Genomic DNA, 57,671 nt, shown 5'->3' on the forward strand with positions numbered 1-57,671 from the left:
GAGGGTGAAGCGCCGGCGCGGCCGGGACCCCAGCGCCTCGTCGCGGGCGGCGGCCGCCTCCTCCGGATCTGTCCAGGAGGACTGCGCCGGGTCGCCGACGACCGTCCACGTGCCGTGCCGGCCCCGGCGGCCCACCATCCGCCACTGCATGGGCGTCAGGTCCTGCGCCTCGTCCACGATGACGTGCGCGTACTCGGTGCGCTCCGCGGCGAGCCGCTCGGCCCGCTCCCACTGGGTCTCCTCGCGGGTCGGCATCAGCTCCTCCAGCCCGCTGAGCTGCTCCAGCGGGTCCAGCTCCCGCTTCCGCTTCGGCCGGGCGAGGGCGCCGAGGAGCTGCTGGAGCTCGTCGAGCAGCGCCACGTCGTGCACGGACAGAGGGCCCTTGCCGTCCGGGCCCACCCGGCGCAGCGAGCGGGCCAGCTGGCGGGTCTCGCGCGGGTTCAGGTCCCGCCGGGACCAGCGGCCGAGCCTGCGCTCGTCGGCCATCGCGGCGAGGACCCGGCGCGGGGTCAGCTCGGGCCACCAGGCGTCGAGGAAGCCGATGAAGGCGTCCTCGGTGGAGACGTCCTCGTCGAAGGCGGACCGCAGCTCGGCGGCGAGTTCCGGGTCGCTGTGCCGGCCGGACGCGCCGGTCTTCGCGTACAGGGCGTCGAGCAGCAGCTTGCGGGCGCGCGGGCGCAGCAGGTTCACGGGCGCGGTGCCGCCGAGTACGTTCTGCCGGATCCGGTTCAGCTCGTCGGCCTCCAGCTCCTGGCGGCGGCCGAAGGCCACCACGCGCAGCCGGTCGGGCGCCGGGCCCTGCCGGCCGCCGAGTTCGAGGGTGCCCCGTACGGCCTTGCGCAGGACCTTGAGCATCCGGGAGGAGCCCTTGATCCGGGCCACGGCCGGGTCGTCGTACGTGGTCGCCTCGGCGCCGTCGACCAGTGAGCCGAGCGCCCGGATGGCGACCTGGCCCTCCTCGCCGAGGGAGGGCAGCACGCCCTCCGTGTAGGCGACGAGCAGCGGCGTCGGGGAGACGACGAGGATGCCGCCGGAGTAGCGGCGGCGGTCCTGGTAGAGCAGGTACGCGGCGCGGTGCAGGGCGACGGCGGTCTTGCCGGTGCCGGGACCGCCGGCGACCTCGGCGACGGAGGCGGCGGGGGCCCGGATGACCAGGTCCTGCTCGGCCTGGATGGAGGAGACGATGTCGCGCATGGAGTGCGTGCGGGCCCGCCCGAGCGCGGCCATGAGCGCTCCGTCGCCGATGGCGGGGAGCTCGCGGCCGTCGAGGAAGGCGGTGACCTCGGGGCGCATCAGGTCGTCCTCGACGCCCAGCACCTTGCGGCCCTTGGAGCGGATGACGCGGCGGCGCACGACACGGCCGGGGTCCTTCGGGGTGGACCGGTAGAAGGGGGCGGCGGCCGGTGCGCGCCAGTCGATGACCAGCGGGGCGTAGTCGGAGTCGAGGACTCCGATGCGGCCGATGTGCAGGGTCTCGGCGATGTCGGCCGTGAGGTCCTCGCGGATCGCCTCGTCGGCGGGCTCGACGGAGGTGTACGCGCCGTCCGGCCCGCGTTCGCCGTCCTTGCCGAGCACCAGGTCGATGCGGCCGAAGAGGAAGTCCTCGAACTCGTTGTTGAGCCGGTTCAGGTGGATGCCGGCCCGGAAGACCTGCGCGTCGCGTTCGGCCAGGGCTCCGGGGGTGCCGACCTGGCCGCGCTGGGCGGCGTCGTTCATGAGGAACTCCGCCTCGTGGATCTTCTCCTCAAGGCGCCGGTACACCTGGTCGAGATGCGTCTGCTCGACCGCGATCTCCCGATCGCGGACGGAATCCGCCGTGCTGTCGACAGCGGCATTCTGCGCGGCCACCAAGGCCCCCTTCTGACGTGCATGGGCGACCGTCAACCGTACGCGAAGCGGCCCCCTGTGCGCACGCTCGTTCCGCGACGGGTCTCGCTCGGTGATACGCCGGCTACCGGGATCCGGACGCCATGAGCCGTCGGCGGTGGCGGGCGACGCGTTCGCGGTTGCCGCACAGCTCGCTGGAGCACCACCGGCGGCGGTGGCCGCGGGAGGTGTCCAGGTAGACGCGGGTGCAGCCGTCGCCGGCGCAGGCCCGCAGCAGGGCGCGGTCGCCGGGGTCGGTCAGCAGCTCGACGGCGTCGCGGGCGACGGCGGCGAGCAGCGCCCCGCATTCCACGCCGCCGCACAACTCCCGTACGAGGTGCCCTTCCTGGTCCCGTACGGCGCACAGACCCGGGGGTGGTCCGGCGGCCAGCGCGTTGACCCGGGCCAGGGCGCCCTCGTCCGGCTCGGTGCCGGACAGCTCCGCCCGTACGAGGGCCTCCACGTCGGCGCGCAGGGCGCGGAAGGCCTCGGCCCAGTCGGGTCCCACCCGGGCCAGCGGTGTCCGGTCGGGCACGAGCCCGGCCCCGGCGAGCCACAGCCGCAGCTCGTCGCCGTCCGGGATCCCCTCGCGCGGGGTGAAGGTGGCCACCAGGTCCAGGCAGACCCGCCCGGAGTCGAACCGCATGCCCGTCACCGCCTCGCGTCGTGGGGCGCCTCCCCAGAGTGCCCGTACGCCGCCCGCGGGGGAAGCCCCCGAACCGGTACCTCCGGTGGCAGGCGCCGGGCGGGCCCCGCGGGGCAGATCCCCGCCCGGCCGGCCCGATCCGGCTCCGCCGTCCCAATCCAGCCTCGCCGGCGTTTGAGGCGCGGGGATGCGGCGGTGCGCCCCGCTCAAGGGGCCGGCGGGTGGTCGTGGAGGATGCGCTGGAAGAGGCGGTGGTCGCGCCAGGCGCCGTTGATGTGCAGGTAGCGCGGTGCGAGTCCGTACTGCTCGAAGCCCGCCTTGGCCAGCACCCGCTGCGAGGCCAGGTTGTCGACCAGGGTTCCGGCCTCGACCCGGTGCAGTCCCACCTCGTCGCGGGCGATCCGGCAGACCTCCCGGACGGCGGCCGTGGCCAGCCCCTTGCCCCGGCAGGCCTCGTCGACCCAGTAGCCGACGCCGCCGCTGCTCAGCGGTCCGTGCTGGATGTTGCCGAGGTTGACGGTGCCCAGCGGTGTGCCGCTCGCGACGTCGACGAACAGGAACGGCAGCAGCCGGCCGGCGTCCCGGGACTCCAGCTGCTGTGCGATCCGCTCCCGCTGGCCCTGCTCCGTGTAGAAGGCGTCCGGCCGGTCCGGCTCGGTCGGCGCCATGTTCGCCCGGTTCCGCGCGAACGCCCCGGCCAGCGCGGCGGCGTCGTCCGGTGCGACGCCCCTCATCTCCACCCCGTCAACGATCATCATCCGGGCACGCTAACCGACGGCTCCCCCGGCCGGCACCGCAGCGTTCCGGGGAGCCGCCGCGTACTTGTCCTCGCCGCCCGCGTCCAGCGACAGCCGGTAGCCGCGCTTGACCACCGTCTGGATGAGGTTCGGCGCCCCCAGCGCCGCCCGCAGCCGGGCCATCGCCGTCTCCACGGCGTGCTCGTCGCGGCTCGCGCCGGGCAGTGCCCGCAGCAGGTCGGCGCGGGCCACCACCCAGCCCGGGCGCCGGGCGAGGGCCCGCAGCAGGGCCATCCCGGCGGGCGGCACCGCCCGCAGTTCGTCGTCGACGAGGACGGCGTGCCCGCGGATCTCCAGCCGGTGCCCCGCCACCGGCAGCACCCGGGCCCGGCCGGGCAGCTCCCGGCAGAGCAGCTGCACCAGCGGGCCCAGCCGGAACCGCTCCGGCTGCACCGTTTCCACGCCGAGCGCCTGCAGCGGCAGCGCGGTCACCGGCCCGACGCATGCGGACAGCACGCTGCCGCGCAGCGCGTCCAGGACGGCCTCCCGCATCCCGCGCTCCTCGGCACGGGACAGCAGCGAGGCCGCCGCCGGGGCGGAGGTGAAGCTGACGGCGTCCACCCCGCCGACGGCGATGGCGTCGATCAGCCGGTCCAGCGGCGCGAGGTCCTCCGGGGCCATCCACCGGTACACCGGGACGACCACCACCTCGGCCCCGCCGGCCCGCAGCGCCTCGACGAAGCCGGGCAGCGGCTCCCCGTGCAGCTGGAGGGCGATCCGCCGGCCGGCGACCCCTGCCGCCAGCAGCCGCTCCAGTACCTCGGCGAGCGACTCCGACTCCGGGGACCACTCCTCCACGAGCCCGGCGGCCCGGATGGCGCCCTTCACCTTCGGCCCGCGCGCCAGCAGTTCGGTGGAGCGCAGCGTCTCCAGGAGGCCTTCGCCGACCCCCCATCCGTCGGCGGCCTCGACCCAGCCGCGGAAGCCGATGGCGGTGGTGGCGACGACCACGTCCGGCGGGCAGCCGATCAGTTCCTTGGTGGCGGAGAGCAGTTCGCTGTCGTCGGCGAGCGGCACGATGCGCAGTGCCGGCGCGTGCAGCACCGCCGCTCCGCGCCGCCGCAGCAGCGCGATGAGCTCGTCCGCGCGCCGGGCGGCGGTGACCCCGACGGTGAATCCCGCGAGCGGGCCGGTGTTCCTGTCGTCCATCGTGACCTGCCTACTGACGCATGGGGGGCGGTACGGGTGCACCGAGCCTGCCAACTCGGCGTGTCGGACTCGGTTCACCCGTATTTCGCCCCGGTTACACCGACGTGAGCTGCGGTTTCGCCGGGGCCTCGGACGCCTCGGACGCCTCGGCCGTCACCGCCGCCGGGCGGCGAAGGTATACCGCCCACGTCACGGCGCAGCACAGCGCGTAGAAGCCGAGGAAGGTGACGAAGGCCGTCATGCCCGATCCGGAGGTGCGGAACGCCTCCCGGAAGACCAGGTTGATGCCCAGTCCGCCGAGCGCCCCGATGGCGCCGATCAGCCCCATGGAGGCCCCGGAGAGGCGCCGTCCGTACGCCGCGGCGGCCTCGCCGCTCATCCCGCGCGCCAGTGCCTTCGCCTGGAAGATGCCCGGGATCATCTTGTACGTCGAGCCGTTGCCGAGCCCGCTCAGGACGAACAGGGCCACGAATCCGACGAGGAAGACGGGCAGGGAGGCGCGCTGCGAGGCGAAGACGACCACTCCGGTCGCCGCGGCCATTGCCACGAACGTGCCGAGGGTGATCCGCGCCCCGCCGTAGCGGTCCGCGAGCGCCCCGCCCACCGGCCTGATCAGCGAGCCGAGCAGCGGTCCGATGAAGGTCAGCGAGGCGGCCTGGAGCGGGGTGCGCCCGAATTCGGTCTGCAGGACCAGTCCGAAGGCGAAGCTGTAGCCGATGAAGGACCCGAACGTCCCGACGTAGAGGAACGACATGATCCAGGTGTGCGCTTCGCCCAGGGCCTCGCGGACCGCTCCGGTGTCGTTGCGCACGGGCGCCAGGTTGTCCATCCGTACGGCCGCCAGTACCGCCGCGAGCACGACCAGCGGGATGTAGGCGCCCAGCAGCAGCCGCGGGTGGCCGGCTCCGGCGGTGGCGATGACCAGCAGCCCGGCCAGCTGGACGACGGGGACGCCGATGTTGCCGCCGCCGGCGTTCAGGCCGAGCGCCCAGCCCTTCTTCCGCAGCGGGAAGAAGGCGTTGATGTTGGTCATGGAGGAGGCGAAGTTGCCGCCGCCGACGCCGGTGAGGGCGGCGACGAGCAGGAAGGTCCCGTAGGAGGTCCCCGGCTCCATCACCACGATCGCGGCGACCGTCGGCGCGAGCAGCAGCAGGGCGCTGACGACGGTCCAGTTCCGGCCGCCGAACCGGGCGACCGCGAAGGTGTACGGCACCCGTACGAAGGCGCCCACGCACGTCGCGGTCGCGATCAGGAAGAACTTCCCGGCCGGGTCGATGCCGTATTCGGGTCCCATGAAGAGGACCATCACCGACCACAGGGACCAGATGGAGAAGCCGATGTGCTCGGAGAGCACGGAGTACAGGAGGTTGCGGCGGGCGATCCGCTCCCCGCCCTCCTTCCAGAACGTCTCGTCCTCGGGATCCCACTGCTCGATCCAACGGCCCCGCTTGCGCGGTGCGGTCGTACCGGTCATCACACGCCTCCACAGCTGTCGCGTCCGTGGTGACGACCGTAGGAAGGGCGCGTTTCGGCCCCGGTCCCCGCCGGATGACCGCCGGGAAACCTTGCTCTCACCCGCCGTGCGGGCCGTGTGTGAGCGGGGCCGGCAGCCAGCTTCCGGCCGGTGGGGCGAGCCAGCCCCGTTCGGCCGCCAGCGCGACGGCCGCGGCGTGCAGGGCGTCCAGGCCGGGGTGGGCGAAGCCCTTGCGCCACACCATCGACAGCGGCGACAGCGGCACCGGGTCGGTCAGCGGCAGCTTCACGCAGCCCGGCATGTCGAGGAAGCCGACGGTCGCCAGCACCGGGTTGCCCGTCTTGACCATGACCCGGCGGAACTCCTCCTTGCCCACCGCGACCGGCGCGGGTGGCGCCATCAGGATCCCCCGCCCGGCGAACAGTTCGCGTGCGAGCCCCGTCCACTCCAGCGTCCGGGGGTTCCCGGCGCCCGCGTACACGGTCTCCCCGGCCAGCGCGTCCAGGGGTACGGACTCCCGCGCGGCCAGGGCGTGCCCCTCGGGCAGCAGCACGGCCAGCGGCTCGTAGCGTACGGGGAGCTGCGCGAGCGGCGCCCGCAGTACGGGGTCGAGGCCGTCGGCGTAGCCGAAGGCGACGTCGAGCCGGCCGGCGGCGACCTCGGCGGCGGCGTGGGTGAGGCCGCTTTCGAAGCGGGCCATCAGCTCGCAGTGCGGGGCGAGTTCGCGGGCCCGTTCCAGCACGGTGCGCGCGGTGCCGGGCCCGTCGGTGTTCAGGTCGACCAGCAGCGGCCGGGGGGCGGCGCCGGCGGCCGTTCCGGCTCCGAAGGCGCCCGCCAGTTCCTCGTGCGCGGCCAGTACGCGCCGGGCCAGGGGCAGCAGGCGGTGCCCGTCGGCGGTGAGCTCGACGGCGCGGGTGGTGCGGACGAACAAGGTGGCCGCCAGGGCCTGTTCGAGCCGCCGGACGTCCCGGCTCAGCGCCTGCTGGGCGACGTACAGGCGGGCGGCGGCACGGGTGAAGTGCAGCTCTTCGGCAACGGCGACGAACCCGCGCAGCAGCCGGGGTTCCACATCACGGGGCATCACCCCCGGAGACTAACAACAGGAACGGGTGAATGGCCTCGGAACAGGTGTTGGACGGCCGCGGCCGCCCCGGCCGAGGGTGGTGCCATGCCCCTCATGACCGTCACCGGCAGCACGCTCGTCATCACCGCCGCGGCCCCCTCCGACACCGCGCACGGTCACGCGCGCGGCACCGCCCCCGCCACCCCCGCCCCTGCCCCTGCCCCTGCCCGCGACCGGGGGCGGGGTCGGGCACCCGGCCCCTACCGCCGGCTGTTCGCGCTGCCCGGCACGCGCGGGTTCACCGCCGGGAACCTCATCGCCCGCCTCCCGATGGGCATGTTCGGCGTCAGCGCGGTCATGATGATCGCCGGCCAGCGCGGCTCGTACGCCCTCGCCGGCGCCGTCACGGCGACCGGCCTGGCGGCCACGGCGGTGGTGGCCCCGCTGACCGCCCGCCTGATCGACCGCCACGGCCAGGCCCGGATCGCCGTACCGGCCACTCTGATAGCGGTCCTCGGCTCACTGTCGCTGGTCCTGTGCGTCCGTACCGGCGCTCCCGCCTGGACCCTCTTCGCCTCGTACGCCGCGACCGCCACCACCCCCAACATCGGCGGCATGTCCCGCGCGCGCTGGACGCACCTGCTGCGCGACTCCCCCGCCGCCCACCACACGGCGATGTCCTTCGAACAGGCCGCGGACGAGCTGTGCTTCATGCTCGGACCGGTCCTGGCGGCCTTCCTGTGCGGGATGGCCTTCCCGGAGGCGGGCACCCTCGCCGGGGCGGCCCTGCTGCTCACCGGCATGCTGGTCTTCACCTCCTGCCGCACCACCCAGCCCCCTGTGGCGGCGGCGCCGCGCCAGGGCTCGCCGCTGCGCGCCCTGAGCCCGCTGCTGCCGCTGTTCCTCGTCACGGGCGTGGTCTTCGGCTCGATGGAGGTCGCTTCGATCGCCTACCTGGACTTCCAGGGCCTCGGCGCCGCCTCCGGCCTGGTCCTGGCCCTCCAGGCGGCGGGCTCCTGCGCGGCCGGCCTGCTCTACGGCACCGTGCGCGCCCGTTCGTTGAAGGCCTGCGTGTGCGCACTGGCCGTCCTGATGACCCTGCCCTGGGCCGCGGCGGCCACGGGCTCGGTGCCCGCGCTGGCCTGCGCGCTCATCCTGGCCGGCATGGCCACGGCCCCCACGATGGTCACCGCGATGTCGCAGGTCCACGCCCGTACCCCGCAGGGGCGGCTCAACGAGGGCATGACGCTGGCGGTCACCGCCACCCTCGCGGGCATCGCGGTCGGTTCGGCGAGCGCGGGCTCGGTGGTGGAGGGCGCGGGACCGGTCGCCGCCTACGCGGTGCCGACGGCGGCCGCCCTGATCGCGCTCGTGATCGCGCTGACCGGGCGATCGATCCGGCGCCCGAGTGATCGTTCCCGCGTGGTACGCACGGCCGCCGCGCACGATCCGCGATAACTGGGGGTGCCTTCCCCACAGCACCCTTCCCTTTGCGGAGGAACCACCCTTGCCTGCTTACCGTTCCGTGCCCGCGGCCCTGTTCGTCGCGGCCCTCACCGCCGGCTGCCTCGTCCCCGCGGCGCCCGCTCTCGCCGACTCGGCGGACATCCGCTTCTCCCAGCCGTACGTGCCCTCCATCGCCCCGGGCGCCACGGGACGCGTCGTCATCGCGGTGCGGGGCGGGGCGGAACCGGCCGTCAGCGGCACCTTCCGCATCACCGCTCCGGAACGGACCACCTTCCCGGAGGCCCGTTTCCACTGGTCCGGCTCCGACACCCGCACGGCGGCGCCGTGCACGCGGTCGGCCGACGCGCGCCGGCTGACCTGTGAGACGGGGACCCGCTCCGGCTTCCGCTTCGCCGCGCGGGAGCAGACCCAACTGTCCGTGGCCGTACGGGTGGACGCCGACGCCCCCCAGGGCACGACGCTGACCGGCGGCGAGTGGGCGACGGACGTCGACGCACCGGCCCTCTTCGCGGTGGCCACCCCGGTGTCGGGACCCAAGGGCGACAAGGGGGACCGGGGTGACGACGGCAAGCCCGGGGAGCCCGGACACCACGGCAAGCCGGGCAAGCCCGGGAAGCCGGGCCCGCAGGGCCCCAAGGGCGACAAGGGTGACAAGGGTGACCGTGGCGAGCCCGGGCCGAAGGGCGACCGGGGCGACACCGGGCCGAAGGGCGACCGGGGCGACCGGGGCGAGCCCGGGCCGAAGGGCGAGAGGGGCGACCGGGGCGACACCGGTCGGCAGGGCCCCGCAGGCCCGCGCGGACCGCAGGGCGAGCCGGGCCCCGCGAACGGCCCGAAGGGCGACACGGGTCCCGCGGGCCCGCAGGGCCCGAAGGGCGACACCGGCAAGCCCGGGCGCGACGGCAGGCCCGGCCGCGACGGCAAGCAGGGTCCCGCCGGCCCGAAGGGCCCCCAGGGTCCGAAGGGCCCGAAGGGCGACACCGGCAAGCCGGGCACGCCCGGAAAGCCCGGCGACTGCAAGTGCGGCGGCAAGGACAAGGAGAAGGACAAGGACAAGGGCAAGGGACACCACGCGCGCCCCAAGGCCAAGATCGTCGCTCCCGGCAAGGGACTCGGCGTCCGCTCCGGCCCCGGCACGCAGTACGCGCACAAGGGCAAGATCAAGACCGGTACGGTCGTCGCCCTCCAGTGCAAGGTCAACGGCCAGAAGATCGACGGCAACTCGATCTGGTACAAGCTCGCCGACGGCACCGGCTGGATCGCCGCCCGCTACGCCCTGAACCTCGACAAGGTCCCGTTCTGCTGATCCCCCCACCTGAACCTGGGGAAGGCCCCGCAGCCGAGTGGCTGCGGGGCATCACTCGTACCAGGTGATCCGGCATACGTAGACGCACTCGTGCCGGGGGACGGCGAGAAAGCTGATGAAGCCGCGGCCGCCGAGAATGTCGAATTCGCGGAGGCCGCCAGGCCTTCCTGTGGGACGGCCGACGGCTTCCGCATCCCGGCCCAGTGCCGCCGGTTCGGTGGCGATGCGCTCGACCTCCGCGATCACACCGGCCGGCAGACCGCCGGTCACGTGACAGTGGTCGTCGGTGTTGTAGTCCCAGGTCCAGTCGCTCACAGGCCGGTCTCGGCCTCAGCCTTGTCGAGGATCCGCTGGATCTCCGCCAGCGCGGATGCCGGATCGTCCGCCCCTTCCTGGACCAGCTGTTCCAGTGCGTGGAGGCGTGCCGCCCTGTGGGGATGGCGTTCGATCTCCACGAAGACGGCCCAGGAGTGGATGAAGGCGCGCAAGGGGGCCAGGGACTGCGCCTGCTGGGCACTCGTCGTGGCTTCGAAGAGGTGCTGCGTCAAGTCGGGCACGCGGCTCGGAGCAATCTTCGCGACAGCCTCGCGCAGAGCTGCAGGCGTGAGTTCCGGCATGGGGATCAGCGGCCCGCCCTCGGGGGGATCGGCGTACTCACGCGTCCTCCTCGGTCGGGCTCCCCTCGGGAGTGGTCCCACGCTACCGCCGTTCCACCGTCACGCGGGATGCTTCCGGACATGACGAAGGCCCCGCAGCCGAGTGGCTGCGGGGCCTTCGCCCACATGGGATGAGTGGAGATGGCGGGAATCGAACCCGCGTCCAACGGTGCAGAAGCAGGGCTTCTCCGAGCGCAGTCCGCTGCGCTTTTCTCGGCCCCGGAGATCACACGGACAAGTCTCCGACGGGCTCAGTCACTGTTTGATTTCCCTCCGACCCCCGTGACCGGGGTTAGAGGTTTAGATCCCTAGTTGACGCCAGGATCCGGACCGGGACCACTTCCGGGCTGACGCTCCTCACAGAGGCTTCAGCTCACTGTTATTAGGCAGCGAGGGTGAAGCGGGAGTTATCGCTCTTGGAGTTGGCGATTATTTTTTGCGACATGTGGTTAGCGAGATCATTGCCGCTTCCTCGGCTCGCTTCCCCTGCATCGACAGCCGCTGTCGAAACCGATCATCCCCATGTTTCACACTGTTCAGTTAGGCACTGCGTAGTGTGCTCCGCCCCGGGGGGGGCGGCGCTGACGCCATGGTACGCGAAGTGGACCACCGCGTGCCAGGTGATTAAACCGTGCCGCGCTGCTTGCGGCGGATGGCCGAGATCGCCCGGTTCGTCTCCCGCGTGTCCTGCTTCTCCCGCAGCGTCTGCCGCTTGTCGTACTCCTTCTTGCCCTTCGCCAGCGCGATCTCGACCTTGGCGCGGCCGTCCTTGAAGTACAGGGAGAGGGGCACGATCGTGTGACCCGACTCGTCGGCCTTGCGCTCCAGCTTGTCGATCTCCTCCCGGTGCATGAGGAGCTTCCGCTTGCGCCGGGCGCTGTGGTTGGTCCAGGTGCCCTGGCTGTACTCCGGCACGTGCACGTTGTAGAGCCAGGCCTCCCGGCCCTCCACCGACACGAAGCCGTCCACCAGCGAGGCCCGGCCCTGGCGCATGGACTTGACCTCGGTACCGGTGAGCACGAGACCGCACTCGTAGGTGTCGAGGATCGCGTAGTCGTGCCGTGCCTTCTTGTTCTGGGCGATCAGCTTGCGCCCTTTTTCCTTAGCCATAGTGCGGCCATTTTCGCACTACGGACCCACCCCGAGGCCACCCAATACCGTGACGGCCCGCTCCTCGACCCGGTCGCCCGCCGTCACGTCGGGGGTGATGCCGGTGCCGTCGAGGCTGCGGCCCGCCGGTGTGCGGTAGGTGCCCACCGTCAGTTCGGCGACCGAACCGTCCGGGAGCTCGGTCGGCATCTGCACCGACCCCTTGCCGAAGGTCCTGCTGCCCACCGCCAGCGCCCGGCCCCGGTCCTGGAGGGCGCCCGTCACCAGCTCGGCGGCGCTCATCGTGCCGCCGTCCACCAGGGCCACCAGCGGCCGGGTCGTGTCACCGCCCGGGGCTGCGTTCAGGACGCGCTGCTCGCCCCGTACGTCGTAGGTCGCCACGAGCCCGCCGTCCAGGAAGGCGGAGGCGGTCGAGACGGCCTCGTCGACCAGCCCGCCCCGGTTGCCGCGCAGGTCGAGCATGACCCCGCCGCCGGGCGGGGCGGCGCGGACGGCCGCCCTGACGCGCTCGCCGGAGCCGCGGCTGAAGGAGGCCACCTTGATGACGGTGACGCCTCCGGTGAGCTGCCGTACGGTCACCGGCTCGGTACGCAGCCGCTGGCGCAGGACGGTCTCGGTGAGGTCGGCGCCGTCCCGGCTGAGCTTCAGCACGACGGGGGTGCCGGCGGTGCCGCGCAGCAGGGCGACGACGTCGGCGACGGCCAGGCCGGTCACCGCGTGCCCGTCGACGCTCAGCAGCCGGTCCCCGGCGCGCAGGCCGGCCCGGGCGGCGGGGCTGCCGGGCTGGACCTCGTCGAGGGTGATCACGCCGTCGTGGGCGCGTCCGGCCCAGACCCCGACGCCGGTCCAGTGCCCGTCGAGGCCTTCGGCGAAGGCGGCGTACTCGCCGCGGTCGTAGACGGTGCCCCAGCGGTCGCCGCTGCGGCTGACCACCTCCTGCGCGGCCTTCTTGCCGGACTTGCCCTCGGCGACGGCCTCGGCGGCGGCGCGGGCGACCGCCTCGCGGTCGGCGGTGCCCTCCGTACGCGGCGTTCCGGGCGCGGAGGCGTCGGTACGGGCGGCGGCCGCCGCACCGTCCTCGGGGACCCAGCAGCCGCTGAACGCGCCGACGGCGACGACGACGGCGAACGTTAACGTCAGAACGGCCCCGCGACGTGGGTCGCGGGGCCGGAGACAGAAGGCGGGCAGAGCCGGCATGGCGCCGAGTCTAGGACAAGCCCCGCGCCGGTACGGATGGTTGTCCGTACCGCTCACGGGGCGCTTGTCACACCTTCAGGTACTTGCGCAGGGCGATGAAGGCGGCCATGGAGGGCATCAGGAGGCCGATGAACAGCACGTAGGGGAGCTTGGCCAGCACCGATCCCCAGCCCATGAAGTCGATGAGCTGGATCTTGTCGCGCAGGCCGACGCCGTGGTCGATGACGAAGTACTGGCCGGAGACGAGCATGAGGCAGGCGAAGAGCGCGCCGATGAGCCCGGCGACGGCGGCCTCCATGATGAAGGGGACCTGGATGTAGAAGCTGGAGGCGCCCACCAGCCGCATGATCCCGGTCTCCCGCCTACGGCTGAACGCCGAGACGCGCACGGTGTTGACGATCAGCAGCAGCGCCACGATCAGCATGATCGCCATGATGCCCACGGCGGCCATGTTGAGGTAGTTGAGGATCCGGAAGAGGTCGTCGATCGCCTGGCGCTGGTCGTCGACGGTGTGGATGCCGTCCCGGCCCGCGAAGGCCGAGGTGACCACCTTGTACTTCTCCGGGTTCTTGAGCTTGACCCGGAAGGACTCCTGCATCTGGTCGGGCGTGATGGAGGAGGCCAGCGCGGTGTGGCCGTACTGCTCCTGGTAGTGCTTGTACGCCTCGTCGGCCGACTCGTAGGTCACCGACTTGACCAGGGACATCGCCTTGAGCTCGGACTCGATCTGCTTCTTCTGCTCCTCGGTCACGGCGCCCTTGCGGCAGGTGGCGACGCCGCCCGCGCCGCCTCCCCCGGTGTTGGCGGCGGCCTCGCCGGCCTCCTGGGCGTCCTGCTTGTTGCACAGGTAGATCGAGACGTTGGCCTTGTCGTACCAGTAGCCCTTCATCCTGCCCACCTGCTCGCTCATGAGCAGGGAGCCGCCGAACAGGGCCAGGGACAGGGCCACGGAGATGATGACCGCGAAGGTCATGGTGAGATTGCGGCGGAGGCCGACGCCGATCTCGGACATGACGAACTGGGCGCGCATGACTCTCAAGGGCCTTTCAGTGCTGGTAGCCGTAGACGCCGCGCGACTGGTCGCGTACGAGTCGGCCCTGTTCGAGTTCGATGACGCGCTTGCGCATCTGGTCGACGATCTGCTGGTCGTGCGTCGCCATGATCACGGTGGTGCCGGTCCGGTTGATCCGGTCGAGCAGCTTCATGATCCCGACGGAGGTCTGCGGGTCGAGGTTGCCCGTGGGCTCGTCCGCGATCAGCAGGGCCGGGCGGTTGACGAAGGCGCGGGCGATGGCCACGCGCTGCTGCTCACCGCCGGACAGCTCACCGGGCATGCGCTCCTCCTTGCCGCCCAGGCCGACCAGTTCCAGCACCTGCGGGACGGCCTTGCGGATCTCGCCGCGCGGCTTGCCGATGACCTCCTGGGCGAAGGCGACGTTCTCGGCCACCGTCTTGTTGGGCAGCAGGCGGAAGTCCTGGAAGACGGTCCCCAACTGGCGCCGCATCTGCGGGACCTTCCAGTTGGAGAGCTTGGCGAGGTCCTTGCCCAGGACGTGCACCTGGCCGTGGCTCGCCCGCTCCTCGCGCAGGATGAGGCGCAGGAACGTGGACTTGCCGGAGCCGGAGGAGCCCACCAGGAAGACGAACTCGCCCTTCGCGATGTCGAGGGAGACTTCTCTGAGTGCGGGACGGCTCTGCTTCGGGTAGGACTTGGAGACGCTGTCGAATCGGATCACGGGTGCACCACGGTCGCCGGGAGTAGGTGTGCGTGACCATACGCGAACGGGCGCGAGGTGTGGACCCGGCATCCGGAGTTGTCCGCTTTATCCCGCGGTCCCGGAGGGTCCCGAGCGCGATTGCCCGGACGGGCCGCGCCGAATGTCGGCGAAGCTGGCACAGTGGTAGGGGGAACGGTCCGGTTCCCCGCGCCGTTAGGCAGTAGGAACGACCGAGGGGACGAGAGGAGGAGCGCATGACATATGACCGGCTCGTGTGCGCGAACTGCGCCGCACCCGTCAGCCAGGGCCGCTGCCCGGTGTGCCGGGCGAACCGGGAGCGCCTCCAGCAGGAGCGTCCCTTCTCCGGCCTGAACCCCATGGCACTCATCGTGCTCATGGTGGTCCTCGTGGCAGCTCTGGCCCTGGTGGCCCAGCAGGCCGCCTAGCGGGCGCTCTGCGGGCAGGGGGCGGCGCCGGTGCTCGTCGGTGCCCGCGCCGCGTACCGATCACATACAGCGGAAGGGCCCGGCACCTCGTGCGAGGTCACCGGGCCCTTCTCGTGTTCTGCCGTGCCGCGTGAGGCGGGGCGTCCTACGCGGTCTGCTCCTGCTGCTTGCGCCAGCGGATGCCGGCCTCCAGGAAGCCGTCGATCTCGCCGTCGAGGACCGCCTGCGGGTTGCCGACCTCGAACTCCGTGCGCAGGTCCTTGACCATCTGGTAGGGGTGCAGGACGTAGGAGCGCATCTGGTTGCCCCAGGAGCTGCCGCCGTCCTTGAGGGCGTCCATCTTGGCCTGCTCCTCCTGGCGGCGCCGCTCCAGCAGCTTGGCCTGGAGGACGTTCATGGCGCTGGCCTTGTTCTGGATCTGCGAGCGCTCGTTCTGGCAGGAGACGACGATGCCGGTCGGGATGTGCGTGATGCGCACGGCCGAGTCGGTGGTGTTGACGCCCTGGCCGCCGGGGCCGGAGGCGCGGTAGACGTCGACGCGCAGCTCGGACTCGTCGATCTCGACGTGGTCGCTGGTCTCGACGACGGGGAGCACCTCGACGCCCGCGAAGGAGGTCTGGCGGCGGCCCTGGTTGTCGAAGGGCGAGATACGCACGAGGCGGTGGGTGCCCTGCTCGACGGAGAGGGTGCCGTAGGCGTACGGGGCCTTGACGACGAAGGTGGTCGACTTGATGCCGGCCTCTTCCGCGTACGAGGTCTCGTAGATCTCCGTGGAGTAGCCGTGGCGCTCGGCCCAGCGCAGGTACATGCGCTGGAGGCGCTCGGCGAAGTCGGAGGCGTCGACGCCGCCGGCCTCCGCGCGGATGTTGACCAGGGCCTCGCGCTCGGCGTACTCGCCGGAGAGCAGGGTCCGGACCTCCATCTCGTCCAGTGCCTTGCGGACGGAAACCAGCTCGGTCTCGGCCTCGGCGAGGGTGTCGGCGTCGTCCATCTCCTGGGCGAGCTCGAACAGCACCCCGAGGTCGTCGATGCGTCCGCGCAGGGTCTCGGCCTTGCGCACCTCGGCCTGGAGGTGCGAAAGCTTGCTCGTGATCTTCTGGGCGGCTTCCGGGTCGTCCCACAGGGACGGCGCGGCGGCCTGCTCCTCAAGCACGGCGATATCTGCCCTCAGCTTGTCGAGGTCCAGGACGGCCTCGATCGACCCCATGGTCGAGGAGAGGGACTTCAGCTCTTCGGAAACGTCGACGACTGCCACGGGTCCAGCGTAGCCGGTCCGCGGGCAAGCCCGTCCGGGCAGGCCGGTTCACCCGTTCTGGTGAAGGCCCGGACGGGCGTACGCTCACCGTATGACCGTTCTCCTCGTCAAGCGCCGCCATGTGGACTACATGCGCGTCACGTCGACGAGCTGTCAGCCGCCGGACCTCACCCAAGCCTGATCCACCCCGATCCGACTTGGTCCTGTGACGCGGCCCATGCGGTCCCGGCGCCAACCCTGCCGGCGACCCCGCCCCACCCGCGGCCCCCGCCACCTCTGGGGAACAGGACCCCGTGACATCCGAAACGGAGCCGTCATGCCGTCCGCGCAGTCCCTCCCCGTCCTGGACCTCTCCCAGGCCGACGACCCGGCCCAGCGGGCCGACTTCCTGAAGCAGCTGCACGCAGCGGCCAGGGACACCGGTTTCCTGCACCTGACCGGGCACGGTGTCACCGCCGCCGAGACCGCCCGCATCCTGGAGCTGACCCGGGCCTTCTTCGCCCTCCCGGAGGCCGACCGGCTCGCCGTCAGCAATCTGAACTCGCCGCACTTCCGCGGCTACACCCGGATCGGGCACGAGCTGACCGGCGGGGCCTCCGACTGGCGCGACCAGCTGGACGTGGGCGCGGAGCGGCCGGCGCCGGCGGTGGGCCCGGGCGACCCGGCGTACCTGTGGCTGGAGGGGCCGAACCAGTGGCCCGCCGCCCTCCCCGAGCTCCGTACGGTGGTCCTGGACTGGCAGTCCCGGCTGGCGGCGGTGGCGCACCGGCTGCTCCAGGAGCTGCTGGTCTCGATCGGTGCTCCGGCCGACTTCTTCGACGACGCCTTCGCCGACCGCCCGCACCTGCACACCAAGCTGATCCGCTATCCGGGGTCGGCCCCGTCGGGCGCCGACCAGGGGGTCGGGGCGCACAAGGACTACGGCTTCCTCACGCTCCTGCTACAGGACTCGGTCGGCGGCCTCCAGGTGGTGCGGGACGGCGGCTACGTGGACGTGCCGCCGATGCCGGGGGCCTTCGTGGTGAACCTGGGCGAGCTGCTGGAGATCGCGACCGAGGGCTACCTGACGGCGACCGACCACCGGGTGGTCAGCCCGCCGGGTGCGGTGGAGCGGTTCTCGGTGCCGTTCTTCTACAACCCGCGGCTGGACGCGGTGGTGGAGACCGTGCCGGGCGACTACCTGCGCTCGGCGCCCGGTGTCGCGCACGACGCGTCGAACCCGCTGCACGCCGAGTACGGCCGCAACGAGCTGAAGGGCTGGGTCCGCGCCCACCCCGCCGTGGCGCGGCGCTGGCACCCGGAGCTGGTGGCGGCGTAGCCGTCCCCGGGCCGGGGGTGGACCGTATCCGCTGCGCGGGGCCTTCCGGGCTCCGCCCGGACCCACGCCTCACACGCCGGCGGGGCTGGTTTTCGGCCGCCTGCGGGCTCTCCCGTAATCCGGGGCAGAGCCCCCGGCCGCGGCGCGGCGGCCGCTACGGCACCCGGGGAACGGACTGCTGCTTGTTGTCCTGCCGGGGCTTCGGCTCGTCGCCCCCGGACAGGGCCAGCCAGCTGCCGAGTCCGACCGCGGCGGCCAGAGCCAGCGCCACGGCCGACATGGTCAGGCGCCGCTTGCGGGCGGCCTCGGCCCGGTGGCGGGCCGAGCCGGGCCGGTGCCCGCCGGCGGGCCGCGGCACGCGGGCGGTGCCCAGCGCGCCGCCGGCCAGCTCGTCCGGCCCCGGCACCCGCATGGAGGTGTGGGTGTCCCGGTTGGAGTCGGTCGCCGACCCCGGTACGAGCGGGACCACGCCGCGCCGCCGCACCGGGTCGGCGGAGGGTTCCTCCGAGGCCTCCGGCTCCGGTTCCGCGTCGTCCGGCTCGTCCACGTCCAGCGGCGGCATCCCGGCCAGCATCGGCAGCAGGTCCCGCAGCCGGACCGACAGCTCCGAGGCCCGCAGCCGCGAGGCCGGGGCCTTGGCCAGGCACTGCACCATCAGCTGCCACAGCTCGTCGGGGATTCCCGGCAGCGGGACGACCGTCTCGGTCACGTGCCGTCGCAGGACTGCGCCCGGGTGGCCGCCGCCGAAGGGGGTGAACCCGGCCATCAGCTCGTACAGGACGGTGGCCAGGGCGTATATGTCCACCGCCGCACGCGGGGGCAGGCCCTCGACGATCTCCGGGGCCAGGTAGTCGGGGGTGCCGATGATGCGGGTCGTCGGGGCCGTGGCCCGGCCCGCCGGGGCCCGCCGGGGGGAGTCGATCAGCTTGGCGACGCCGAAGTCGGTCAGCAGGGCCGGGTGCGAGCCGCCCGGGCCGAGCGGGCCCTGCATGTCCAGCAGGACGTTCTCCGGCTTGACGTCCCGGTGCACGACGCCCGCCGCGTGCGCCGCGGCCAGCGCGTCGGCGACGTCCGCGACGATCGCCACGGCCGCCTCGGGGGCGAGCCGGCGCTCGCGGTCGAGCCGCGTGCGCAGGTCCGTGCCCCGGACGAGGTCCATGACGAGGGCGAGGTCGTTGCCGTCCACGACGAGGTCGCGGACGGAGACGACGTGCGGATGCTCCAGGCCGAGGAGGGCGCTGCGCTCCTGGACGAAGCGTCCGACCAGCTCCTGGTCGGATGCGAGGTCCTCGCGCAGCAGTTTCACGGCGACGGGCCCGTCGGGCCCCTCGCCGAGCCACACCGTGCCCGCGCTGCCGCGGCCCAGGATCTGGTGCGCGGTGTACCGGCTGCCGATTTTCCGTGCCACGACTGCTCCCTCAGTGGCTGGCGTACGCCCCAAAGCTACGCGGCCGCGTGGGCTTCGGAGGCCGCCAGGGGGCCCGATTCGCGACGACCTTCACTTCTGCGGGCGAAATCACGTCCTGGAAGTCGACAAATCCACGAAGTCGGCGCTACGGGGACCGGCGCCCCCTCAGGGCGCGGGCGTGCCGGAGGAGCCGGAGGAGCCCGCCGCGTCGCCGATGGAGGTGACCCAGTCGACGGCGTCGCTGCCCCAGGTCCACACCTGGTCCCACCAGCCTCGGCCGGTGCCGATCCACTCCTGGAGCGGGGTCAGCTCCCAGACGAGCCAGCCGGCCACGAAGAACACCAGGATCAGCACCAGGCAGCCCTTCAGGCAGCCGAGTCCGGGGATCCGCACCGGGTTGGCGCTGCGGCGGCGCGGCTCGCGCGGCTCGCGGGGCGCCGGGGGCTGCGGCGGTGCCGGCTGGGGCTGCTGGGGCTGGCGGTACTGCGGCTGCTGCGGGGGCTGCGGCTGCTGGTACGGCTGGGGCCGGTTCTGCTGCGGCTGGTAGTGCTGCGGCGGGGGCGGCGGTGCGTACTGCTGCTGCGGAGGCTGCGGCGGCTGCCGGTACTGGGGCTGCTGCGGCTGCTGGTACTGCTGCTGCGGCGGGCCCTGGCGGTACTGCTGCGGCTGCTGGGGTCGGTGCTGCGGCGGCGGGGGCGCCTGGCGCTGGGGGCGGCGGCGCAGCGGGTCGTCCTCCGGGTCGAGGTACTGGACCTGCGTCTGCTCGTTGCGGTCGCGGGCGGCCCGCATCTGCGTCTGCCACGGGTGCGGCGCGTCGGGCTGCTGCACGGGCGGCATGACCGAGGTCGGATCGGCCCCCGGGCCTGCCGTGCTCGGGAGCACCGAGGTGGCGTCGGCCGCGCCGACCGGCGGCATCACGCTGGTCATGGCGTTCGGGTCGTAGGCGCCCGCCGGGGAGCCCGCCCCGGAGGGCAGCACCTGGGTCGGGTCCGCGGCGCCCGGGGTCTCGGGCACCGGGGCCGGCGAGGGGTCGGGCGTGAGGAGGGCGCCCACGCCGAGCGCGGCCTCCACCTCGGCGCCCGTGGAGTGCACGCCGATTCCGGCGGCGACGACGCGCAGGGCGCGGGCCAGGTTCGCGGCGCTGGGGCGCTCGTTCGGCTCCTTGCGCAGGCAGCGCTCGACGACCGTCCACAGCGGCTCGGGCACGGTCGAGGGGCGCTGCGGCTCCTCGCTGAGGTGGCGGTGGAGCACTTCCAGGGCGGTGCCGCCGGCGAACGGCGGGCGGCCGGTGAGCAGTTCGTAGAGCAGGATGCCGGCGCCGTAGATGTCCACGGCGGAGGTCTGCGGGCGGCCCTCGGCGGACTCGGGGGCCACGTAGGCGGGGGTGCCGACGAACTCGTGCGTGCGGGTCAGGCCCGGGGAGTCGGCGAGGCGGGCGATGCCGAAGTCGGTCAGCATCGGCTTCATCTGCCCGTCGCGCTCGTCGAGGAGCACGTTGGCCGGCTTGAGGTCGCGGTGCACGACGCCGTCGGCGTGGCTGGCGGCGAGCGCGTCCGCGATCTGGGCGGTCAGCAGGCTCGCGGCGACGGGCGTGAAGGGGCCGTTCTCGCGCAGGTACCGGTGCAGGTCCGGCCCGTCGATCAGGTCCATGACCAGGGCCAGCAGGTCGCCCTCGACGACGAGGTCGCGGGTGCGCACGATGTTGGAGTGGGTCAGGCGCAGCAGGACCGAGCGCTCCCGCAGGAAGCGCATGACGATGTCCGCGTCCTGGGCCAGCTCCTCCTTGAGGACCTTGATGGCCACGGTCTCGCCGGGCTGGCCCGCCACGGCCGCCTCGGCGCCGGCGGTCTCCCTCTGGCGGGCACGCCAGACGGTGCCCGTGGCGCCGCGCCCGAGCGGCTCCTCAAGCAGGTACTTACTGCCGACTGGCCGCACGTCTCGCGCTCCCCTGCTGTCGTCTGCTGTGGTCGTTTTCGTCGAGTGGTTTTCCGGCCCACTCTAGGGGGTGTCCCCCGGGAAGACGCCGGTCCCCGGAGGTTGGTTGCCGCACATGTGTACGGAGGGTGACGTATTCGGGGTATGCCGGAGGCGATTTTCCCCCTCTTCACCCCCCTCGCGGCCAGGATTCGACCGGCCCCGGCGCGGACCGCGGCAGATCAAGATCATTTATTGCCGGGTGCCGGGCGTGTTGGCCCCGACAGGTGCGAGGATGCACCCGTACGGAACGGCACGGGACGGGAGCCCCGCCTTCCGGGCAGACCTGACCGGACGACGCGTCCGTGCCGGGCGGGGGGCGATCGGGCAGTCTGTCACGACGACCCCTGCCGGGCGCACACACCGCGCACCGCGCAGAAGGGACCGCTGACGGCGATGCAGATCCGGCTGACCGTCCTCGGGTCGCGCAGCGGCCACCAGACCGCGACCGCCCCCGCGAGCTGTGACGTGCTCGTCACCGCGCCCGTCGGCACCGCGCTGGCCGCGGTCGCCTCCGGCCTCGCGGCCACCGTCGGCGGCCCGGACACCGGCGGCACGATCGTGCTGTACGCGGGCTCCGAGCGCCTCGACCTCCAGCGGCGGGTGCTGGGCGAGCCTCCGCTGGTGGACGGCGCGGTACTGGCGCTGAACTCGCCGCTGCCGGACGTACTGCCGGAGGACGGGCTCGGCGCACCCCAGCTGCACGTCGTGGCCGGTCCTGACGCGGGCGGCGTGCACCTGCTGCACGACGGGCAGATCCGCATCGGCCGCTCCGGCGACGCCGACGTGCCGCTGGACGACCCCGACGTGTCCCGGATGCACTGCGCGGTGACGGTGATCGGCGACGGCCGGGTCGCCGTCGCCGACCTGGGCTCCACCAACGGCACCACCCTCGACGGCTCCCCTGTGGGTGCGCAGCCGGTCGCCCTGCCCCCGGGGGCGCTGCTGCGGGTCGGCGAGTCCACCCTGCGGCTCGCGCCCGGGGGCGCGCCCGCGCTGGCGGTGACCCCGGACCAGGAGGGCCACCTGGCCCTCGCCGCGCCCGTCCCGGCTGCCCCGCCCATGCCGCCTTCCGGCGCCGAGGGCCCCGCGGGGGCCTCCCCCGACGGCCCGGGCGCGGCGGCGGGTGCCCGTGGCCCGGCCGGTCCGGCCGGCCCCGGAGCCGGGTCGTACGCGCCCGTCGGCCCGTACGCGCGGTCCGCCGCCGACGGGGCGCCGGGCGCCTCCGGCACGGGCGCGGGCGCCCCCGGGCCGCTCGGGCCGGCCGGCGCGGCCGGCCCGGCCCACCCCGCCGCCACCGAACCCGCCGTCGGACCCGGAACCGGATCCGGCCGCCGCAAGGGCCTCGGCGCGTGGGCCCGCAGGTGGGTGCGCGGGCAGGACGTCGGGCCCGGTGCCCCGGAGATCGTCGCCACCGCCGCCGCACCCCACCCCGACGACCCGGCCGCGCTGCTGCTGGCCGCGATGGGCCCCACCGGGCGCCTGTGGTCCCGTACGTCCGGGCCGGCCGGTCCCGCCGCGCCGCTGGAGGTCGGGCTGGGCGCCGGGAGCCGGGTGTCCCTGTCCTCCGTCGGCGCCCTCGGTGTCGCGGGCCCGCGGGCCCGGCTGTCCGGGGCCGCCCGCTGGGCGGTCGCCCAGCTCGCGGGCCTGCACGCCCCGGGGCAGCTGGAGATCGTGCTCGTCTGCGCCGACCGGGCGCGTCCGCTCGCCGACCGGCGCCGCGACTGGGGCTGGCTGGGCTGGCTGCCCCACGTACGGCCCGGGCACGGCCAGGACTGCCGGCTGCTCCTGGCGTACGACCGCGACCAGGCCGCCGCCCGTACGGCCGAGCTGACCCGGCGCCTCGACGACGGCCCGCTCGGCGCGCACTGGGCGAGCGCGTCCCCCGAGCAGGTACGGGAGGCCGCCGCCGCCTACGAGGGTCCCTCCACGCTCCTCGTCCTCGACGGCGACCCCGGCACCGGTGCGCTGCGCGACACCACCGGCCGCCTCGCCTCGCACGGCCCGGCCGCCGGGATCCACGTCCTGGCGCTCGCCGAGGCCCCGGCGGCCACCCCCGCCTCCCCGGTCGCCGAGACGTACGAGGCCGCATGCGCGGCCACCCCCGCCTTCCGGGACTGCGGTGTGGTCGCCCTGCTCAGCGGGGACGTGGCCACGGCCGTACGGACCTTCACGGTCCGGGGCGGCCTGCCGGTGCCGTCCGGGGGCACCGCGGTGTCCGACGCCGTGTCCACCGCCTGGGCGGAGCGGTTCGCCCGGGCCCTGGCGCCCCTGCGGCCCACCGACGGCGCGGCCGGCGGGCCGAGCCGTCCCACGGCCGCCGCGCTGCCCGCCACGGCGCGGCTGCTGGACGAGCTGGGCCTGGCCCGGGCCACCCCCGCCTCCCTGATGGCCCGCTGGGCGGCCACCACCGACCGGGGGCAGGGCCAGGGCGGCCTGGCCGAGATCGTGCTGGGCAGCGGGCGGCGCGGTCCCGTCGGCACCGAGCTGGTGCACGACGGCCCGCACCTGATCGTCGAGGGGCCCGCCGGGAGCGGCCGTACCGAGCTGCTGCGGTCGGTGGCGGCGTCGCTGTGCGCGGGCGCCCGGCCGGACCGGCTGGGGCTGGTCCTCCTCGACGGGGCGGGCGGCGAGCGCGGAGACGGGCTGCTGCCCTGCACGGAACTGCCGCACGTCTCCGCCCACCTGGTCGCCTCCGACCCGCTGCGCATGCGGGAGTTCGCACAGGTGCTGGGCGCGGAGCTCAAGCGGCGCGCCGAGCTGCTGGACGGGGTGTCCTTCGCCGACTGGCACGCACAGCGCGAGGTGTCCGGGCGGCTGGTCGCGCCCCGCCGGCCCGCGCCGGGCGAGGTCCGCGGCGACGCCGGCCCGTCCTCCGGCTCTCCGGGCCACGGCGAGCCGGTACGGACGGGGACGCTGAGGCTGCGCGCCTCCGCCACGCGTACGGACCCGGCCGGACCGAGCCCGCTGCCGCGTCTGGTGGTGCTGGTGGACGACCTCGACGCGCTGGTCGCGCCCGGGCTGGGCAGCGCGGGCCGCCCCGCGGCCGGTTCGGTGGTGCGGGCGCTGGAGGCGGTGGCCCGTGACGGCGCCCGGCTCGGCGTGCACCTGGTGGCGAGCACGTCCCGCCCTGACCGTACGGCCGACACCGGCCCGGCCCGGCTGGCGGCCCTGCGGGTGGAGCTCGAAGCGCCGGACCGGCCGGGGCCGGGCCGCGGCGTGCTCCGCTTCGCGGACGGCCGTACGGTGCCGTTCCAGGCGGGCCGGGTCACCGGGCGGATCCCGCGGACGGCGACCCTGCGGCCGACGGTGGTCCCGGTGGAGTGGGAGCGGATGGGCGATCCGCCCGCCCGTCGGCCGGTGCGCGAGCTGGGCAACGGGCCGACGGACCTCGCGCTGCTGGCCAGCGCCCTGGACCGGGCCGCGCACCTGGTGTCGGCGACACCCGTGCTGTTCCCGCCGGCTCCCTGAACCGTCCCGGCCCCCGCGCCCGTCACCGTGACGCGGTATTGCGGGGCCGCGCGGGGCGGCGTAGACCTTGTGGTCCGGGACACACCACGGGTATCGGGGGCACAGCCATGCGCGAGCACGGAACGGGCCGGACGCATCTGAAGTGGGCGGCGCTGGCCGCGGCGGGCGCGCTGACGCTCACCGCGTGCGGGGGCGACGCCGGTGAGGAGCCGGCGGCGCCGCAGGGCGGCACGGCCTCGCCGGGGGTGGCGTTACCGAAACTGGACGGCGAGAAGCTCCAGGTCGCGGCGGTCTGGACGGGACCGGAGCAGGCGAACTTCACCAAGGTGCTCAAGGAGTTCGAGAAGCGGACGGGGGCCACCGTCACCTTCGTCCCGGCCCAGGACCCCATCGTCACCTTCCTCGGCACGAAGATCGCCGGTGGGGCCCCGCCGGACGTGGCACTGCTGCCGCAGGTCGGGGCGCTGGTCTCGGCGGTGCAGAACAAGTGGGCGCAGCCGGTGGGACCGGAGGCCCAGGCGCAGCTCGACAAGAACTACTCGGCGGGCTGGAAGTCGCTGGGCGCGGTCGGCGGCACCCAGTACGGCGTCTACTACAAGGCCGCCAACAAGTCGCTGATCTGGTACAACGCGAAGGCGTTCGAGGCGGCGGGCGTCAAGCCGCCCAAGACGTGGAAGGAACTGATCACGGCGGCGGACACCCTGTCCGCGTCGGGCACCCCCGCGGTCTCTGTCGCGGGCGCGGACGGCTGGACCCTGACGGACTGGTTCGAGAACATCTACCTCTCCCAGGCGGGCCCGGAGAAGTACGACCAGCTGGCCAAGCACGAGATCAAGTGGACGGACGACAGTGTCAGGCAGGCCCTGACCACGCTCGGCGAGCTGTTCGGGCGGAAGGACTTCCTGGCGGGCGGCACGAGCGGGGCGCTGGCCACCGAGTTCCCCAAGTCGGTGACGCAGACCTTCACGGGTGGTGACCGGCCGGCGGCGGCGATGGTCTTCGAGGGCGACTTCGTCGCGGTGAACATCGCGCAGACGGAGGCGAAGGTCGGCGAGGACGCCCTGGTCTTCCCCTTCCCGGCGGTCGGTGCGAAGGCGCCGGTGGTCTCCGGCGGTGACGTGGCTGTCGCGCTGAAGCCCTCGAAGGGCGCGCAGGCGCTGCTGACCTTCCTGGCGTCGCCGGACGCGGCGCAGATCCAGGCCCGCGAGGGCGGTTTCGTCTCCCCGAACAAGTCGGTCGACCCGGCGGCCTACCCGAACGACATCCAGCGCGGCATCGCCGAGGCGCTGATCGCGGCGGGCGACGACTTCCGCTTCGACATGTCGGACCAGGCGCCGGCGGCGTTCGGCGGGACGCCGGGCGCGGGCGAGTGGAAGGCGCTGCAGGACTTCCTGGCGAACCCGTCGGACGTGGCGGGCACCCAGGCGAAACTGGAGGCGGACGCGGCCAAGGCCTACGGGAACTGACCCGTGACGGCCCCCGCCGCACACGGTCCCTCCGCACCCGAGCCCTCCGCATCCGGGCCCGACGCATCCGGGCCCTCCTCCGCGGACTCCTCCTCCCCCGTCGGCGGCCCCGCGCGCGGTCCCGCCCCCGCGCGGGGGCTCGCCGCCGAGGCCCGGCGCCGCCGCCTGGTGGCGGCGGCGTTCCTCCTGCCGGCCCTCGTACTGCTCGGCGCGCTCGTCGTGCACCCGATCGGCTACTCGATCTACCGCAGCTTCTTCGACCGCTCCGGCGAGGTCTTCGTCGGCGGCGGCAACTACCGGGAGATCCTCACCGACGACGGCATCCGCACCGCTCTGAAGAACACGGCGGTGTGGGTGGTGCTCGCTCCGGCCGCGGCCACCGCGCTCGGGCTGATCTTCGCGGTGCTCACCGAACGGGTGCGCTGGGGAACGGCGTTCAAGCTGCTGGTGTTCATGCCGATGGCGATCTCGATGCTGGCGGCGGGCATCATCTTCCGGCTCGTCTACGACCACGATCCCGACCGGGGCGTCGCCAACGCGGTCTGGGTCGGCGTCCACGACACGTTCGCGCAGTCCTCGGCCTTCCCCAAGGCCCGTCCGGGCCGTGACTCGCCGCTGGCGGACGCCGGCGGCGGCGCCTTCGTGACCCGTGAGCCGGTCCGCGCGGGCAGCCCGGTGCTGCTCCCGCTGGTCGGCGTGGCCCCGGAGGCGCTGCCGGAGGGGACCCGTACGGCGGGCGCCCCGGAGCCCGAGCCGGGGAAGGTGACGGGCACCGTGTGGCAGGACTTCACCCGGGGCGGGGGCGGTGCGGTGAACGTCGTCGACCCGAGCGAGCAGGGCTTCTCCGGGATGCGGATCGAGGCGGTCAGGGACGGCCGGGTCGTCGACACGGCGACGGCCCGCGCCGACGGCACCTTCACCCTGTCCGCGAAGGCCGACGGGGCACTGCTGCGGCTGCCCGCGGCCAACTTCCGGGAGGCGTACGGCGGGGTGGAGTGGCTGGGTCCGGCGCTGGTCACCCCGGCGGTCATCGGGGCGTACGTGTGGATGTGGGCCGGTTTCGCGATGGTGCTGATCGGGGCCGGGCTGGCGGCCGTACCGCGCGAGCTGCTGGAGGCGGCGCGGGTGGACGGGGCCAACGAGTGGCAGGTGTTCCGGCGGATCACCGTCCCGCTGCTGGCTCCCCTGCTGGCGGTCGTGCTCGTCACGCTCGTCATCAACGTCATGAAGATCTTCGACCTGGTGTTCGTGATCGCTCCGGGGGCGGTGCAGGACGACGCGAACGTGCTCGCGCTCCAGCTGTACCGGACGTCCTTCGGCACCGACGCCGATCCGGGTCTGGGCAGTGCCATCGCCGTGCTGCTGCTGGTGCTGGTGGTTCCGGTGATGCTCGTGAACATCCGCCGTCTGCGGAAGGAGGGGGGCCGATGAGCCGTTCCGACGCGGCGCCGGGCGGCCGGGTCAAGGCGCCACGGCGGGCGACGACGTGGGCCGGCCGGGCCGCGGGGGGCCTGGCCGGCGGGGCCGTGCGCGTCTTCCTGGTCGTGGCGGCGCTCTTCTGGCTGCTGCCCACCCTCGGTCTGCTGATCTCCTCCCTCGTCGCCCCGACCGACCTGAACGACGGCGGCTGGTGGCAGGTGTTCGGCGCGCCCTCGCGGCTGACCGCCGACAACTACGAGCGGCTGCTGGCCAACGACACGATCACCGGTTCCCTGCTGAACACGTTCGCGATCGCGGTGCCGGCCACGCTGCTCGTGCTGGCCCTGGGCGCGTTCGCCGGATACGCCTTCGCCTGGCTGAAGTTCCCCGGCCGGGACTGGCTGTTCCTCGTCGTCGTGGGGCTGCTCGTCGTACCGGTGCAGGTGGCGCTGATCCCGGTGTCGGAACTCTTCGGCACCATCGGCCTGTTCGAGACCACGGCGGGCGTGGTGCTCTTCCACACCGCCTTCGGCCTGCCTTTCGCGGTGTTCCTGCTGCGGAACTTCTTCGCGGAGATCCCGCGCGAGCTGCTGGAGGCCGCCCGTCTCGACGGGGCGGGCGAGCTGCGGCTGTTCACCCGGGTGGCGCTGCCGCTGGGCGGCCCGGCCATCGCCTCGCTCGGCATCTTCCAGTTCCTGTGGGTGTGGAACGACATGCTGGTGGCGCTGGTCTTCGCCGACTCGGCCGATCCGCCGATCACGGTCGCGCTCCAGCAGCAGGTACGGCAGTTCGGCAACAACATCGACGTGCTGGCGCCCGGCGCGTTCCTGTCGATGGTGGTCCCGCTCGCCGTGTTCTTCGCCTTCCAGCGGCAGTTCGTCACGGGCGTGATGGCGGGGGCGGTCAAATAGGCCCCGTGGACCGCACCTGATGCGGAGGTGACGCGGGGGGCCTCGGGGGCGACGCGAGGTCGACGTAGGGGTTGACGCGGGGGTTGACGCGGCGGTTGACGCTGCGCAACCCGTATGCCGCACACCGCGTAACCCGATCGCGGCGGCAGGGGTTCCTGGGCCATATGCCCGCGCCGACCCCTGGATGTGCCGTGCCCCGGTTCAGCGTCATCGTGCCCGCGTACAAGGTCCAGGCCTACCTCCAGGAGAGTCTGGACTCGGTCCTCACCCAGTCGTACCCGGACCTGGAGCTGATCGCCGTCGACGACGCCTCCCCCGACGCCTGCGGTGCGATCATCGACGAGTACGCGGCCCGCGACCCCCGGGTGACCGCGGTGCACCTGGCGGACAACCTGGGGCCCGGCCCGGCGCGGAACGCGGGCCTGGCCCGGGCCGTCGGCGACTACGTGGTCTTCCTCGACGGCGACGACACCCTCACCCCCGGCGCCCTGCAGGCGGTCACCGACCGGCTGAAGGCCACCGGCTCCCCCGACGTCCTGGTCTACGACCACGCGCATGCCCACTGGTCCGGGGAGCTCGTGCGCGACCCGCTCGCGCACCGGCTGTCGCAGGAGGGCCCGGCCAGCTTCCGGCTCGCCGACCGCCCGGCCCTGCTCACCCTGCCGATGGCGGTGTGGAACAAGGCGTACCGGCGTGAGTACGTCGAGCGGGAAGGCCTCGCGTTCCCCCCGGGGCTCTACGAGGACGCCCCCTGGACCTGTCCGGCGCTGCTGGCCGCCGAGTCCGTCGTCGTCCTGGACCGGGTCTGCGTGCACCACCGCCGACGCCGCACCGGATCGCTCCTGGCCACCGGCACCTCCCGCCACCTGGAGATCTTCGACCAGTACGACCGGGTCTTCGGGTACCTCGCCGGACGGCCCGAGCTGGAGCGCTGGCGCCCCACCCTGCACCGCCGGATGGCCGAGCACTTCTGCGCCGTGTACGCCGACCCGCGCCGCCTCCCCCGCGGCAGCAGGGCCGAGTTCTTCGCCCGGGCCTCGGCCCTGCTGCGCCGCTACCGCGCGCCGGGCGGCCGGAGTTCGCTGCCGCTGTCCCTGTCGCGGGCCGACCGGACCGGGCACGCCCTGATGCGGCTGGGCGCCCGTCGCGGCTACCTGCTGCTGTCGGCGCTGCGCTCGGCCGGGCCGGCGGCGGGCCGGGCCGCCTCGGCCCTGGGCAGGGGCCTGCGCGAAGCCTCGCTGCGGCTGCACTACCGGATCCAGCGGCTGCTGCCGCTGCGCCCCGAGCTCGCGGTGTTCTCCGCGTACTGGCACGGCGGTTACGCCTGCAACCCGGCCGCGATCGAGGCGAAGCTGCGGGAACTGGCGCCCCGGATGCGGACGGCGTGGATCTGCGGCCCGGAGCAGGCCGCGACGCTCCCGCGGGAGACGGTGGCGCTGCGCCCCGGTTCGGCGGCGTACTGGAGCGCGCTGGCCCGGGCCGGATACCTGGTCACGAACGTCAACTTCGACCGGGCGCTGGTCAAGCGGCGCGGCCAGGTCCTCCTCCAGACGCAGCACGGCACCCCGCTCAAGCGCGTCGGCCTCGACCTCCACGACCGGCCGGCCGCCACCCCGACCGCGGACTTCGCGGGCCTGCTGCGCGGCGCCGACCAGTGGGACTACCTGCTCTCCGCGAACCGGCACTCCACGCTGGTGTGGGAGAAGGCGGTCCCGGCCTCCTACACGACCCTCGAATACGGCTATCCGCGCAACGACGTCTTCCACCGGGCGTCCCGGACACAGGTGCTGGAGCTGCGCGAGCGGCTGGGCATCCCGGCAGGCTCGACGGCGATCCTGTACGCGCCCACCCACCGCGACTACCGCCGCAGCCGGCCGGAACACCTGGACTTCGAAGGGCTCCTGCGGGACCTGGGACCGCGCTTCACGGTACTGGTCCGCACGCACCTGACGTACGCGGACACCGACCGCACGTGGGAGCCCCACCCGCGTCTGGTGGACGTCTCCTCGTACCCGTCGGTGGAGGAGCTGTGCCTGGCCTCGGACGCCCTGGTCACGGACTACTCGTCGCTGATGTTCGACTACGCCGCCCTCGACCGGCCGATCGTGGTCCACGCGGACGACTGGGAGGCGTACGAGGCGGCCCGGGGCACGTACTTCGACCTGCGGTCGTGTCCGCCGGGCGCGATCGCCCGCACCCAGGACGAGCTGGTGGACATCTTCACCACGGGCCACTGGCGGGGCTCCCGCTCCGCCCAGCTCCGCGCGGCCTTCCGGGCCCGCTTCTGCCCGTACGAGGACGGCCACGCGGCGGAACGCGTGGTCCGCCGGGTCTTCCTGGACCAGCCGGCCCCGACCCCGCCGATCGTCCCCCTCCCGGACCGCACCCCGGCCCCACCGGCACCGTCCCCGCACGCGCCCCCGCCCCCCAGCCCGGAACCGGCCCTGTCCCACGTCTGGCCGTAGCCGGAGCTCCAGGGCCTCTCAGGCCGGCCCGGAAGCCGACTTGAGGGCTGCGACCACCTGGTGGGCCAGGGTGTCCAGGTGGGCGGGGGTCATGGCGTCGCGGACGACGATCTGGCGCCAGTAGAGCGGGCCGATGAGGAGGTCCAGGGCGTGGTCGGGGCTGATGCCCGCGGGGAGTTCGCCGCGGGCGACGGCGGCCGCGAGGATTCCCTGGGCCATACGGTGCTGGCCGTCGAGGAGGGCGCCGCGGACCGCTTCGGCGATCTCCGGGTTGCGGGAGGCCTCGACCAGGAGGTCCGGGATCACGGCGGAGGCCACCGGGTGCCGCAGCACGTGTGACATGACCTCCAGCAGGGCGCGTACGTCCCCGTGCAGCGAGCCGGTCGCCGGGACCGGCAGGCCGTCCGCCGCGAAGGCGCCGACCAGGTCGAGCACCAGGTGCAGCTTGGACTTCCAGCGCCGGTACACGGCCGTCTTGCCGACCCCGGCGCGCCGTGCGATGCCCTCGATGGACATCCGGGAGAACCCGACGGCGGCCAGCTCCTCCAGCACCGCGTCGCGGATCGCCTTCGTCACGTCCTCGCGCAGGACGGCGGCGCCGGCGGGGGCGCGACGGGCGGAGGGGGCGGGGGCGCGGTCCGTGGTCATGCGCAGAGCATAGCCGCGACGCGTCACGACGATACGGTTGCGTTTCGTCGTAGAAGTCTCTAGCCTCGCCGTAGCGACGATACGGACCCGTCCCGACCTACGTCGAAAGCGAATCCAGTGACCACCGCGACCCCGTCTCCACCCAGAACCGCGCCCGCCGCGCCCGCCACCTCCGCGGAGATCGCGCGGCTGGCCGCCGCCCACGGCCTCACGCTCAGCGGCGCCCGCCCGACGCTGCCCCGCTACATCGCGCAGCTCTGGCAGCGCCGCCACTTCGTCACCGCCTACGCCAACGCCCGCATGCAGGCCACCTACAGCACGGCGAGGCTCGGCCAGGTCTGGCACCTGGTGACGCCGCTGCTCAACGCGGCGGTCTACTACGTCATCTTCGGCCTCGTCCTGAAGGCCAGCCACGGCGTGCCGGACTACGTGCCCTTCCTGATCACCGGCATCTTCGTCTGGGACTTCGTCAGCAGCTCCGTCAACGCCGGCACCCGCGCCGTCCACGGCAACCTCGGCCTGGTCCGCGCGCTGCACTTCCCCCGCGCGAGCCTGCCCATCTCCACCGTCGTGCAGCTCTTCCAGCAGCTGCTCGTGTCCATGGCCGCGCTGGTGGTCCTCCTGCTGGCCTTCGGCCAGCGGCCCGGCCCGGCCTGGCTGCTGGCGGTACCGGCCCTCCTGCTGACGGCCCTCTTCGCCGCCGGCTGCGCCATGATCATGGCTCGTGTCGGCAGCAGGAGCCCGGACGTCAGCCAGCTGATGCCGTTCGTCCTGCGGACGTGGATGTACGGCTCGGGCGTCATGTGGTCCATCGACCAGGTGCTGAAGCAGGACCACCTGCCGCACTGGGTGCTGACGGCCCTCAAGGCCAACCCGCCGGCCGTCTACATCGACCTGATGCGCTTCGCGCTGATCGACAGCTTCCCCGCGCACGCCCTCCCGCACCACGTATGGCTGCTGGCCGTCGGATGGGCGCTGCTCGCCGGCGTCGGCGGGTTCGTCTACTTCTGGAAGGCGGAGGAGGCGTACGGACGTGGCTGACGACACCCGGGTGCCCACCGTGATCGCGGACGGGGTCCACGTCATCTACAAGGTGCACGGCGCCGGCGCCCGCAAGGGCGGCGCCACCTCCGCCCTCAGCCGGATCTTCTCCCGCCGGTCCGCCCCCGGCATGAGCGAGGTGCACGCGGTCAAGGGCGTCTCCTTCACCGCGTACGAGGGCGAGGCCATCGGCCTCATCGGCTCGAACGGCTCCGGCAAGTCGACGCTGTTGAAGGCCGTCGCCGGCCTCCTGCCGGTGGCCCGCGGCCGGATCTTCTCGCACGGCCAGCCGTCCCTGCTGGGCGTGAACGCCGCCCTGATGAACGACCTGACCGGCGAACGCAACGTCATCCTCGGCGGCCTCGCGATGGGCATGTCCAGGCAGCGGATCCACGAGCGCTACGAGGGGATCGTGGACTTCTCCGGCATCAACGAGAAGGGGGACTTCATCTCCCTGCCGATGCGCACGTACTCCTCCGGCATGGGCGCCCGGCTGCGGTTCTCCATCGCCGCCGCCAAGGACCACGACGTGCTGATGATCGACGAGGCGCTGGCCACGGGCGACGCGGCCTTCCAGCGGCGCAGCCAGGCCCGCATCGAGGAACTGCGCGAGCGCGCCGGCACGGTCTTCCTGGTCAGCCACGCCGTCAACACCGTCCGCGAGACCTGCGACCGCGCGCTCTGGCTGGACGCGGGCGTCCTACGCATGGACGGCCCGGCGGACGAGGTCTGCGCCGCCTACGAGCAGTCAACCCGCTGCAGCCCCGCCGGCGTTTGAGGCGCGGGGGCCCGGGGGCAGCGCCCCCGCAACGGCGCCGCACCCGCACACCACACGAACGGGCCGGGCCCGGGACCACGAGGTCCCGGGCCCGGCCCGTTCGGCATGGCTACGCCATCACCATCAGCTGTGCGCGCGCAGCAGGCTGCGCATCGTCCGCATCGCCACCGACAGGTTCGCCAGGTCGAAGTCGTCCGAGCCCCGGATCTCCTCCAGGGTCGTCCGGGCCCGCCCGATGATCGCCGCGTTCTTCTCCTCCCACGCCCTGAAGCGCTCCTCGGGAGTCGAGGCGCCGTCGCCCACCGCCAGCACGTCCGCGGTCAGCGCCGCGTGCGCCGCGAACAGGTCCTCACGGATCGACGCGCGGGCCATGGACTGCCAGCGGTCGGCCCGCGGCAGCTCGATGATCCGGTCCATCAGCTGCGTGATGTCCAGGCGGTCGGCGAGGTCGTAGTACACCTCGGCGACGCCCAGCGGGTCCACGCCCGTCCGGTCCGCGATCGCGACGATGTCCAGCGTCGGGAAGGCCGAGGAGAACCCGGCGACCTTCGCCGCCAGCTCCTCCGGCACGCCCTCGCCGGTCAGCTCGTCCATGACCAGCTGGTACCACTCCAGGTCCGCACCGCGCACCAGCTTCGGCAGCTCCGTCCACACCCCCGCGACCCGCTCCCCGAAGAAGGCGATGGTCTCGGTGATCTGGAGCGGCTGCGGCCGGTTGTTGAGCAGCCAGCGGGTACCGCGCTCGACCAGGCGGCGCGAGTGCAGGCGCACCCGGGTCTGGACGTCCGCCGCCACCTTGTTGTCCAGCGCCTCCACCGCGTCCCACACCTCGGCGAGGCCGAAGATCTCGCGGGCCGCGAGCTGCGCCCGGACGATCTCCTCCGTGGACGCCCCGGTCTCCTCGCGCAGGCGGTGCAGGAACGTCGAACCACCGGTGTTGACGGTGTCGTTGACCAGGATCGTCGTGATGATCTCGCGGCGCAGCGCGTGGGCGTCGATCTGCTCGGCGAACTTGTCGCCCAGGACCGCCGGGAAGTACGCGAAGAGCAGGCGGCGCAGGTACGGGTCGTCCGGCAGCCCGGTGGCGATGAGCTCGTCCGCCGTCGTGATCTTCGTGTAGGCGAACAGGACGGCCAGCTCCGGCTGGGTCAGGCCCTTGCCGTTGTTCAGCAGCTCGCGGATCTGCCGGTCGGTGGGCAGGAACTCCAGCTCGCGGTTGAGCAGGCCCGCGCCCTCCAGACGGCGCATGAAGCGCTGCTGGGCGTGGAGCAGGCTGGGTGCCTGGGACGAGCCGTTGGCCAGCGCGATGTTCTGCGCGTAGTTGTTGCGCAGCACCAGGCGGCCGACCTCGTCGGTCATCTGCGCGAGCAGCTTGTTGCGCTGCTTGACGGTCATGTCGCCGTCGGCGACGACCGCGTTGAGCAGGATCTTGATGTTCACCTCGTGGTCGGAGGTGTCCACACCCGCGCTGTTGTCGATGGCGTCGGTGTTGACCTTGCCGCCCTCGCCGCCGGCGCCGCTGCGGGCGAACTCGATGCGGCCGAGCTGGGTCAGGCCCAGGTTGCCGCCCTCGCCGATGACCCGTGCCCGCACGTCGCAGCCGTTGACGCGGATGGCGTCGTTGGCCTTGTCGCCGACGTCGGCGTGGGTCTCGGAGGTCGCCTTGACGTAGGTTCCGATGCCGCCGTTCCACACCAGGTCCACGGGGGCCTTGAGGATCGACTGCATCAGCTCGGCCGGGGTCATCTTGGTGACGCCGGCCTCGATGCCGAGGGCTTCGCGCATCTGCGCGGTGACCGGGACGGCCTTGGCGGAACGCGGGTGGATGCCGCCGCCCGCTGAGATCAGCGAGGCGTCGTAGTCCGCCCACGAGGAGCGCGGCAGCTCGAACAGGCGCCGGCGCTCGGCGTACGAGGTCGCCGCGTCCGGGTTCGGGTCGATGAAGATGTGCCGGTGGTCGAAGGCGGCGACCAGGCGGATGTGCTCGGACAGCAGCATGCCGTTGCCGAAGACGTCACCGGACATGTCGCCGACGCCGACGACGGTGAAGTCCTGGGTCTGGGTGTCGTGGCCGAGCTCGCGGAAGTGCCGCTTGACGGACTCCCACGCGCCGCGGGCGGTGATGCCCATGCCCTTGTGGTCGTAGCCGGCCGAGCCGCCCGACGCGAAGGCGTCGCCGAGCCAGAAGCCGTAGGACTCCGCCACGCCGTTGGCGATGTCGGAGAACGTCGCGGTGCCCTTGTCCGCGGCGACGACCAGGTAGGTGTCGTCCTCGTCGTGGCGGACCACGCTGCGCGGCGGCACGACCTCGCCGCCGACCATGTTGTCGGTGATGTCGAGCAGCGCCGAGATGAAGATCTTGTACGAGGCGATGCCCTCGGCGAGCCAGGCGTCGCGGTCCACCGACGGGTCGGGGAGGTTCTTGGCGACGAAGCCGCCCTTGGCGCCGACCGGCACGATGACCGTGTTCTTGACCATCTGCGCCTTGACCAGGCCGAGGATCTCCGTACGGAAGTCCTCGCGGCGGTCGGACCAGCGCAGGCCGCCTCGGGCGACCTTGCCGAAGCGCAGGTGGACGCCCTCGACGCGCGGGGAGTACACCCAGATCTCGAAGGCCGGGCGGGGCGCCGGCAGGTCCGGGATGGCCTGCGGGTCGAACTTCATCGACACGTAGGCGTGCTGCTCGCCCTGGGCGTCGAGCTGGAAGAAGTTCGTGCGCAGGGTCGCCTTGATGAGGGTGAGGAAGGCCCGCAGGATGCGGTCCTCGTCGAGCGAGGCGACCTGGTCCAGGGCCCCGTCGAGCTCCTCCAGCATGGCGTCCACGAGCTCGCTGCCGGCGGCCTGGCGGACGGGCGACATCCGGGCCTCGAAGAGCGAGACCAGCAGCCGGGTGGTGTGGACGTTGTTGCGGAGGGTGTCCTCCATGTAGTCCTGGCTGAAGGTGGAGCCGGCCTGGCGCAGGTACTTGGCGTACGCGCGCAGGACGACGGCCTGCCGCCAGGTCAGGCCGGCGCTGAGCACGAGGGTGTTGAAGTTGTCGTTCTCGGCCTGGCCGTTCCAGACGGCCGCGAAGGCGTCCTGGAAGCGCTCGCGGGCGTCGTCGCCGAGGTCGCCCGCCGAGAGGCGCAGACCGAAGTCGTAGATCCACGCGTTCGTGCGGTCGGCACAGCGCAGCTCGTAGGGGCGCTCGTCGGTGACCTCGACGCCGAGGCGCTGGAGGACGGGCAGGACGGCGGACAGGGAGACCTGCTCGCCGGCGCGGTAGATCTTGAAGCGGCGCTCGCCGGGTCCGGCGCCGACGGGCTCGTACAGCGACAGGGCGAACTTCTTGTCGCTGCCGCGCAGCTTCTCCAGGTGCACGAGGTCGGCGACGGCCGCGCGCGGGGAGTGGTCGGCCTTGTAGCCCTCGGAGAAGGCGTTGCCGTAGCGGCGCAGCAGCTCCGCGGCGCGCTCCTCGCCGAGTTCGGCGTTGAGGGCCTGGTCGAAGCCGTCGGCCCAGGAGCGGGCGGCCTCGACGAGACGGCCCTCGATGCGCTCGACGTCGCCGTCGGTCAGCACGGGCAGCTCGGTGCCCTGCGGGACGCGGACGACGAAGTGGATGCGGGAGAGGATCGACTCGGTGTTCCAGGCGGTGAAGTCGACGCTGATGCCGCCGAGCTCCTCGCGCAGGATGTCCATCAGGCGCAGGCGCACGCCGGTGGTGAAGCGGTCGCGGGGCAGGTAGACGAGCGCCGAGTAGTAGCGCCCGTACTCGTCCTGGCGCAGGTACAGCCGCAGCCGGCGGCGTTCCTGGAGGTAGAGGACCGAGGTGACGATGGACTGGAGCTGGTCGACCGGGGTCTGGAACAGCTCGTCGCGCGGGTAGGTCTCCAGGATCTGCGTCAGGTCGCGGCCGTCGTGGCTGGCCGGGGAGAAGCCGGCCCGTTCCAGGACCTCGGCGACCTTGCGGCGGATGACCGGCACGCGGCGCACCGACTCGGTGTACGCGGCGGAGGAGAACAGGCCGAGGAAGCGGCGCTCGCCGACGACGTTGCCGTCGGCGTCGAACTTCTTGACGCCCACGTAGTCGAGGTACGAGGGGCGGTGCACGGTGGAGCGGCTGTTGGCCTTGGTCAGGACCAGCAGGCGGTGCTCGCGGGCCTTGGCGCGGGCGTCGGCCGGCAGCCGGTTGAAGGAGGGCGAGACCGGGTGGCCGTCGTCCTTGCCGCTGTGGTGCGGGTCGGAGCGCAGGATGCCGAGGCCGGTGCCGGGCACGGCGGCCAGCGCGTCGCCGTCGACGAGGTTGTACTCGCGGTAGCCGAGGAAGGTGAAGTGGTCGTCGGCGAGCCAGCGCAGCAGCTCGCGGGCCTCTTCGAGCTCGTACTCGCGCAGGTCCGGGGCAGTGGGCTCGTCGGGCAGGCCGTCGGCGATGCGCAGCGCGGCCTCGCGCATCTTCTCCCAGTCCTCGACGGACTCGCGGACGTCGGACAGGACGCGCTGCAGGTCGACGGTGATCTGCTTGAGGTCGGCGCGGTCGGTCTCACGGTCGATCTCGACGTGGATCCAGGACTCGACGAGGGAGTCGTGGGGGCGCTCGGTGCGGGGGCCGTGCGCGTCGCAGTCGGGGCCGAGGATCTCGATCAGCTTGCCGGTGATGTCACGGCGGACGACGACCTGCGGGTGGATCACGACGTGGATGCCGCGGCCCTGGCGGGAGAGCTCGTTCGTCACGGAGTCCACGAGGAAGGGCATGTCGTCGGTGACGACCTCGACGACGGAGTGGCTGGAGGTCCAGCCGTTCTCCTCCACCGTGGGGGTGTGCACGCGTACGTTCGCGGTGCCCTGCGGCCGGTTCTCGGCCAGCCGGTAGTGGGAGAGCGCGGCTCCGAACACGTCGACCGGGTCCCGGTCCGTGAGGTCCTCGGGCGCCGTGTGCAGGTAGTAGCGCTGGAGGTAGGAGAGGACCGTGTCCTGGTCCGGCCGCTCTCCCTGCTCGGACCCAGTCGGAAGTAGCCCCCCGGCCGGGCTGTGCTCAGCTACCCGGGCCGCCCGTTCGAGCAGCTCGGCCTTTGCTTCGTCCAGCTTGGTCTGCATGTCCTCTGGCTCCTGTCGCGCGCCATTGCGTGACGTAGGTGAAGGAAGGAATGACATAGCGCCGCGAGGCGGGGTGTCCGTTCCGAATCGACGCTATGCCGTCGTGAGAGCCGACCGGGAGGGATTGAGCCAAGATCGGCTGACGGTCCCGGTGGCGGGGATCAGCGATGGCCCGGGCACTGTCGTGCGCCGGGCGCAGGCCGGAGGCTCCAGTGCCCCCGAGGGATATCGCGCTGATCACGGGTACAAGGCTATCCCGACCTACCCCCAAGTCGTCATTCGCTGCATCTGTACAAATCTTGGGGTGGAACTTTGACACTCTGGCCAGCGACGTGGCGAGCCGTCCGTGCAGCGGCCCCGCCAGTCGCTATTCGGCCAGTTCGCGAGCTGTCAGAACGGCCTCGGCCAGGCTGTCCACGACGGGCACTCCGGCTGATTCCAGACTGCGGCGGCTGTGCGAACCGCCCGTGTAGAGGACCGCGCGGGCGCCGACGTGGGCGGCGGCGAGGGCGTCGTCCACGGCGTCTCCGATGAGGACCGTACGGCCGGCGGTGACGCCCGTCGCGTCGAGGGCCTGCAGGTGGCGTACGAGGTGTCCCGCCTTGGAGGTGTGGGAGGGGCCGGTCCGCCCGTCGACGCGCAGGAAGTGCCCGTCGATGCCGTGGGACTTCACCAGCGGCACGAGTTTGTCGTGGGGGGCGAGAGACAGCAGGGACTGGGTGAGCCCGTCCCGCTGCCAGTCCCGGAGCAGTTCGCGGGCGCCGTCGGCGAGCCCGGAGTCCGCGGCGGCGGCCCAGTAGTGGCGGTGGAAGGTCTCGTCCATGACGAGCCACTCCTCCTCGGTGGGCAGCCGTCCCATGAGGCGCTCGTAGAACTTCGGCACCGGTACGACGTACATGTCGCGGTACGTCTCCAGGGTGATCGGCGCGAAGCCGAGCTCGGCGAAGGAGGCGTTCGTCGCGGTGATCACGGCGTCGATGTCGTGGAGGAGGGTGCCGTTCCAGTCCCACACGATGTGGTGGGTGCGGGTCATTTCAGCAGCCCCGGGATCTCCTGGACGCCGAACCACAGCAGCTCGTGGTCCTCGGCGCCGTCGACGGCGGACCGCGCGTCCTCGTCCCCGCCGTCGGCGGCGGGCAGGGCCAGCGCGGCGGCGGCGACGTCCGCGTCGGCGTCGTCGGCGTCCACGTGGACCGCGGCGGCCACGGCGAGCCGCACGGGGGCGGCCAGGCTCACCTGGCCGAGGGCGGCCTCGTCGGTCCCGGGGGTGGCGGTGGCGGCCTTGTCGTCGACGTCGAGGGCGACGACGACGCGCCGGCGGGGCGCGCCGGGGTCGGCGGCGAGCAGCCGCAGCGAGGCGGCGGCCGCCCGGCCCAGGGCGGCGTACTCCAGCTCCTCGATGTCCTCCGAGACGTACCACTCGCGGAGCCCGGGGGTGACGGCGTACGCCCGCAGCCGGGCGGGGCCCAGCTCACCCGCCTGGTGCACCTCGGCGAGCGCGGGGAGGGTCAGGGGGACGTACACACGCATGGCCGGCTGCTTTCGGTCGTCGGAAACGCACCCAGGATACGACCCGGCGGGGGTCGCCCGGGGGTTCGCAGGGTGACGGCCGCCGTACCCCATCGGGGTCCCGGGACGCGCCGGGCGGCCGTCCACCGGCCGCCACGGCGCCGGGCCCGGCCCGCGCGGGGGCGGCGGGGCGGGCACTCGGATAGGTGAACCTGGCCGGCCTCGGGCCGGGGCCGGGCGCCGGTTGCGGAGCGTGTTCACCGACCGTAGAAGATCCCCATCAAGTTACCGCCCGGTACCACTCCGGGCCCGGCCTGTTCGGGGGCAGATCGCGATGGACACCACGACGCGCGGCACGATCGGCAGCAACGACGGCCGTCGCCGGCCCGCAGGCCGCTCCGGGACCCGCCCCGCCGGACGGCGCGACCAGCGGCGCCCGGCGGGCCCCGCGGCACCGGCGGCTCCCACGGGCCCTCGGAGCCCGGCGGGCCCGCACCACTGGTTCGCCGAACGCCTCCTGGCCGTGCTCTGCGGGCTGCGCCCGGTGCACTCGCTCCTGGGACACACCGTGGGCCCCGCCTACCAGCAGCTGGTCACCCTGGCGCCCGCGGACCCGCTGCGCGAGCGCCTGCGGCCGGTCGTCCGCCGCTGCGGCCGCTTCATCCCCGGCCCCGGTGTCATCGAGGCCTTCGCCCGCATCGCGACCGGCGACCGCGTGACGGCGATGGCCTTCCGCCTGGAACAGGGCCCGGACCTCCGCTGGCGCTGCGCAGCGGTGGAGATCCAAGGCCCCCGCCCCTGACCGGCCCCGCCGCACCTTCCAGCCCCCTCCAGCCCCGCCGGCGCTTGAGGCGCGGGGGCTCGGGGGCAGCGCCCCCGCAACAGCGCCGCACCCGGCACGGACCCGCACCACCGGCGGTGTGAAACGGCCGGGGCCGGACACCACAAGGTGTCCGGCCCCGACCGACGAGCCACGCCCCCCGCAGGGGACCGGCGGGCTACTTCTTGCGGCGCCGCCCACCCGCCGCCTTCTGCGCCTTACGGCGCTCCGCTCGCGTCATCCCGTCACCGGCGGCGTCGCTGTCGAAGTCGCCCTCGATCACGCCGCCCTCCCCGTCGACCGTCGGCGCGGAGAAGTGCAGCCGGTCCGGACGCTGCGGCGCGTCCAGCCCCTTCGCCCGGATCTCCGGACGCGCGGCCGGCACCGGCTCCTTCGTCATCGACGGCGCGGCGTCCTGCACCGGAAGCTCCTCGACCTGCTGCTCGACCTGGACCTCCAGGTTGAACAGGTAGCCGACGGACTCCTCCTTGATGCCTTCCTGCATGGCGTTGAACATGTCGAAGCCCTCGCGCTGGTACTCGACCAGCGGGTCCTTCTGGGCCATCGCGCGCAGGCCGATGCCCTCCTGCAGGTAGTCCATCTCGTACAGGTGCTCACGCCACTTGCGGTCCAGCACCGACAGGACCACGCGCCGCTCCAGCTCGCGCATGATCTCGGAGCCGAGGGCCTTCTCGCGGGCCTCGTACTGCTCGTGGATGTCGTCCTTGACGGACTCCGCGATGAACTCGGCGGTGATGCCGGCGCGGTCGCCCGCGGCCTCCTCCAGCTCCTCGATGGTGACCTTCACCGGGTAGAGCTGCCGGAAGGCGCTCCACAGGCGCTCCAGGTCCCACTCCTCGGCGAAGCCCTCGACCGTCTCGGCGGCGATGTACGCGTCGATGGTGTCGTCCATCATGAAGCGGACCTGCTCCTGGAGGTCCTCGCCCTCCAGGACGCGGCGGCGCTCCCGGTAGATGACCTCCCGCTGGCTGTTGAGGACCTCGTCGTACTTCAGGACGTTCTTGCGCGTCTCGAAGTTCTGGGTCTCGACCTGCGACTGGGCCGACGCGATCGCGCGCGTCACCATCTTGTTCTCGATCGGCACGTCGTCCGGCACGTTGGCCATGGCCATGACGCGCTCGACCATCTGCGCCTTGAACAGACGCATCAGGTCGTCGCCCAGCGACAGGTAGAAGCGGGACTCGCCCGGGTCGCCCTGACGGCCGGAACGGCCGCGCAGCTGGTTGTCGATACGGCGCGACTCGTGGCGCTCGGTGCCCAGCACGTACAGTCCGCCGAGCCCCTTGACCTCCTCGAACTCCGCCTTCACGGCGGCCTCGGCACGGGTGAGCGCCGCGGGGAGGGCGTGCGCCCACTCCTCGATGTGCTCCTCCGGGTCCAGGCCCTGCTGGCGCAGCTCGGCCTCGGCGAGGTCGTCCGGGTTGCCGCCGAGCTTGATGTCGGTACCGCGGCCGGCCATGTTCGTGGCGACGGTGACGGCGCCGCGGCGGCCGGCCTGGGCGACGATCGTGGCCTCGCGCTCGTGGTGCTTGGCGTTGAGGACCTCGTGCGGGATGCCGCGCTTGGAGAGCTGCTGGGAGAGGTACTCGGACTTCTCGACCGACGTCGTACCGACGAGGATCGGCTGGCCCTTCTCGTGCTTCTCCGCGATGTCGTCGACGACGGCGGCGAACTTGGCCACCTCGGTGCGGTAGATCAGGTCGGCCTGGTCCACGCGCTGCATCGGCCGGTTCGTCGGGATCGGGACGACACCGAGCTTGTAGATCTGGTGGAACTCGGCGGCCTCGGTCATGGCCGTACCGGTCATGCCCGACAGCTTCGAGTACAGGCGGAAGAAGTTCTGCAGGGTGATCGTGGCGAGGGTCTGGTTCTCGTCCTTGATGTCCACCCCTTCCTTCGCCTCGATCGCCTGGTGCATGCCCTCGTTGTAACGGCGGCCGGCGAGGATACGGCCGGTGTGCTCGTCGACGATCATGACTTCGCCGTCGATGACGACGTAGTCCTTGTCCTTCTTGAACAGTTCCTTCGCCTTGATGGCGTTGTTCAGGTAGCCGACGAGCGGGGTGTTCACCGACTCGTAGAGGTTCTCGATGCCGAGCCAGTCCTCGACCTTGGCGACGCCGGCCTCGTGGATGCCGACGGTGCGCTTCTTCTCGTCGACCTCGTAGTCGCCGGTCTCCTCGATGCCCTTGAGCGGCTGGCCGGCCTCGCCCTTGGTCAGGCGGGTGACGAGCTTCGCGAAGTCCGCGTACCACTTCGTGGCCTGGTCCGCGGGACCGGAGATGATCAGCGGGGTGCGGGCCTCGTCGACGAGGATGGAGTCGACCTCGTCGACCACGGCGAAGTTGTGGCCGCGCTGGACGAGCTCGTCCTGCGACCACGCCATGTTGTCGCGCAGGTAGTCGAAGCCGAACTCGTTGTTCGTGCCGTAGGTGATGTCGCAGTTGTACTGCTCGCGCCGCTGCGCGGGCGACATGTTCGCCAGGATGCAGCCGATGCTCAGGCCCAGGAACTTGTGGACGCGGCCCATCATCTCGGAGTCGCGCTCGGCCAGGTAGTCGTTCACCGTGATCAGGTGGACGCCCTTGCCGGACAGCGCGTTGAGGTACGCGGGCAGGGTGCCGACGAGGGTCTTGCCCTCACCGGTCTTCATCTCGGCGACATAGCCGAGGTGCAGCGCCGCGCCGCCCATGATCTGCACGTCGTAGTGGCGCTGGCCGAGGACGCGCTTGGCCGCCTCGCGCACGGTCGCGAAGGCCTCGGGCAGCAGGTCGTCCAGGCTCTCGCCGTCCTGGAAGCGCTGCTTGTACTCGTCCGTGAGCGCCCGCAACTCGGCGTCGGAGAGGTTGACGAAGTCCTCTTCGATGGAGTTGACCTGGTCCGCGATGCGGTGCAGTTTGCGCAGGATCTTGCCTTCGCCTGCACGCATGAGCTTGTTGAAGACGGACACTGAGGCTGGTCTCCTTGCCGGTCGGGCCTGGGCACTTTACGTAGCCGGGCACGGCAGGTGGGCCCCACCGCAACGGCCATCGTAAGCGAGGACAGGGCCGCGTCGGGAGGTCCGCCGTTCCCGTGAGGGCACGGGCGCCCGGATTGAGAACGTACGGGGGACACCGAAGGTGCCGCATCGCCCGAAGGGATCACCGAAAATTGTTCGTCCCCGGCGGCGGGACGGCAGCAGAATCCGTTCATGGAGCCCACGACACTGAAGACGGACCGTCTGGTACTGCGGCCTTTCGTCCCCGCCGACGAGGCCGAGGTCTACGCCGCCGCACAGGACCCCGACATCCAGCGCTGGACGCTGGTCCCCTCCCCCTACGAGGAGGAGCACGCGCACACCTGGGTCACCGAGACCTCGCCCAACGGCTGGCGCGACGGCACGGCCTTCCCCTTCGCCGTACGCCTGGGGGCCGAGGGCCCGCTGGTCGCGTCCGTCGGGCTGCACGTCCACAGCGCGGAGAGCTACGAGGTCGGCTACTGGGCGGTCCGCGAGCACCGCGGCCGGGGCTACACGGCCGAGGCGGTCCTGGCCGTCGCCCGCTGGGCGTTCACCGAGCTCGGCATCGGACGTCTGGAATGGCGGGCCGAGGTGGGCAACGCCGGCTCCCGCGCCGTGGCCGAGAAGGCCGGCTTCCGGGTCGAGGGCACGCTGCGGGCCGGCATCATCCAGCGCGAGACCTACCGCGACTGCTGGATCGGCGCCCTCCTCCCCTCCGACCTGGGCCTCACCCCGGCCATGCCCTACCTGCCGGCGCCCGCCGCCTGACCGGTCCACTGACCGGTCCGCTGTCAGTGGCGGCTCGTAGGCTTCGGCACATGAGCAGCCTGCCGCCGCCGACCGTGTCCCTGTCCGCCGACGAGGCCCGCCGGATCGCCCTGCGCGCGCAGGGCTTCCTCGGCGCCCCCGACCGGCGCGGCGGGGTCCGCGGGGTCCTGCGCCACCTGGGCGCCGTCCAGCTCGACACCATCTCGGTGCTGGCCCGCTCGCACGAGCTGATCCCGTACGCCCGGCTCGGCGCGGTCGGCCGGGACACCGTGGAGAAGGCCTACTGGACCGAGCGGCACGCCTTTGAGTACTGGTCGCACGCGGCCTGCATCCTGCCCATCGAGGAATGGCCGCATTTCGCCTTCCGCCGCCGGGCCAACCGGACGCGCGGCCACCGCTGGCACATCCTCCAGGACAAGCAGCACTCGACGCGGGCGGTCCTGGACCGGCTGAGGGCGGACGGCCCGCTGACCTCCACCGAGCTGGGCGGCGCGAAGAACGGCGGCGAGTGGTTCGAATGGTCCGAGACCAAGATCGCCGTGGAGTGGCTCCTCGACACCGGCGAGGTGGTGTGCAGCGAGCGCCGCAGCTGGAAGCGGGTCTACGACCTCCCCGAGCGGGCCGTGCCCGACCCGCTGCTCCACGACGACCTGGACGACCGCGAGTGCCTGCGCCGCCTGGTGGCCCTGGCCGGCCGGTCCCTCGGCGTCGGCACCCGCGCCGACATCGCGGACTACCACCGGCTCAAGGGGGAGCAGTTCGACGCGGTCGTCGCGGACTCCGGGCTGGTCCCGGTGGAGGTGGAGGGCTGGGCCAAGCCCGCCTGGGCCGACCCCGCCGCCCTGGCGACGGCGCCCCGGGGCCGGCACCGCACGACGCTGCTGTCCCCGTTCGACTCCCTGGTCTGGGACCGTCCGCGCACCGAGCGGATCTTCGGCTTCACGCACCGCCTGGAGGCGTACGTTCCCAAGCCCAAGCGGATACACGGGTACTTCGCGATGCCGCTGCTGGCGGGCGGCCGGCTCCAGGGCCGCGTCGACCCGGCCCGCGAGGGCGGCACGCTGGTCGCCCGGCAGCTCTCGCTGACCTCGCCCGCGGCCGCGCCGGCGATGGCCCGTGCGCTGCGGGAGGCTGCGGAGTGGGTCGGCTGCGACGCGGTCCGCGTCGAGCGCGCGCAGAGCCCGGCGGAGGCCGCGGCGGTCACGGCGGAGCTGACCGCGCTGGGCAACTGACCGCACTCGGCACCTGGCCCCGCCGGGCAGCCGACCGCCGCCCCCGCGGGGGTGCGGTCAGCGGATCTCCAGGATCTTCTCCCGCATCGCGTAGACCACGGCCTCCATCCTGGAGTGCAGCTGAAGCTTCTCCAGGATGTTGCGGACGTGGTTCTTCACGGTGTTCTCCGAGATGAACAACTCCTTGGCGATGTCACGGTTGTTCATGCCGGTGGCCACCAGCTTCAGGACCTCCAGCTCCCGGTCCGTCAGCCGCGGCGCCGGCACCAGCCGCCGCTCGTCGGTCCGCTGGATCATCGACTTGAACTCGGTCAGGAGCTTCGACGCCATCGACGGGCTGATCTGCGACTGGCCGTCGGCCACCGCCCGGATCGCCGTGGCCACCTCGTCCGTGGAGATCTCCTTCAGGAGGTAGCCGGTCGCGCCCGCCTTGATCGCGTCGTAGAGGTCCGCCTCCTCGTCGCTGATCGTCAACATGATGATCTTCGCCGAGGGTGCCACCTCCTTGATCGAGGTGCATGCCTCGATGCCGCCGCGCCGGGGCATCCGCACGTCCATGAGCACGATGTCCGGCAGCAGGTCGGCCGCCTTGTCCACCGCCTCCGCGCCGTCCCCGGCCTCGCCGACGACCTGGATGTCCTCCTCCTGCGCGAGGACGATCTCCAGTCCCCGGCGGAAGAGCGCGTGGTCGTCGACGACGAGCACCCGGATGGGTTCCCCGGCCGGCGGGCCGGCGGTCTCCCCCGAGGGGTCCGCCCCGCGGCAGGCCGCACCGCCGTCCGCGCGTACCGGACCGAAGCTGTCCGCCATCACGTCCCTCCCCCTGCATGTGCCGAGTTGCCGGGCCAACCGGACACGCTGCGCAGCCGGTTGACTGCCCGCCATGATTCCATGCCCGCACCGTGGCGCGGGGGATGCCGGCGGACCTCCTGGCGCATACCCGTCATGCAGGTGCCCCCGCGGAGACGCCGGAGCGTCCCGCGGGGGCAGCGAACGGTCTGCTCAGCCGCCGAGCGCGCCACCCGCGCCGCCCCGCGGCTCCTCCGAGCTGGAGGCCCCGTCGGGGTTCACATGGATGACGCCGTAGTCATAGGCGTGGCGCCGGTAGACGACACTGGGCAGCTTGGTCTCGGAATCGACGAACAGATAGAAGTCGTGGCCGACCAGCTCCATCTCGTACAGAGCCTGGTCGAGCGACATGGGCGCGGCCGAGTGGGTCTTCTCGCGGACGATGAGCGGGCCTTCACCCTGCACTTCGATGGATCCGATCCGGGTGATCGGAACTCCGTCCGTCTTCTCCTCGGTGACCGGCTGGCCACTGCCGTTGAGGGACGCGACGCCCGGTACGACGTCGGCGACCTCCGCCGCCGGGATGCGGCCGCTGCCACGGCGGGTGAAACGCTTGTCGTGCTGCTTGCGCAGCCGGGCCTCCAGCTTGTCCTGGGCAAGGTCCAGCGCCGCATACGGGTCGGCGGCGGCCGCCTCGGCCCGGATCACAGGGCCCCGCGAACGCAGGGTGATCTCCACGCGGTCGGAACGGTCGGCCTGGCGCGGGTTGTGCTCCTTGGACACCTCGACGTCCAAGCTGATCACCTTGGCGTCGAGCTTCTGGATCCGCTCCGGATTCAGCTTCTCGGCCACGTGCTTGCGGAACCGCTCGGGCACCTCGGTCTTGCGGCCCTTGACGACGATGTCCACGCAGAACTCCGTTCCCGGATAGCTCCGCCCGACGGGGCGAAGCGTCTCCCTTTCGCACCAGACTCCGGTGAAGGCCGGAGCCTCGGACTTGGCGACTTTCACCTCCTCCTCCCCCATCGGCAAGATCTACACCCCACCGACTTCGGAGTCGAGAGAACAGCCTCCTGAGTTCCTTACAACCGAACATATCCCTCTATGGCGGTTGTCGGCACCCGCTACTGGCCTGTACTTCCAGTCCAGTGGCCGTTCCCTCGTACTACCTGCAACGATGGGCCTTCCCCTCCAGTTCCAAATCTATTCACCGGATTTCCCGCCGGAGACGTTCCCGCTCACCGCCGCCACGCGCGGGGACTCCGCCCGAAGGAGCCCGCCGGCGCGGCCACCACCGCGGCCCGCAGCACGCCGCCCGCTCCCGCCCCGGCGCCTTCCCCGGATCCGCCGCCGCATCCCACGGCCAGCCCCGCCGCGCGCACCGCCCGCGCCGCCTCGGCCAGCGTCGCCCCGGTGGTGACCACGTCGTCCACCAGTACGATCCGGGCCCCCCGCGTCAGCCGTGCCCCGTCCCGGCGCACCGCCAGCGCCCCCGCCAGGTTCTCCCGGCGCTGCCGGGCCCCCAGTCCCGCCTGGTCCGCCACCGCCCGTCGCAGCGCCAGTACGGGCGCCACACGCGCCGGCACCCCGGCCCGCCGCAGCCCTCCCGCCGCGGCCAGCGCGATCCTGCGCGCCGGATCGTGCCCGCGCGCCCGCACCTGTCCGCGCGCCGAGGGGACCGGCACCAGTGCCACCTCGCCCCGCCCCCGCCCGGCCCCGCCGGCCAGGACGGCCGCGGCCAGCGCCGCACCCAGCACACCGGCCAGCGGGAGCGCCCCGCGCTCCTTGTGGGCCAGCAGGACCTCCCGTACGGCTCCCTCGTAGGCGGCGGCCGCGTGTACCGGCGGCAGCCCCTCGGGGCGCGGGGACGGGCCCACCGGACCCGCAGCGGACCCGCTGAGCGCGTCCCGGCAGCCCTCGCACACCAGCACGCGGGCGGCACCGCACCCCGCGCAGTCGACGGGCAGGACCAGCCCGGCGAGCTCCCGCCACCACCCCCGCATGGCACCACACTGGCGGCCGGGCCCCCGGCCCGCCACCCCTGTGGACGACGGCCGGCGGCCGGGCGGCAGCCGGGAGCCCGCGGCTTCAGCCCGGGTAGACCGGCGACCCGCCCGCGGCCACGGTCCGCCACTGCGCACCCGGCGGCAGCCAGACGATCCCGTCCTCCGAGTACCCCAGCACCGGCTTCGGCTTCGACTCGTCCTCCGCGGCCGCCGCCGCGACCTCGGACAGCCCCGTGGCCCCCGGCAGGCTCGCCGCGACCATCGAGCCGTCCGCCAGCATGTAGCGGGCCTGCTGCACCCCGCCCTTCTCCCGGCCCACCACCAGCAGCCGGCCCCGCGGCGCCCAGCTCATCGTCGTCACGTCCGCCATCTGCGGGGCCGCGGGCCGCAGCTCGCGCACCGACACCGCCGAGATGTCGCCCTTCGCGTCCGGCCGCTCGATCCGCCCGACGTACAGCTTCTTGCCGGCGGGGGCCTCCTCCAGCAGCAGCGCGATCCGCGCCCCGTCGGCGGACGCCTTCAGCGAGGCGATCCGCCGCCCGTCGAGCCCGGCCACCTGCACCCTCTCCGGCGTTCCGGTCCCGCCCGGCACCCGCCACAGCCCCGGCTGCTGCGGATCGCGGTCCGCGACCCACAGGTCGCCCGACGCGTCCCAGCTCGGCGCCGTCAGCGTCTCCGCCTTGCCGCCCCTGCCGATCGGCACCTGCGCCGGCATCGGCCCGCCCCCGGACGTCGGCACCACGTACAGCCCGTGCCCGTCCTCGGAGACCACGGCCGCGCGCTGCTCGTCGTGCGACACCGCGGCCGACCGGACCTTGAACGCGGGCAGGGTCGCCAGCGGCCCCGGCACCGGTTCGGTGTGGACCTGCTGGTCCTCGCCGCCCACGTCGAGCTTCATCCGGACCAGCCGCTTCTCGCTGTCGACGAAGTACTGGAAGTCGGGGAGCTTGGGCCGCCTGGCGATGGCGTCCGCGCTCACCGACGTCACCGTGCACAGCGACGACGTCTTGTCGTCGGAGGAGCGCAGCAGTTCGACCTGGTCGAGCCGTGAGCCCGTCAGGTCCTTGACGGTGTACAGCAGTTGGGTGGCCATCTTCTTGCACTGCGGCTGCGCGATGTTGCCCACCTTGTCGTTGAGCGGCACGCGCAGCGTGTTCTGGCCGTCGTACGAGAGGGACTTGGTGCCCGTACGCAGTTCCGTACCGGTGGGGAAGGCGGACTCCACGACCGGCGCGAGCCACCGGGACGGCCCGGCGAGCAGCGACTGCACCGTCTGCGTGGTCGGGTCCATCCGCGAGTCGGGGTCGCTGCGCTGGCGCACGTAGACCGGGTCGGCGACGAGCGTGCCGCCGGCGAAGTAGTACTTGTTCACCGGCATGTAGATGCGCTGGAAGTCCGACTCGCTGAGCACGAGGCCGCTCGGCGGGGTCGAGATGCGCCACTGCTTGTCCTCGTCCTGGACGAGCTGGAGCTGCTCCTCGTAGTCCCGGACGCCGGTCTGCGGCTGGTAGGCGCTGTGCTCGTCGACGGTCGCGAGCTTCTTGCCGGTCACCTTCCAGCGGGGCCCTTCGGGGTCCTTCTCGCCGCGGACCGCGACCCGGCTGAGGCCGGAGGAGAGCACGGTGACGGCGGAGCTGGGCTTCCAGGACTTCGCGGCGGCCGGCGTGAGGTACTTGCGGGCGGTCTCCAGCTGCGGGTCGTCGCTGGTCATCGCCTCCAGGAAGCCGTCGACGATCTCCGCCGGAGTGGCCTTGTCCGCGGGCGGCACGCCGAACACCCGCACCTGCGAGTCCACGCCCTGCGACGCCTGCACGGCGCGGATCTCGCCGCTGTGGGGCATCGAGGCGCAGCCGGCCAGGACCAGCCCGGCTGCCGGGAAGGCGTACGCCCGCAGCGTGCGCAGGCGCCGGCCCCTCACCCGTGCGCTCCCCCACCGCGCGTCCACGGGCTCACCGTCCATCGGCTCGATCCTCCTGTTGTGCCTGCTCGGCCGGGCGGGCCACGACCCGGGCCCCGTTCCCCGGCAGGGCCGTCGGGTCGGCGGGCACCGACATCGCGCCCGCGACGGGCGACCGCGGCGGTATCGGCGAGCGGTCCGCGGCCTCGGCCGTCTGCCGCTCCGCCGCCCCGCCGGAGGCCGCCGCCGCGGCGTCCGCCGCGGCCCGGGCCCGGTTCGCCCGGGAGTCCTCGGGTTCCAGCGGGATGGGCGAGCCCCGCAGCGGCTCGTCCGCCGTACGCGGCAGCGTCAGCCGGAACTGGGATCCGCCGCCCGGCTCGCCCCACGCCTGGAGCCAGCCGCCGTGCAGCCGGGCGTCCTCGACGGCGATGGACAGGCCCAGGCCCGTGCCGCCGGTCGTACGCGCCCGAGCCGGGTCGGCCCGCCAGAAGCGGTTGAAGACTCGGGTCGCCTCGCCCGGTTTGAGGCCGACACCGTAGTCGCGTACGGCGACGGCGACGGCCCCGCCCGCGGACGCCAGCCGCACCACCACGTCCCGGCCCTCGCCGTGCTCCACCGCGTTGACGACGAGGTTGCGCAGCACCCGCTCGACGCGCCGCGCGTCGGCCTCGGCGATCACCGGCTGGGAGTCGCCGAGGACCCGGATCCGGGTGCCCTTGTGCTCGGCCAGCGGCTCCGCCCCGTCGATGACGCGGTGCACCACCTCGCGCAGGTCGATCGGCTCCGCCTCCAGGGCCGCCGCCCCGGCGTCGAAGCGGCTGATCTCCAGCAGGTCGGCGAGCAGCGACTCGAAGCGGTCGAGCTGACCGGCCAGCAGCTCCGCGGAGCGGGCCGTCACCGGATCGAAGTCGACCCGGGCGTCGTGGATGACGTCGGCGGCCATCCGCACCGTCGTCAGCGGGGTCCGCAGCTCGTGGCTGACGTCCGAGACGAACCGCCGCTGCATCCGGGACAGCTCCTCCAGCTGCTGGATCTTGTTCTGGAGGTTCTGCGCCATCTTGTTGAAGGCCTCGCCCAGACGGGCGATGTCGTCCTCACCGGTGACCTTCATCCGCTCCTGGAGCCGGCCCGCCGACAGCCGCTCGGCGATCCCGGCGGCCATCCGTACGGGGCTCACCACCTGGCGTACGACGAGCCAGGCGATACCGCTCAGCAGGACCACGACGAACAGCCCGGCGGTGGCGATGGTGGACTTGACCAGGTTGAGGGACTCCTCCTCCTGGGTCAGCGGGAAGAGGTAGTACAGGTCGTACGGGTCCCCGTTGACGTCCGTCAGCCGCTTGCCCACGACCAGCGCCGGCTCGGGCTCCTTCTGGTCGGCACCGCTGGTGTAGCGGATCTCCGAGAAGGTCTTGAAGGTGCCGGTGGCGTGGTTGACGGCCCTGCGCAGGTTGATCGGCACACTGGCGGTCGGATCCACGTTCCCGGAGGCACGGGCGCCCCGGACGCCCTGCGCGCCCGGCTGGGGCTCCTCCCCGGTGCCGGCCCCGAGCGCGACCACCTCGAAGGCGGTCTGCCCGCCGCTGGCCAGCTGCTTGACCAGAGAGTTCATCCACGTGCTGGCGTCACGGCCGACCTTGTTGTCGGCCACGTCGGGCCCGTCCACGGTCGCGGGCGTGTTGGCCTTCTCCTGCGCCACGGCGAACCCGCCGGCGGCCTGGCTCTGCGCGGCCTCCTCCTTGGCGTCGAGGAGGCCCTTGCTGACCTGCGCGATGACGACGAAGCCCAGCGCCAGGACCACGGAGAGCGAGATCAGCAAGGTGGCGGCGACCACCCGGAGCTGGATGTTGCGCCGCCACAGGCGGACAGCCGGACGTAGCGGCCGCCGCACGAGGCGTATGAACAGCCGCAGCATGCGGCCCGCGGGCGCCCCGTCCCGGAGCAGCCTGCCGGTCCACAGGCGGGAACCGCCCCGGACCCTGCCCGAGGTGCCGGACTGCACGTCAGCTGGGTCCGGCCTTGTAGCCGACACCGCGCACCGTCACGACGATCTCGGGACGCTCCGGGTCCTTCTCGACCTTGGAGCGCAGACGCTGAACGTGCACGTTGACCAGACGGGTGTCCGCCGCGTGCCGATAGCCCCAGACCTGCTCCAGCAGCACCTCCCGGGTGAACACCTGCCACGGCTTGCGCGCGAGCGCGACCAGCAGGTCGAATTCGAGCGGCGTCAGGGCGATGGACACACCGTCCCGCTTGACCGAGTGCCCGGCCACGTCGATGACCAGGTCACCGATGGCCAGCTGCTCGGGCGCGGGCTCCTCCGACCGGCGCAGACGGGCCCGGATACGGGCCACCAGCTCCTTCGGCTTGAACGGCTTGACGATGTAGTCGTCGGCCCCGGACTCCAGGCCCACGACCACGTCCACCGTGTCGCTCTTCGCGGTCAGCATGACGATCGGCACGCCGGACTCGGCCCGGATCAGCCGACAGACCTCGATGCCGTCCCGTCCGGGCAGCATGAGGTCCAACAGGACCAGGTCGGGCTTCGCCTCCCGGAAGGCAGCGAGTGCCTTGTCACCGTCCGCTACGAACGACGGCTCAAAACCTTCTCCCCGCAGCACAATGCCGAGCATCTCGGCCAGCGCGGTGTCGTCGTCGACGACGAGGACGCGTCCCTTCATGTTTGACATCATCCCATTAGCCAATCGTTACCCGGCGGTGAGCTGTCCCACAGCCAAAAGGGCTGGAAATCGCCCCTCGGACCTGCGTGGCGATCGACTCGACCGGTCTGACCCGGATCGGGGCGACAATTGAAGGTACGGGCTGCCGGGGATCCGGGGGGACGGCTGGTCCGTTCGGAACCCTCACATGGCACGATGGCAGCGACCAGCGCCCCCGCCGCAGCAGGTGGATGTGAAGGAGCGACGATGAACGACTCTCCGGGCTGGGCTACGCCCGGATCCTCTCCGTCCGACGGCGACCGGCAGGGAACCCCCGCCGGCCGGCCCGGCAGCGACGGCGGCGCGCAGCCTCCCGAACAGCCCGCCGGCGGCTCCAAGTGGTCCGCCGAGCAGCCCCCGCCCGGCCAGTGGTCGAGCCCCGGCGCCACACCCCCCGCCGATGCCCCGCCCACCCCGCCGGCACAGCCCGCCGCGGGCTGGGGGACGCAGCCCGGCGCCCCGTACGGCGGCGGGCCCGCCTACCCCGGCGGCCCGGGCCAGTGGGGCGGGGTCGCCGCCGCCAAGCCCGGAGTGATCCCGCTGCGCCCGCTGGGCCTCGGCGAGATCCTCGACGGCTCGGTCGCCACCATGCGCACGCACTGGCGCTCCGTCGTACCGATCACCCTGGTCGTGGCCACGGTCATCCAGGTGATCGGGGTGCTCGTGCAGAAGTTCATGCTGAGCGACCTGCCCCTCAGCTCCGAGGACATGACCGCCGAGGAGGCGATCGACAGCCTCGGCAGCACCCTCGCGGTGTCGGTGGTCAACCAGTTCATCCAGGTCATCGGGACGATCGTGGTCACCGCGATGCTCACGATGATCTTCAGCCGGGCCGTCCTGGGTCAGCACTCCTCGGTCTCCGAGGCCTGGCGCGACGCCCGCCCCCAGCTGCTGCGCCTGGCCGGCCTGACCCTGCTGCTGGCCCTCGGCATCATCCTGCTCGGCGCCGTACTGGTCCTGCCCGGAGCCCTCGCGGGCAACGTCGGCCTCGCCGTCGTCGGCTTCGTCGCCTGGCTGCCGCTGGTCATCTGGCTCGGGATCAAGTTCAGCCTGGCCTCCCCCGCCCTGATGCTGGAGAAGAGCACGGTCGTCAAGGCCTTCGCGCGCTCCTCCAAGCTCGTCGGCGGCTCCTGGTGGCGCATCTTCGGCATCACGGTCCTCACCAGCCTGATCGCCTTCATCGTCGCGCTGATGGTCGTCGCACCGTTCCAGATGATCGGCCTCTTCGCCTTCGGCGGCGGCCTCGACTCCCTGGAGGACGGCAGCGCCCAGACCGCCTGGGGGCCGCTGATCTTCTCCGGGATCGGTCTGATCATCGCCCAGACGATCATCATGCCCATCCAGTCCGGCGTCACCGTCCTGCTCTACATCGACCAGCGCATCCGCCGCGAGGGCCTCGACCTGGAGCTCGCCCGGGCGGCCGGCATCGAGAACTACGGCACGACCGGAGGCTGACCCACCGATGATGAGCACGGGGGGCCTCATCACCCGCACCGCGGCACTCCTGCCGAACGCGGAGACACCACCGGTGACGACACCGCGCGCACCCGCCCAGGAGGCGGCCGAGCGCGAACTGTCCAAGCCGATGTACCACGAGAACGACCCGGGCCTGGTGGACCGCGCCCTGCGCGCCTTCTTCGACTGGCTCGACGACCTGTTCGGCGCCGCCTCCGAGGCCACCCCCGGAGGCGCCGTCGGCCTGGCCGCCGTCCTCCTCCTGCTCGTCCTGGCCGTCGCCGCCCTGTGGTGGCGCCTGGGCTCCCCCCGCCGCGGCGCCACCTCCGAAAGCGCCCTCTTCGGCGACGGCGTCCGCAGCGCGGCCGACCACCGCACCGCCGCCGAGGTCCACGCCGCCGCCGGCCGCTGGACCGAGGCCGTCCAGGAGCGCATGCGCGCCGTCGTCCGCGCCCTGGAGGAACGCACCCTCCTGGACCCCCGCCCCGGCCGCACCGCCGACGAGGCGGCCGCCGAAGCCGCCGTCTCCCTGCCGGACCACGCCGCCGCCCTCCACGCCGCCGCCCGCACCTTCGACGACGTCACGTACGGCGGCCGCACCGCGGACGCCGACACCTACGCCCGCCTGCGCACCCTCGACCACACCCTGGACCGCACGAAGCCGCTCCTGACAGGACCCACCGCATGAGCGCCCCCGACAAAGCCGGCGGCCCCCCGGACCCCACCGCTTCCACTGCTTCCGCCGGAACCGGGGGCGCATCGGGCGGATCCCCCGCGGGTTCCGGTGGGGCCGGGGGTGTGTCGGGGCGCTCCCCGCAGGGCGCCGAACGCACCACCGCCACACCTGCCGACCCTGAGAACCGTTCGGCGCCCGAGGAGACGCCCCGGCGCGCCCCCGGCCCCACCGGAACCCCCCCGACCCCGACCCCGGCCACCGCCGCAACCGCCACCACCGCCGGCCGGGGCGACGGCGGAGCCCCCGGCCGGGGACTCGGCCCGGGACTCCGCCGAGCCACCCGCAGGGTCCGCCGTACCGCCGCCATCGTCGCCGTCCTGGCCGCCGGCGCCGTCATCCTCGCCGCCCTGAACTCCGGCACGCGCCACGGCCACCTCGACCCCCGCTCCGCCGACCCCGCCGGCAGCCGCGCCGTCGCCGAGCTCCTCAAGCAACGCGGGGTCTCGACCCGCGTCGTCACCACCGCCCGCGAGGCCGCCGACGCGGCCGGCCCCGGCACCACCCTCCTCGTCACCGACCCGGACCGCCTCGGCGCCACCCAGCGCAGCGCCATCCGCTCCGCCATCGACCTCTCCGGCGGCCGCACCGTGCTCCTCGCCCCCGGCGACCACAGCCTCGGCGACCTCTCCCCCGGAGTCCGTACGGAGGACGACCCCGGCGCCGACGACCTCGACCCCCGCTGCGCCCTGCCCGCCGCCACTTCGGCGGGCCGCGCCGGCACCGGCGGCGACCTCCGCTACACCACCGCCCTCCCCGGAGCCACCGCCTGCTACCCCAGCGGCGGCCACCCCACCCTCCTCGTCCTCCCCACCGGCACCACCGGTGGTGACACCGTCCTCCTCGGCTCCGAGACGATCCTGCTCAACGAGAGCCTCGCCGAGCAGGGCAACGCCTCCCTCGCCCTCCAACTCCTCGGCTCCCGCCCGGACCTCGTCTGGTACCTGCCGTCCCTCGCGGACTCCGACCCCGGCGACGGCGACCAGGACAAGAGCCTCCTCGAACTCGTCCCGGCCGGCTGGTCCTGGGCGCTGCTCCAGCTCTTCGTCGCCGCCGCCCTCGCCGCCCTCTGGCGCGCCCGCCGGCTGGGCCCCCTCGTCACCGAGCGGCTGCCCGTCGCCGTCCGAGCCTCCGAGGCCACCGAGGGCCGCGCCCGCCTCTACCGCAAGGCGGGGGCACGCGACCGCGCCGCCACCGTCCTGCGCGCCGCCTCCCGCGAACGCCTGGCCGCCCTGGTCGGCGTACCGCCCACCCAGGCCCACGACCCGGCCGCACTGGTCCCGGCCGTCTCCGCCCGCCTGACGGGCGGGCCCCAGGACGTGGCCGCCCTGCTCTTCGGCACCACCCCCTCCGACGACGCGGCGCTCGTCGCGCTCGCCGACCACCTCGACGCCCTCGAAAGAGAGGTCCGCACGTCATGACGTACCCGGCCACCGAGTCCACGGCCGCGACCGCGGACAGCGCCCGCGCTTCCCTCGAAGCGCTCCGCACCGAGATCGGCAAGGCCGTGGTCGGTCAGGACTCCGCCGTCACCGGTCTCGTCGTCGCCCTGCTGTGCCGCGGCCACGTCCTGCTCGAAGGCGTCCCCGGCGTCGCCAAGACCCTCCTCGTGCGGGCCCTGGCGGCGTCCCTCGAACTCGACACCAAGCGCGTCCAGTTCACCCCGGACCTGATGCCCAGCGACGTCACCGGCTCGCTCGTCTACGACGCCCGCACCGCGGAGTTCTCCTTCCAGGACGGCCCGGTCTTCACCAACCTCCTCCTCGCGGACGAGATCAACCGCACGCCCCCCAAGACGCAGTCCTCCCTCCTCGAAGCGATGGAGGAGCGCCAGGTCACCGTCGACGGCACTCCCCGCAAGCTCCCCGAGCCGTTCCTCGTCGCCGCCACCATGAACCCGGTCGAGTACGAGGGCACCTATCCGCTTCCCGAAGCCCAGCTGGACCGCTTCCTCCTCAAGCTCACCGTGCCCCTCCCCTCCCGCGAGGACGAGATCGGCGTACTGACCCGTCACGCCGCCGGCTTCGACCCCCGGGACCTGAAGGCCGCCGGCATCCGCCCGGTCGCCGGCCCGGCCCAGCTCGAAGCGGCCCGCGACGCCGTCGCCCGCGTCTCGGTCTCCCCAGAGATCGCCGGCTACGTCGTCGACATCTGCCGCGCCACCCGCGAATCGCCCTCGCTCGTCCTCGGTGTCTCCCCGCGCGGTGCGACGGCCCTCCTCGCGACCGCCCGCGCCTGGGCGTGGCTCACCGGCCGCGACTACGTCATCCCTGACGACGTCAAGGCCCTCTCCCTCCCCACGCTCCGCCACCGCGTGCAGCTGCGCCCGGAGGCGGAGATGGAAGGTGTCACGGCGGACGCCGTCATCACGGCGATCCTCTCCCACGTCCCCGTTCCGCGCTGATGGCCCTCACCGGACGCGCCGCCCTCCTGGCGGCCCTCGGCAGCATCCCCGTCGGCGTCCTGGAGCCGAGCTGGGCCGGCATGCTCGCGGTCAACGGTCCGATCGCGCTGGCCTGCGCGGTCGACTACGCCCTGGCCGCGCCGGTACGCAGCCTGGTGCTGGCCCGGTCCGGCGACACCTCCGTCCGCCTGGGCGAA

The 57,671-nt window shown here is 73.0% G+C and carries 45 protein-coding genes and 1 other RNA gene (2 of these 46 only partly in view); 19 read left to right on the forward strand and 27 right to left on the reverse strand.

Annotated elements, in window-relative coordinates; genetic code table 11:
• The 6 genes from BSL84_RS12675 to BSL84_RS12700 form a co-directional block, all read right to left on the reverse strand.
• Window positions 1-1,848 carry the 5' portion of a HelD family protein gene (locus BSL84_RS12675; RefSeq protein ID WP_075970369.1) on the reverse strand. Its footprint begins 471 nt before the window's first position, so only the first 1,848 of its 2,319 coding nucleotides appear in the window; the start codon lies at window positions 1,846-1,848; its stop codon lies off the left edge, out of view.
• A 103-nt stretch (window positions 1,849-1,951) separates the two neighbouring features.
• Window positions 1,952-2,512 carry a CGNR zinc finger domain-containing protein gene (locus BSL84_RS12680; RefSeq protein WP_030027543.1) on the reverse strand — a complete coding sequence of 187 codons (561 nt, stop codon included), beginning with the start codon at window positions 2,510-2,512 and terminating at the stop codon, window positions 1,952-1,954.
• Between the two features lie 206 nt (window positions 2,513-2,718).
• A complete protein-coding gene (locus BSL84_RS12685; protein ID WP_030030643.1) occupies window positions 2,719-3,267 on the reverse strand; it encodes a GNAT family N-acetyltransferase in 549 nt (182 codons plus the stop codon).
• A 12-nt stretch (window positions 3,268-3,279) separates the two neighbouring features.
• A complete protein-coding gene (locus tag BSL84_RS12690) occupies window positions 3,280-4,458 on the reverse strand; it encodes a uroporphyrinogen-III synthase (RefSeq protein WP_075970370.1) in 1,179 nt (392 codons plus the stop codon).
• A gap of 94 nt (window positions 4,459-4,552) precedes the next feature.
• A complete protein-coding gene (locus BSL84_RS12695) occupies window positions 4,553-5,932 on the reverse strand; it encodes an MFS transporter (RefSeq protein WP_030030641.1) in 1,380 nt (459 codons plus the stop codon).
• 97 nt (window positions 5,933-6,029) lie between these two features.
• Window positions 6,030-7,013 carry a LysR family transcriptional regulator gene (locus BSL84_RS12700; protein ID WP_075970371.1) on the reverse strand — a complete coding sequence of 328 codons (984 nt, stop codon included), beginning with the start codon at window positions 7,011-7,013 and terminating at the stop codon, window positions 6,030-6,032.
• Between the two features lie 96 nt (window positions 7,014-7,109).
• Here BSL84_RS12700 and BSL84_RS12705 point away from each other — a divergent pair, with 96 nt between their 5' ends.
• Together BSL84_RS12705 and BSL84_RS12710 are read left to right on the forward strand one after the other, a co-directional pair.
• On the forward strand, window positions 7,110-8,453 hold the full coding sequence (locus tag BSL84_RS12705; RefSeq protein WP_420718800.1) for an MFS transporter: 1,344 nt from the start codon (window positions 7,110-7,112) through the stop codon (window positions 8,451-8,453).
• Window positions 8,454-8,502: 49 nt separating this feature from the next.
• Complete coding sequence (locus BSL84_RS12710) at window positions 8,503-9,768, forward strand: SH3 domain-containing protein (RefSeq protein ID WP_199838720.1); 1,266 nt, start codon at window positions 8,503-8,505, stop codon at window positions 9,766-9,768.
• A gap of 51 nt (window positions 9,769-9,819) precedes the next feature.
• On the opposite strand, the gene BSL84_RS12715 is transcribed toward BSL84_RS12710, so the two are convergent.
• From BSL84_RS12715 to ftsE, 7 genes are all read right to left on the reverse strand, one after another.
• The gene (locus BSL84_RS12715) at window positions 9,820-10,083 is read right to left on the reverse strand and encodes a hypothetical protein (RefSeq protein ID WP_030028295.1); all 264 of its coding nucleotides are present in this window, start codon (window positions 10,081-10,083) and stop codon (window positions 9,820-9,822) included.
• Window positions 10,080-10,385: a DUF6247 family protein gene (locus tag BSL84_RS12720; protein ID WP_030028293.1), complete on the reverse strand. Its 306-nt coding sequence runs from the start codon at window positions 10,383-10,385 to the stop codon at window positions 10,080-10,082. Before BSL84_RS12720 ends, BSL84_RS12715 begins: the two co-directional genes overlap by 4 nt.
• A 172-nt stretch (window positions 10,386-10,557) precedes the next feature.
• Window positions 10,558-10,946, reverse strand: a transfer-messenger RNA (tmRNA) gene (gene ssrA, locus BSL84_RS12725).
• 102 nt (window positions 10,947-11,048) lie between these two features.
• Window positions 11,049-11,534, reverse strand: a complete 486-nt coding sequence (gene smpB / locus BSL84_RS12730) for an SsrA-binding protein SmpB (RefSeq protein ID WP_030028291.1) — start codon at window positions 11,532-11,534, stop codon at window positions 11,049-11,051.
• A gap of 18 nt (window positions 11,535-11,552) precedes the next feature.
• Window positions 11,553-12,731, reverse strand: coding sequence for a S41 family peptidase (locus BSL84_RS12735; RefSeq protein WP_030028289.1), 1,179 nt, complete (start codon window positions 12,729-12,731; stop codon window positions 11,553-11,555).
• 67 nt (window positions 12,732-12,798) lie between these two features.
• On the reverse strand, window positions 12,799-13,761 hold the full coding sequence (gene ftsX / locus BSL84_RS12740) for a permease-like cell division protein FtsX (RefSeq protein WP_030028287.1): 963 nt from the start codon (window positions 13,759-13,761) through the stop codon (window positions 12,799-12,801).
• 16 nt (window positions 13,762-13,777) lie between these two features.
• A complete protein-coding gene (gene ftsE, locus BSL84_RS12745) occupies window positions 13,778-14,467 on the reverse strand; it encodes a cell division ATP-binding protein FtsE (protein ID WP_030011324.1) in 690 nt (229 codons plus the stop codon).
• A gap of 236 nt (window positions 14,468-14,703) precedes the next feature.
• Here ftsE and BSL84_RS12750 point away from each other — a divergent pair, with 236 nt between their 5' ends.
• Complete coding sequence (locus BSL84_RS12750) at window positions 14,704-14,895, forward strand: hypothetical protein (protein WP_030028286.1); 192 nt, start codon at window positions 14,704-14,706, stop codon at window positions 14,893-14,895.
• Window positions 14,896-15,040: 145 nt separating this feature from the next.
• Here the strand turns inward: BSL84_RS12750 and prfB are convergent, their stop codons facing one another.
• A complete protein-coding gene (prfB, locus tag BSL84_RS12755) occupies window positions 15,041-16,150 on the reverse strand; it encodes a peptide chain release factor 2 (protein ID WP_030028285.1) in 1,110 nt (369 codons plus the stop codon).
• Window positions 16,151-16,466: 316 nt separating this feature from the next.
• On the opposite strand from prfB, the gene BSL84_RS12760 reads away from it, so the two are divergent.
• The gene (locus tag BSL84_RS12760) at window positions 16,467-17,468 is read left to right on the forward strand and encodes an isopenicillin N synthase family dioxygenase (protein WP_030028284.1); all 1,002 of its coding nucleotides are present in this window, start codon (window positions 16,467-16,469) and stop codon (window positions 17,466-17,468) included.
• Window positions 17,469-17,622: 154 nt separating this feature from the next.
• Here the strand turns inward: BSL84_RS12760 and BSL84_RS12765 are convergent, their stop codons facing one another.
• On the reverse strand, window positions 17,623-18,876 hold the full coding sequence (locus tag BSL84_RS12765) for a serine/threonine-protein kinase (RefSeq protein WP_075970373.1): 1,254 nt from the start codon (window positions 18,874-18,876) through the stop codon (window positions 17,623-17,625).
• A gap of 165 nt (window positions 18,877-19,041) precedes the next feature.
• The gene (locus BSL84_RS12770; protein WP_045322815.1) at window positions 19,042-20,811 is read right to left on the reverse strand and encodes a serine/threonine-protein kinase; all 1,770 of its coding nucleotides are present in this window, start codon (window positions 20,809-20,811) and stop codon (window positions 19,042-19,044) included.
• Between the two features lie 435 nt (window positions 20,812-21,246).
• On the opposite strand from BSL84_RS12770, the gene BSL84_RS12775 reads away from it, so the two are divergent.
• The 5 genes from BSL84_RS12775 (at window position 21,247) to BSL84_RS12795 (ending at window position 30,582) form a co-directional block, all read left to right on the forward strand.
• Window positions 21,247-24,321, forward strand: a complete 3,075-nt coding sequence (locus tag BSL84_RS12775; protein ID WP_075970374.1) for an FHA domain-containing protein — start codon at window positions 21,247-21,249, stop codon at window positions 24,319-24,321.
• A 107-nt stretch (window positions 24,322-24,428) separates the two neighbouring features.
• Window positions 24,429-25,787, forward strand: a complete 1,359-nt coding sequence (locus BSL84_RS12780; RefSeq protein ID WP_075970375.1) for an ABC transporter substrate-binding protein — start codon at window positions 24,429-24,431, stop codon at window positions 25,785-25,787.
• 3 nt (window positions 25,788-25,790) lie between these two features.
• On the forward strand, window positions 25,791-27,218 hold the full coding sequence (locus BSL84_RS12785; RefSeq protein ID WP_078849087.1) for a carbohydrate ABC transporter permease: 1,428 nt from the start codon (window positions 25,791-25,793) through the stop codon (window positions 27,216-27,218).
• Entirely contained in the window at window positions 27,215-28,117 is a 903-nt protein-coding gene (locus BSL84_RS12790) for a carbohydrate ABC transporter permease (RefSeq protein WP_075970376.1), read from the forward strand. The genes BSL84_RS12785 and BSL84_RS12790 overlap by 4 nt, the downstream gene beginning before the upstream one ends.
• A 191-nt stretch (window positions 28,118-28,308) precedes the next feature.
• Window positions 28,309-30,582, forward strand: coding sequence for a bifunctional glycosyltransferase/CDP-glycerol:glycerophosphate glycerophosphotransferase (locus BSL84_RS12795; protein WP_079273178.1), 2,274 nt, complete (start codon window positions 28,309-28,311; stop codon window positions 30,580-30,582).
• Between the two features lie 18 nt (window positions 30,583-30,600).
• Here the strand turns inward: BSL84_RS12795 and BSL84_RS12800 are convergent, their stop codons facing one another.
• Window positions 30,601-31,230, reverse strand: coding sequence for a TetR/AcrR family transcriptional regulator (locus BSL84_RS12800; protein WP_075970378.1), 630 nt, complete (start codon window positions 31,228-31,230; stop codon window positions 30,601-30,603).
• Between the two features lie 117 nt (window positions 31,231-31,347).
• Between BSL84_RS12800 and BSL84_RS12805 the strand changes: the two genes are divergently transcribed.
• The gene (locus tag BSL84_RS12805; protein ID WP_079273179.1) at window positions 31,348-32,271 is read left to right on the forward strand and encodes an ABC transporter permease; all 924 of its coding nucleotides are present in this window, start codon (window positions 31,348-31,350) and stop codon (window positions 32,269-32,271) included.
• A complete protein-coding gene (locus BSL84_RS12810; protein WP_075970379.1) occupies window positions 32,264-33,049 on the forward strand; it encodes an ABC transporter ATP-binding protein in 786 nt (261 codons plus the stop codon). Before BSL84_RS12805 ends, BSL84_RS12810 begins: the two co-directional genes overlap by 8 nt.
• 123 nt (window positions 33,050-33,172) lie before the next feature.
• Here the strand turns inward: BSL84_RS12810 and BSL84_RS12815 are convergent, their stop codons facing one another.
• From BSL84_RS12815 to BSL84_RS12825, 3 genes are all read right to left on the reverse strand, one after another.
• Window positions 33,173-38,122 carry an NAD-glutamate dehydrogenase gene (locus tag BSL84_RS12815; RefSeq protein WP_030029439.1) on the reverse strand — a complete coding sequence of 1,650 codons (4,950 nt, stop codon included), beginning with the start codon at window positions 38,120-38,122 and terminating at the stop codon, window positions 33,173-33,175.
• A 367-nt stretch (window positions 38,123-38,489) separates the two neighbouring features.
• Window positions 38,490-39,155 (reverse strand): HAD family hydrolase, encoded by a 666-nt coding sequence (locus tag BSL84_RS12820; protein ID WP_030029441.1) that lies wholly within the window; start codon window positions 39,153-39,155, stop codon window positions 38,490-38,492.
• The gene (locus BSL84_RS12825; RefSeq protein WP_075970380.1) at window positions 39,152-39,652 is read right to left on the reverse strand and encodes a DUF6912 family protein; all 501 of its coding nucleotides are present in this window, start codon (window positions 39,650-39,652) and stop codon (window positions 39,152-39,154) included. Before BSL84_RS12825 ends, BSL84_RS12820 begins: the two co-directional genes overlap by 4 nt.
• 313 nt (window positions 39,653-39,965) lie before the next feature.
• On the opposite strand from BSL84_RS12825, the gene BSL84_RS12830 reads away from it, so the two are divergent.
• Window positions 39,966-40,433 carry an Rv3235 family protein gene (locus tag BSL84_RS12830; RefSeq protein ID WP_234308472.1) on the forward strand — a complete coding sequence of 156 codons (468 nt, stop codon included), beginning with the start codon at window positions 39,966-39,968 and terminating at the stop codon, window positions 40,431-40,433.
• A 196-nt stretch (window positions 40,434-40,629) separates the two neighbouring features.
• Here the strand turns inward: BSL84_RS12830 and secA are convergent, their stop codons facing one another.
• Window positions 40,630-43,422, reverse strand: coding sequence for a preprotein translocase subunit SecA (gene secA, locus BSL84_RS12835; protein ID WP_030030818.1), 2,793 nt, complete (start codon window positions 43,420-43,422; stop codon window positions 40,630-40,632).
• Between the two features lie 240 nt (window positions 43,423-43,662).
• On the opposite strand from secA, the gene BSL84_RS12840 reads away from it, so the two are divergent.
• Window positions 43,663-44,238 carry a GNAT family N-acetyltransferase gene (locus BSL84_RS12840; protein WP_075970381.1) on the forward strand — a complete coding sequence of 192 codons (576 nt, stop codon included), beginning with the start codon at window positions 43,663-43,665 and terminating at the stop codon, window positions 44,236-44,238.
• Between the two features lie 50 nt (window positions 44,239-44,288).
• Window positions 44,289-45,470 (forward strand): winged helix-turn-helix domain-containing protein, encoded by a 1,182-nt coding sequence (locus tag BSL84_RS12845; protein ID WP_075970382.1) that lies wholly within the window; start codon window positions 44,289-44,291, stop codon window positions 45,468-45,470.
• A 57-nt stretch (window positions 45,471-45,527) separates the two neighbouring features.
• Here BSL84_RS12845 and BSL84_RS12850 read toward each other — a convergent pair whose 3' ends face one another.
• The 6 genes from BSL84_RS12850 to mtrA form a co-directional block, all read right to left on the reverse strand.
• Window positions 45,528-46,280 carry a response regulator gene (locus BSL84_RS12850; protein ID WP_045322831.1) on the reverse strand — a complete coding sequence of 251 codons (753 nt, stop codon included), beginning with the start codon at window positions 46,278-46,280 and terminating at the stop codon, window positions 45,528-45,530.
• A gap of 192 nt (window positions 46,281-46,472) precedes the next feature.
• Window positions 46,473-47,168 (reverse strand): ribosome hibernation-promoting factor, HPF/YfiA family, encoded by a 696-nt coding sequence (gene hpf / locus BSL84_RS12855; protein WP_030032505.1) that lies wholly within the window; start codon window positions 47,166-47,168, stop codon window positions 46,473-46,475.
• 329 nt (window positions 47,169-47,497) lie between these two features.
• The gene (locus tag BSL84_RS12860; protein ID WP_045322832.1) at window positions 47,498-48,262 is read right to left on the reverse strand and encodes a ComF family protein; all 765 of its coding nucleotides are present in this window, start codon (window positions 48,260-48,262) and stop codon (window positions 47,498-47,500) included.
• An 85-nt stretch (window positions 48,263-48,347) separates the two neighbouring features.
• A complete protein-coding gene (locus BSL84_RS12865) occupies window positions 48,348-50,225 on the reverse strand; it encodes an LpqB family beta-propeller domain-containing protein (RefSeq protein ID WP_051873436.1) in 1,878 nt (625 codons plus the stop codon).
• Window positions 50,215-52,077, reverse strand: a complete 1,863-nt coding sequence (gene mtrB / locus BSL84_RS12870) for an MtrAB system histidine kinase MtrB (protein ID WP_045322838.1) — start codon at window positions 52,075-52,077, stop codon at window positions 50,215-50,217. Before mtrB ends, BSL84_RS12865 begins: the two co-directional genes overlap by 11 nt.
• 88 nt (window positions 52,078-52,165) lie before the next feature.
• Window positions 52,166-52,855 (reverse strand): two-component system response regulator MtrA, encoded by a 690-nt coding sequence (gene mtrA / locus BSL84_RS12875; RefSeq protein ID WP_199816223.1) that lies wholly within the window; start codon window positions 52,853-52,855, stop codon window positions 52,166-52,168.
• A gap of 234 nt (window positions 52,856-53,089) precedes the next feature.
• Between mtrA and BSL84_RS12880 the strand changes: the two genes are divergently transcribed.
• From BSL84_RS12880 to BSL84_RS12900, 5 genes are all read left to right on the forward strand, one after another.
• Entirely contained in the window at window positions 53,090-54,337 is a 1,248-nt protein-coding gene (locus BSL84_RS12880) for a glycerophosphoryl diester phosphodiesterase membrane domain-containing protein (protein ID WP_045322834.1), read from the forward strand.
• 7 nt (window positions 54,338-54,344) lie between these two features.
• The gene (locus BSL84_RS12885) at window positions 54,345-55,025 is read left to right on the forward strand and encodes a DUF4129 domain-containing protein (RefSeq protein ID WP_045322835.1); all 681 of its coding nucleotides are present in this window, start codon (window positions 54,345-54,347) and stop codon (window positions 55,023-55,025) included.
• Window positions 55,026-55,135: 110 nt separating this feature from the next.
• A complete protein-coding gene (locus tag BSL84_RS12890; RefSeq protein WP_234363455.1) occupies window positions 55,136-56,491 on the forward strand; it encodes a DUF4350 domain-containing protein in 1,356 nt (451 codons plus the stop codon).
• Complete coding sequence (locus tag BSL84_RS12895) at window positions 56,488-57,474, forward strand: AAA family ATPase (protein ID WP_030032197.1); 987 nt, start codon at window positions 56,488-56,490, stop codon at window positions 57,472-57,474. The genes BSL84_RS12890 and BSL84_RS12895 overlap by 4 nt, the downstream gene beginning before the upstream one ends.
• Window positions 57,474-57,671 carry the 5' portion of a DUF58 domain-containing protein gene (locus tag BSL84_RS12900; protein ID WP_075970383.1) on the forward strand. It continues 1,113 nt past the right edge of the window, so 198 of the gene's 1,311 nt are visible here — the first part of the coding sequence; its start codon is at window positions 57,474-57,476; the stop codon falls past the right edge of the window. The genes BSL84_RS12895 and BSL84_RS12900 overlap by 1 nt, the downstream gene beginning before the upstream one ends.

The organism is Streptomyces sp. TN58 (genome assembly GCF_001941845.1).
Lineage (GTDB): Bacteria > Actinomycetota > Actinomycetes > Streptomycetales > Streptomycetaceae > Streptomyces.

Coding starts and splice junctions, on each gene's coding strand:
- BSL84_RS12695 (WP_030030641.1), bottom strand. CDS start 5,932: ATGACCGGTACGACCGCACCGCGCAAGCGGGGCCGTTGGATCGAGCAG.
- ftsX (WP_030028287.1), bottom strand. CDS start 13,761: ATGCGCGCCCAGTTCGTCATGTCCGAGATCGGCGTCGGCCTCCGCCGC.
- BSL84_RS12865 (WP_051873436.1), bottom strand. CDS start 50,225: ATGGACGGTGAGCCCGTGGACGCGCGGTGGGGGAGCGCACGGGTGAGG.
- BSL84_RS12820 (WP_030029441.1), bottom strand. CDS start 39,155: ATGACCCGCACCCACCACATCGTGTGGGACTGGAACGGCACCCTCCTC.
- BSL84_RS12895 (WP_030032197.1), top strand. CDS start 56,488: ATGACGTACCCGGCCACCGAGTCCACGGCCGCGACCGCGGACAGCGCC.
- BSL84_RS12690 (WP_075970370.1), bottom strand. CDS start 4,458: ATGGACGACAGGAACACCGGCCCGCTCGCGGGATTCACCGTCGGGGTC.
- mtrB (WP_045322838.1), bottom strand. CDS start 52,077: ATGCTGCGGCTGTTCATACGCCTCGTGCGGCGGCCGCTACGTCCGGCT.
- BSL84_RS12680 (WP_030027543.1), bottom strand. CDS start 2,512: ATGCGGTTCGACTCCGGGCGGGTCTGCCTGGACCTGGTGGCCACCTTC.
- BSL84_RS12850 (WP_045322831.1), bottom strand. CDS start 46,280: ATGGCGGACAGCTTCGGTCCGGTACGCGCGGACGGCGGTGCGGCCTGC.
- BSL84_RS12750 (WP_030028286.1), top strand. CDS start 14,704: ATGACATATGACCGGCTCGTGTGCGCGAACTGCGCCGCACCCGTCAGC.
- BSL84_RS12885 (WP_045322835.1), top strand. CDS start 54,345: ATGATGAGCACGGGGGGCCTCATCACCCGCACCGCGGCACTCCTGCCG.
- BSL84_RS12880 (WP_045322834.1), top strand. CDS start 53,090: ATGAACGACTCTCCGGGCTGGGCTACGCCCGGATCCTCTCCGTCCGAC.
- BSL84_RS12760 (WP_030028284.1), top strand. CDS start 16,467: ATGCCGTCCGCGCAGTCCCTCCCCGTCCTGGACCTCTCCCAGGCCGAC.
- BSL84_RS12845 (WP_075970382.1), top strand. CDS start 44,289: ATGAGCAGCCTGCCGCCGCCGACCGTGTCCCTGTCCGCCGACGAGGCC.
- BSL84_RS12825 (WP_075970380.1), bottom strand. CDS start 39,652: ATGCGTGTGTACGTCCCCCTGACCCTCCCCGCGCTCGCCGAGGTGCAC.
- BSL84_RS12860 (WP_045322832.1), bottom strand. CDS start 48,262: ATGCGGGGGTGGTGGCGGGAGCTCGCCGGGCTGGTCCTGCCCGTCGAC.
- BSL84_RS12720 (WP_030028293.1), bottom strand. CDS start 10,385: ATGCCGGAACTCACGCCTGCAGCTCTGCGCGAGGCTGTCGCGAAGATT.
- BSL84_RS12735 (WP_030028289.1), bottom strand. CDS start 12,731: ATGCCGGCTCTGCCCGCCTTCTGTCTCCGGCCCCGCGACCCACGTCGC.
- BSL84_RS12790 (WP_075970376.1), top strand. CDS start 27,215: ATGAGCCGTTCCGACGCGGCGCCGGGCGGCCGGGTCAAGGCGCCACGG.
- mtrA (WP_199816223.1), bottom strand. CDS start 52,855: ATGATGTCAAACATGAAGGGACGCGTCCTCGTCGTCGACGACGACACC.
- smpB (WP_030028291.1), bottom strand. CDS start 11,534: ATGGCTAAGGAAAAAGGGCGCAAGCTGATCGCCCAGAACAAGAAGGCA.
- BSL84_RS12840 (WP_075970381.1), top strand. CDS start 43,663: ATGGAGCCCACGACACTGAAGACGGACCGTCTGGTACTGCGGCCTTTC.
- BSL84_RS12830 (WP_234308472.1), top strand. CDS start 39,966: ATGGACACCACGACGCGCGGCACGATCGGCAGCAACGACGGCCGTCGC.
- BSL84_RS12775 (WP_075970374.1), top strand. CDS start 21,247: ATGCAGATCCGGCTGACCGTCCTCGGGTCGCGCAGCGGCCACCAGACC.
- BSL84_RS12705 (WP_420718800.1), top strand. CDS start 7,110: ATGACCGTCACCGGCAGCACGCTCGTCATCACCGCCGCGGCCCCCTCC.
- BSL84_RS12815 (WP_030029439.1), bottom strand. CDS start 38,122: ATGCAGACCAAGCTGGACGAAGCAAAGGCCGAGCTGCTCGAACGGGCG.
- BSL84_RS12685 (WP_030030643.1), bottom strand. CDS start 3,267: ATGATCGTTGACGGGGTGGAGATGAGGGGCGTCGCACCGGACGACGCC.
- BSL84_RS12800 (WP_075970378.1), bottom strand. CDS start 31,230: ATGACCACGGACCGCGCCCCCGCCCCCTCCGCCCGTCGCGCCCCCGCC.
- BSL84_RS12700 (WP_075970371.1), bottom strand. CDS start 7,013: ATGCCCCGTGATGTGGAACCCCGGCTGCTGCGCGGGTTCGTCGCCGTT.
- BSL84_RS12780 (WP_075970375.1), top strand. CDS start 24,429: ATGCGCGAGCACGGAACGGGCCGGACGCATCTGAAGTGGGCGGCGCTG.